Annotated in this window: 49 protein-coding genes (2 of these 49 running past the window's edge); 22 read left to right on the top strand and 27 right to left on the bottom strand. The window is 58.6% G+C overall.

The window, feature by feature from the left end; genetic code table 11:
* Nucleotides 1–1303: the 3' portion of a UxaA family hydrolase gene (locus LPW13_RS17415; protein ID WP_230437265.1), read on the top strand. The gene continues 221 nt to the left of window position 1, outside the view; only the last 1303 of its 1524 coding nucleotides appear in the window; the start codon falls outside the window, past its left edge; its stop codon occupies nucleotides 1301–1303.
* A 71-nt stretch (nucleotides 1304–1374) separates the two neighbouring features.
* Here the strand turns inward: LPW13_RS17415 and LPW13_RS17410 are convergent, their stop codons facing one another.
* From LPW13_RS17410 to pepB, 3 genes are all read right to left on the bottom strand, one after another.
* On the bottom strand, nucleotides 1375–3087 hold the full coding sequence (locus tag LPW13_RS17410; RefSeq protein ID WP_230437264.1) for an enoyl-CoA hydratase-related protein: 1713 nt from the start codon (nucleotides 3085–3087) through the stop codon (nucleotides 1375–1377).
* A 280-nt stretch (nucleotides 3088–3367) separates the two neighbouring features.
* Nucleotides 3368–3565 carry an antitermination protein NusB gene (locus LPW13_RS17405; protein ID WP_230437263.1) on the bottom strand — a complete coding sequence of 66 codons (198 nt, stop codon included), beginning with the start codon at nucleotides 3563–3565 and terminating at the stop codon, nucleotides 3368–3370.
* Between the two features lie 233 nt (nucleotides 3566–3798).
* A complete protein-coding gene (pepB, locus tag LPW13_RS17400) occupies nucleotides 3799–5088 on the bottom strand; it encodes an aminopeptidase PepB (RefSeq protein ID WP_230437262.1) in 1290 nt (429 codons plus the stop codon).
* Nucleotides 5089–5304: 216 nt separating this feature from the next.
* On the opposite strand from pepB, the gene LPW13_RS17395 reads away from it, so the two are divergent.
* Nucleotides 5305–6738, top strand: a complete 1434-nt coding sequence (locus LPW13_RS17395) for a hypothetical protein (protein WP_230437261.1) — start codon at nucleotides 5305–5307, stop codon at nucleotides 6736–6738.
* A gap of 180 nt (nucleotides 6739–6918) precedes the next feature.
* On the opposite strand, the gene LPW13_RS17390 is transcribed toward LPW13_RS17395, so the two are convergent.
* The 5 genes from LPW13_RS17390 to LPW13_RS17370 all read right to left on the bottom strand — a co-directional run bounded on the left by LPW13_RS17390 (nucleotide 6919) and on the right by LPW13_RS17370 (nucleotide 15069).
* Complete coding sequence (locus LPW13_RS17390; RefSeq protein ID WP_230437260.1) at nucleotides 6919–8325, bottom strand: rhomboid family intramembrane serine protease; 1407 nt, start codon at nucleotides 8323–8325, stop codon at nucleotides 6919–6921.
* Between the two features lie 96 nt (nucleotides 8326–8421).
* Complete coding sequence (locus LPW13_RS17385; RefSeq protein ID WP_230437259.1) at nucleotides 8422–10647, bottom strand: mechanosensitive ion channel domain-containing protein; 2226 nt, start codon at nucleotides 10645–10647, stop codon at nucleotides 8422–8424.
* A 227-nt stretch (nucleotides 10648–10874) separates the two neighbouring features.
* Complete coding sequence (locus LPW13_RS17380; RefSeq protein WP_230437258.1) at nucleotides 10875–11654, bottom strand: DUF6515 family protein; 780 nt, start codon at nucleotides 11652–11654, stop codon at nucleotides 10875–10877.
* 416 nt (nucleotides 11655–12070) lie between these two features.
* On the bottom strand, nucleotides 12071–13381 hold the full coding sequence (locus LPW13_RS17375; protein WP_230437257.1) for an aspartate aminotransferase family protein: 1311 nt from the start codon (nucleotides 13379–13381) through the stop codon (nucleotides 12071–12073).
* Nucleotides 13382–13623: 242 nt separating this feature from the next.
* Nucleotides 13624–15069 carry an NAD-dependent succinate-semialdehyde dehydrogenase gene (locus LPW13_RS17370; protein WP_230437256.1) on the bottom strand — a complete coding sequence of 482 codons (1446 nt, stop codon included), beginning with the start codon at nucleotides 15067–15069 and terminating at the stop codon, nucleotides 13624–13626.
* Between the two features lie 157 nt (nucleotides 15070–15226).
* Here LPW13_RS17370 and LPW13_RS17365 point away from each other — a divergent pair, with 157 nt between their 5' ends.
* A complete protein-coding gene (locus tag LPW13_RS17365; RefSeq protein WP_230437255.1) occupies nucleotides 15227–16147 on the top strand; it encodes a LysR family transcriptional regulator in 921 nt (306 codons plus the stop codon).
* Here LPW13_RS17365 and ampC read toward each other — a convergent pair.
* Nucleotides 16134–17336 (bottom strand): class C beta-lactamase, encoded by a 1203-nt coding sequence (gene ampC, locus LPW13_RS17360; RefSeq protein ID WP_230437254.1) that lies wholly within the window; start codon nucleotides 17334–17336, stop codon nucleotides 16134–16136. The two genes, LPW13_RS17365 and ampC, sit on opposite strands and share 14 nt — an antisense overlap.
* 141 nt (nucleotides 17337–17477) lie before the next feature.
* A complete protein-coding gene (locus tag LPW13_RS17355; protein WP_230437253.1) occupies nucleotides 17478–17837 on the bottom strand; it encodes a hypothetical protein in 360 nt (119 codons plus the stop codon).
* Between the two features lie 250 nt (nucleotides 17838–18087).
* Here LPW13_RS17355 and LPW13_RS17350 point away from each other — a divergent pair, with 250 nt between their 5' ends.
* Nucleotides 18088–18747: an NUDIX hydrolase gene (locus tag LPW13_RS17350; protein WP_230437252.1), complete on the top strand. Its 660-nt coding sequence runs from the start codon at nucleotides 18088–18090 to the stop codon at nucleotides 18745–18747.
* Between the two features lie 16 nt (nucleotides 18748–18763).
* On the opposite strand, the gene hutG is transcribed toward LPW13_RS17350, so the two are convergent.
* Complete coding sequence (hutG, locus tag LPW13_RS17345) at nucleotides 18764–19717, bottom strand: formimidoylglutamase (protein ID WP_230437251.1); 954 nt, start codon at nucleotides 19715–19717, stop codon at nucleotides 18764–18766.
* A complete protein-coding gene (gene hutI, locus LPW13_RS17340; RefSeq protein ID WP_230437250.1) occupies nucleotides 19701–20942 on the bottom strand; it encodes an imidazolonepropionase in 1242 nt (413 codons plus the stop codon). Before hutI ends, hutG begins: the two co-directional genes overlap by 17 nt.
* A gap of 438 nt (nucleotides 20943–21380) precedes the next feature.
* Between hutI and hutC the strand changes: the two genes are divergently transcribed.
* The 3 genes from hutC to hutH all read left to right on the top strand — a co-directional run bounded on the left by hutC (nucleotide 21381) and on the right by hutH (nucleotide 25697).
* Entirely contained in the window at nucleotides 21381–22118 is a 738-nt protein-coding gene (gene hutC / locus LPW13_RS17335; RefSeq protein WP_230437249.1) for a histidine utilization repressor, read from the top strand.
* 246 nt (nucleotides 22119–22364) lie between these two features.
* Nucleotides 22365–24056, top strand: coding sequence for a urocanate hydratase (gene hutU, locus LPW13_RS17330; protein WP_230437248.1), 1692 nt, complete (start codon nucleotides 22365–22367; stop codon nucleotides 24054–24056).
* A gap of 90 nt (nucleotides 24057–24146) precedes the next feature.
* Complete coding sequence (gene hutH / locus LPW13_RS17325) at nucleotides 24147–25697, top strand: histidine ammonia-lyase (RefSeq protein WP_230437247.1); 1551 nt, start codon at nucleotides 24147–24149, stop codon at nucleotides 25695–25697.
* Nucleotides 25698–25800: 103 nt separating this feature from the next.
* On the opposite strand, the gene LPW13_RS17320 is transcribed toward hutH, so the two are convergent.
* The 3 genes from LPW13_RS17320 to LPW13_RS17310 all read right to left on the bottom strand — a co-directional run bounded on the left by LPW13_RS17320 (nucleotide 25801) and on the right by LPW13_RS17310 (nucleotide 27300).
* Nucleotides 25801–26091, bottom strand: a complete 291-nt coding sequence (locus tag LPW13_RS17320; RefSeq protein ID WP_230437246.1) for a superinfection immunity protein — start codon at nucleotides 26089–26091, stop codon at nucleotides 25801–25803.
* Nucleotides 26092–26167: 76 nt separating this feature from the next.
* On the bottom strand, nucleotides 26168–26806 hold the full coding sequence (locus tag LPW13_RS17315; protein ID WP_230437245.1) for a hypothetical protein: 639 nt from the start codon (nucleotides 26804–26806) through the stop codon (nucleotides 26168–26170).
* A complete protein-coding gene (locus tag LPW13_RS17310) occupies nucleotides 26803–27300 on the bottom strand; it encodes an RNA polymerase sigma factor (RefSeq protein WP_230437244.1) in 498 nt (165 codons plus the stop codon). The genes LPW13_RS17315 and LPW13_RS17310 overlap by 4 nt, the downstream gene beginning before the upstream one ends.
* 246 nt (nucleotides 27301–27546) lie before the next feature.
* Here LPW13_RS17310 and LPW13_RS17305 point away from each other — a divergent pair, with 246 nt between their 5' ends.
* The 8 genes from LPW13_RS17305 to LPW13_RS17270 all read left to right on the top strand — a co-directional run bounded on the left by LPW13_RS17305 (nucleotide 27547) and on the right by LPW13_RS17270 (nucleotide 36428).
* Nucleotides 27547–27939 (top strand): MerR family transcriptional regulator, encoded by a 393-nt coding sequence (locus LPW13_RS17305; RefSeq protein ID WP_230437243.1) that lies wholly within the window; start codon nucleotides 27547–27549, stop codon nucleotides 27937–27939.
* 49 nt (nucleotides 27940–27988) lie between these two features.
* Nucleotides 27989–29158, top strand: a complete 1170-nt coding sequence (locus LPW13_RS17300) for an isovaleryl-CoA dehydrogenase (protein WP_230437242.1) — start codon at nucleotides 27989–27991, stop codon at nucleotides 29156–29158.
* A gap of 172 nt (nucleotides 29159–29330) precedes the next feature.
* Entirely contained in the window at nucleotides 29331–30938 is a 1608-nt protein-coding gene (locus LPW13_RS17295; protein ID WP_230437241.1) for a carboxyl transferase domain-containing protein, read from the top strand.
* Nucleotides 30939–31138: 200 nt separating this feature from the next.
* Nucleotides 31139–31936 (top strand): enoyl-CoA hydratase/isomerase family protein, encoded by a 798-nt coding sequence (locus tag LPW13_RS17290; RefSeq protein ID WP_230437240.1) that lies wholly within the window; start codon nucleotides 31139–31141, stop codon nucleotides 31934–31936.
* Between the two features lie 15 nt (nucleotides 31937–31951).
* Nucleotides 31952–32113: a hypothetical protein gene (locus LPW13_RS17285; protein WP_230437239.1), complete on the top strand. Its 162-nt coding sequence runs from the start codon at nucleotides 31952–31954 to the stop codon at nucleotides 32111–32113.
* 62 nt (nucleotides 32114–32175) lie between these two features.
* Nucleotides 32176–34176 (top strand): acetyl-CoA carboxylase biotin carboxylase subunit, encoded by a 2001-nt coding sequence (locus tag LPW13_RS17280; RefSeq protein ID WP_230437238.1) that lies wholly within the window; start codon nucleotides 32176–32178, stop codon nucleotides 34174–34176.
* Nucleotides 34173–35093, top strand: coding sequence for a hydroxymethylglutaryl-CoA lyase (locus LPW13_RS17275; protein ID WP_230437237.1), 921 nt, complete (start codon nucleotides 34173–34175; stop codon nucleotides 35091–35093). The genes LPW13_RS17280 and LPW13_RS17275 overlap by 4 nt, the downstream gene beginning before the upstream one ends.
* A 75-nt stretch (nucleotides 35094–35168) precedes the next feature.
* A complete protein-coding gene (locus LPW13_RS17270) occupies nucleotides 35169–36428 on the top strand; it encodes a DUF945 family protein (protein ID WP_230437236.1) in 1260 nt (419 codons plus the stop codon).
* Between the two features lie 128 nt (nucleotides 36429–36556).
* Here the strand turns inward: LPW13_RS17270 and LPW13_RS17265 are convergent, their stop codons facing one another.
* From LPW13_RS17265 to alaE, 3 genes are all read right to left on the bottom strand, one after another.
* Nucleotides 36557–36922, bottom strand: coding sequence for a DUF4870 family protein (locus LPW13_RS17265; RefSeq protein WP_230437235.1), 366 nt, complete (start codon nucleotides 36920–36922; stop codon nucleotides 36557–36559).
* 129 nt (nucleotides 36923–37051) lie between these two features.
* Complete coding sequence (locus LPW13_RS17260; protein WP_230437234.1) at nucleotides 37052–38263, bottom strand: response regulator; 1212 nt, start codon at nucleotides 38261–38263, stop codon at nucleotides 37052–37054.
* A 547-nt stretch (nucleotides 38264–38810) separates the two neighbouring features.
* Nucleotides 38811–39395, bottom strand: a complete 585-nt coding sequence (gene alaE, locus LPW13_RS17255) for an L-alanine exporter AlaE (RefSeq protein ID WP_230437233.1) — start codon at nucleotides 39393–39395, stop codon at nucleotides 38811–38813.
* 267 nt (nucleotides 39396–39662) lie between these two features.
* On the opposite strand from alaE, the gene LPW13_RS17250 reads away from it, so the two are divergent.
* Complete coding sequence (locus LPW13_RS17250) at nucleotides 39663–40208, top strand: PadR family transcriptional regulator (protein ID WP_230437232.1); 546 nt, start codon at nucleotides 39663–39665, stop codon at nucleotides 40206–40208.
* A gap of 61 nt (nucleotides 40209–40269) precedes the next feature.
* Here the strand turns inward: LPW13_RS17250 and LPW13_RS17245 are convergent, their stop codons facing one another.
* The 9 genes from LPW13_RS17245 to panC all read right to left on the bottom strand — a co-directional run bounded on the left by LPW13_RS17245 (nucleotide 40270) and on the right by panC (nucleotide 49949).
* Nucleotides 40270–40647, bottom strand: coding sequence for a VOC family protein (locus LPW13_RS17245; RefSeq protein WP_230437231.1), 378 nt, complete (start codon nucleotides 40645–40647; stop codon nucleotides 40270–40272).
* Nucleotides 40648–40747: 100 nt separating this feature from the next.
* On the bottom strand, nucleotides 40748–41266 hold the full coding sequence (locus LPW13_RS17240) for a GNAT family N-acetyltransferase (RefSeq protein WP_230439220.1): 519 nt from the start codon (nucleotides 41264–41266) through the stop codon (nucleotides 40748–40750).
* Between the two features lie 56 nt (nucleotides 41267–41322).
* Complete coding sequence (locus LPW13_RS17235; protein ID WP_230437230.1) at nucleotides 41323–41751, bottom strand: RipA family octameric membrane protein; 429 nt, start codon at nucleotides 41749–41751, stop codon at nucleotides 41323–41325.
* Between the two features lie 105 nt (nucleotides 41752–41856).
* Complete coding sequence (locus LPW13_RS17230) at nucleotides 41857–42732, bottom strand: universal stress protein (RefSeq protein WP_230437229.1); 876 nt, start codon at nucleotides 42730–42732, stop codon at nucleotides 41857–41859.
* Between the two features lie 423 nt (nucleotides 42733–43155).
* Nucleotides 43156–45093 (bottom strand): acetate--CoA ligase, encoded by a 1938-nt coding sequence (gene acs / locus LPW13_RS17225; protein WP_230437228.1) that lies wholly within the window; start codon nucleotides 45091–45093, stop codon nucleotides 43156–43158.
* 355 nt (nucleotides 45094–45448) lie between these two features.
* Complete coding sequence (locus tag LPW13_RS17220) at nucleotides 45449–46375, bottom strand: histone deacetylase family protein (protein WP_230437227.1); 927 nt, start codon at nucleotides 46373–46375, stop codon at nucleotides 45449–45451.
* Between the two features lie 2 nt (nucleotides 46376–46377).
* Nucleotides 46378–48249, bottom strand: coding sequence for a bifunctional acetyl-CoA hydrolase/transferase family protein/GNAT family N-acetyltransferase (locus LPW13_RS17215; RefSeq protein ID WP_230437226.1), 1872 nt, complete (start codon nucleotides 48247–48249; stop codon nucleotides 46378–46380).
* Between the two features lie 449 nt (nucleotides 48250–48698).
* A complete protein-coding gene (panD, locus tag LPW13_RS17210; RefSeq protein WP_230437225.1) occupies nucleotides 48699–49088 on the bottom strand; it encodes an aspartate 1-decarboxylase in 390 nt (129 codons plus the stop codon).
* Nucleotides 49089–49100: 12 nt separating this feature from the next.
* Complete coding sequence (gene panC / locus LPW13_RS17205; RefSeq protein WP_230437224.1) at nucleotides 49101–49949, bottom strand: pantoate--beta-alanine ligase; 849 nt, start codon at nucleotides 49947–49949, stop codon at nucleotides 49101–49103.
* A 253-nt stretch (nucleotides 49950–50202) separates the two neighbouring features.
* On the opposite strand from panC, the gene LPW13_RS17200 reads away from it, so the two are divergent.
* The 6 genes from LPW13_RS17200 to LPW13_RS17175 all read left to right on the top strand — a co-directional run.
* Complete coding sequence (locus tag LPW13_RS17200; protein WP_230437223.1) at nucleotides 50203–50892, top strand: DUF6515 family protein; 690 nt, start codon at nucleotides 50203–50205, stop codon at nucleotides 50890–50892.
* Nucleotides 50893–51243: 351 nt separating this feature from the next.
* Nucleotides 51244–53166 carry a biosynthetic arginine decarboxylase gene (gene speA, locus LPW13_RS17195; protein ID WP_230437222.1) on the top strand — a complete coding sequence of 641 codons (1923 nt, stop codon included), beginning with the start codon at nucleotides 51244–51246 and terminating at the stop codon, nucleotides 53164–53166.
* Nucleotides 53167–53610: 444 nt separating this feature from the next.
* Nucleotides 53611–54804 carry a saccharopine dehydrogenase family protein gene (locus LPW13_RS17190; protein WP_230437221.1) on the top strand — a complete coding sequence of 398 codons (1194 nt, stop codon included), beginning with the start codon at nucleotides 53611–53613 and terminating at the stop codon, nucleotides 54802–54804.
* A 61-nt stretch (nucleotides 54805–54865) separates the two neighbouring features.
* Entirely contained in the window at nucleotides 54866–56059 is a 1194-nt protein-coding gene (gene nspC / locus LPW13_RS17185) for a carboxynorspermidine decarboxylase (protein ID WP_230437220.1), read from the top strand.
* Nucleotides 56060–56454: 395 nt separating this feature from the next.
* Nucleotides 56455–57327, top strand: a complete 873-nt coding sequence (speB, locus tag LPW13_RS17180; RefSeq protein ID WP_230437219.1) for an agmatinase — start codon at nucleotides 56455–56457, stop codon at nucleotides 57325–57327.
* A gap of 161 nt (nucleotides 57328–57488) precedes the next feature.
* Nucleotides 57489–57671, top strand: partial view of a DUF6515 family protein gene (locus tag LPW13_RS17175; RefSeq protein WP_230437218.1) — the 5' portion only. The gene runs 471 nt beyond the window's last position; the window shows 183 of its 654 coding nt (coding positions 1–183); the start codon lies at nucleotides 57489–57491; its stop codon lies off the right edge, out of view.

Raw genomic sequence — 57671 nt, 5'->3', positions numbered from 1 at the left:
TGTGCACGAACACAATATGGAAGCCGGCAACCACCGCCCCGAACACGACTTCTGCAAAGATTACCAGCCCACCGAGTTACTGCCGCGGGAAGAGCGCGCCACGTTTGATGGCTACCTCCGCGCCAACGGTAAAGTGGGTACGCGTAATTACCTCGCGGTGGTATCCACGGTGAACTGCTCGGTAACCGTTTCCCGCGCGATCGTTTCGCATTTCCGCGACAGCGGCAAATTGCGCGACTACCCGAATATTGATGGGGTAGTGGCACTGGGGCACGACAGCGGCTGTGGCATGTCCACCTCTGGCGAAGGGTACCAGACATTGCTACGTACCCTGCACGGTTACATTGCGCACCCGAATTTCGCCGGCGTGCTGCTGATCGGCCTCGGCTGCGAGGCCATGCAGATTACCAGCCTGATGCGCGAAACCGGCCTGCAGGAAGGTGACGGCTTCCAAGTCATGACCATTCAACAACAGGGCGGCACACGCAAGGCCATCGAATCCGGCATTGATCGCTTGACCGAGATGCTGCCCGCGGCAAATGCCTGTGAGCGCCAGCCCATTTCCGCGTCCGAGCTGACCCTCGCGGTTCAGTGCGGTGGCAGTGATGCCTATTCCGGCATTACCGCGAACGCGGGCCTCGGCGCCGCAGCGGATATTCTGGTACGCAACGGCGGCACAGTCATCTATTCCGAGACGCCGGAGATTTACGGCGCCGAACACCTGCTGACTCGCCGCGCAGTATCACCGGACGTGGCGCAAAAGCTGGTGGACCGTATCGAGTGGTGGGAAAACTACACCCGTATGAATGGTGTGGAGCTGAACAACAATCCGTCACCGGGCAACAAGGCCGGCGGCCTGACAACCATCGCGGAAAAATCTCTCGGCGCGCAGGCCAAGGGCGGCACTACTGCACTGCAGGATGTCTGCCTGTACGCGGAGCAAGTGCGCAAAAAGGGCCTGATTTTCATGGACAGCCCGGGATTCGATCCGGTGTCGGTCACCGGACAGGTCGCCAGTGGCGCCAATGTCGTGTGCTTTACCACCGGGCGCGGCTCAGCCTTCGGAGGCAAGCCGGTCCCCAGTATCAAACTGGCCAGTAATTCCATGTTGTTCGAACGTATGCGCGAGGATATGGACGTGGATTGCGGCGGTATTCTGGAAAAGCGCTATACGGTGCAGGAGTGCGGCGAGATGATATTCAAGCACATTCTCTCCATTGCTTCCGGAGAAAAAAGCGCCAGTGAAAAACTGGACTACGGCGATAATGAATTCGCGCCGTGGCATATAGGTGCAGTGGTCTAATCCGAGAGGACCGAGGCAACACAAACCTTCGCAAAAACCGGCGCTCTGCGCCGGTTTTTTTATATCTGGCCTTAAGCCGGTTCCAACACTTCTTCCGTGACGGGCTCGGTGTTTGACACAGTCATTGAAGAACGTCGCAGGTACTCGGGCGTAGATTTTGCGCATTGCTTGTAAACAAACGCCTTTCTCGCCCGATGGTACTCCGCGCCCGGGTCAAAGAATATCCCGCGCATAATCTGTAATTCCTCATCCCGATATTGCTGCAGCGGTTTTTCCTGCTCGTCCGCTTCACGGCGCTGTATCTTTTGCGACAGGCTGTGACCAAACTCCGCAACATTTACCAACCTCTGACAGTAGTCGGATAATTGCCGGTGAAATGCCGTCAGGTCGCCTTTAAAAAGGTTGTCGGCATAACCGTCCCGCAGCGCTTCCGAAGCCAGTACCGGAAGGCAGTCTTCGGTATAGCGTTTTGCTCGCTGCGCTCCAACCCGACGGGGCAACAGGTAAGTCCAGTATTCCGAGCCATACAGCCCCATGGTCTGATAGTGCGGGTTGATGACCACGCCCTCCCGTACCACCACGCGGTCGCAGGCAAGCGCCATCATGGCCCCACCGGCCCCCGCGTTGGCGCCAAGTGCAGCAACGGTCAGCTTGTCCCGGGTATTGATAACCTCGAGCACGAAGTCATCAATCGCATTGATGTTTTCCCAGGATTCCTGTGCAGGATCTTCCGCTGCTTCAATGGTATTGAGATGAATGCCGTTACTCCAGAATTCATCGCCGCCCATCAATACAATGACTTTGACATCCGAGGCAGCCAGCTCACGATACTGCGCCAGCAAATCCTGACACTGCTGCGTGCTCATGGCACCGCCATGGAAAGAAAAATACAGGTAGGCAACCTCGTCACTGTACTCGGTACGAATCTCCTGCAACGCCGGAGGCACATCGGACAGCTCGTCTACCGGATAATCCAGTAGCGGCACGATCACCCGGGAAGCGGACAACTTGAACTTGCCCGCTTCTTTTGCGTGGGAGATCCAGACCGCGCCATCTACCGTAGCACGGCAAAGGTGGCCGCCGGCGGAGACAATAAAATTCCCCGGTTCGCCGCGCAGCCCTTCCGCCTCTCGTCCACCAAACAGGTTCACTACCCTATCGCCGATGGTCTCGCGGATTCCGGGCAGGCTGTCTGCGGCGCGCAGTTTTTTCAGCACTTCAGCAGTCGAGTCCCGCTGCCAATCGATAGCCCGGTCGTTTTGGGTCATGGTCGGCAGCAGACACCCGGGCGCTTGCGACTCGATCAGCGGCCGTGGCAAAAAGTTTTGATCGGTAAAATTCCGAACTGCCTGTTTCACCAGACTGACCGCGCAGCGCGTGACTTCACGGCGATAGAGGCTGGACTTGTTCGCCCCCGCCCGCATCGGGAAGTTCATCGTGCCCCAGATATCCCCGGCGTCCATCGTATCGTTCGCCTGCAACAACGTAACGCCCCATGTCTCTTTATCGTCACTGATCGCCCAATCCAGGGAAGACGGACCGCGATCGCCCTCAATCCCCGGGTGTACAACCAGACACGGTAGACTCTGCCAGATAGCATCGGGAATTTTGTGTTTCAGGAAAGGGCAGATCACCAGATCTGGCTGGAACTGCTGAACCGCGCGCTCCATTTCCTCATCGCTGGTGGCCAGCTGCACCACGATCTCGCACCCATCCAGCACCAGCTCACGATGCACGCGCTGACTCAACCCATTAAAAGCGCTGCACAACAGCAAAATGCGCATATTTTCCTCCATGACCCAAGACCAGGGCTTAAATAGAACGAACGTACCAAGTACGCCCTTTTCTTATGTATTTTTTTCCAATCAAGAATCAAACCACAACTGCACATGGTTGTGCATTATCGCGACATAAAAAAATATCTTACCCAACGAAATGAGAACCAGTTCCGAAACCGGTTCTGGAATTGATGGCAGCCAAAGTTTGAGGTACAAAAAGCCCACTCTCGCGGGCTTTTTGTGAGAAGGGAGAACTGGAGAAAAAATTAAGCCGTAAACGGATGTGTCAACGCAGCGAGCGATCCGGCACTTTGCTGAGCAGCACAATCACCAGCGTTGCCAGCGGACCGAAAATCAAACTCAGAATCCACCACAACAGGCCACTGCGGTTTTTACCCTGTGCCAGGCCGGCATTAATCAGAGACAGCGTACCCCAGCCGACAAGCCACTCTCGTGATTGGATCATCACCTGATACTCTTCCATGCATCTATTCCTCGCGGCTTTAAAAGACATAAAATCTGAATCGAAGGCAGAGTACCGGGTGCGGGTTTTCAGCTGCGTCGCAAACAGGGCCGAAGGCGCCGCGTTGAAGCGGCCGGATACTTTACGACGCAGCTGACATGCATGTATTCACAGGGGGGGCGCCTAGCCCGGTCCTGAAAACCCGCACTCGGTGCTCTGCCGCTACCCAATTACCGGAGTAGCTACCACTAAGCTCAATTATCCAGCAAGAACCGAGCAATGGTGCGGAAACCATGTCCCTTGGCGCCCTGCGCCCACTGGTCATTGGCAGACGGGTTATAGGATCCGGACAGATCCATATGCACCCAGCCGCGCCCCTCATCACGCACAAACTTCGCCAGGAATGCCGCCGCCGTAGACGCGCCCGGACTGCCGTCCACCCCCACATTGGCAATCTCCGCAAACCCCGACGGAATCTGCTCCAGATGGAACTTCTCCAGCGGCAGGCGCCAGGCCTTTTCATTTTCCGAAACTGCCGCCTGCAGTACCTTCTGCGCCGTCTCATCCTCAAAACTCATTACCGAGTTGAAATCGCGCCCCACTGCAATCTTCGCCGCGCCCGTCAGCGTCGCCGCATCGAGAATATAACGGGGGTCTTCTTCGGAGGCCGCAATCAGACCATCCGCCAATACCAGGCGGCCCTCCGCATCGGTATTCAGGATCTCCGCCGTCACCCCGTTTTTATAGCGAATGATGTCACCTAGCTTGAACGCATGACCAGAAATCAGGTTTTCCGCACAGCAGAGATACAGTTTTACCCGTTTGTTCAGACCGCGCGCGATCGCCAGTGCCAGGCCACCACTTACCATCGCCGCTCCGCCCATGTCAGACTTCATGTGCGCCATGCCGCCAGAAGGCTTGATGCTGTAGCCGCCGGAATCAAAGGTGATACCCTTGCCCACCAGGCAGAGATCGACCGGTGCGTCCGCGTTGCCCGTCGGGTTATAGTCCAGTTGCAACATAGCCCCACCACGCACACTGCCACGGCCTACATTGTGGATACCGGCAAACCCTTCTTCCAGCAGCGCATCGCCACTGACAATGCGGTAGCTCACCGCATCCGGCGCCAGCTTCTGCAGCATGTCCGCGGCGCTCTCCGCCAGTGCGCGCGGGTAGATATTCTCCGGCGTACCATTGGTGATCTCACGCACCCACAGGCTGGCGGCACGGCGCGCTTCCAGCTCCTTCAGTTGCGCTTCATCCGCATCGCCCCACTCGAGGGTGCTCTTGCGGTTGGGATTGTAGTAACCGGCCCAGAACGCCCAGCGACTTTCCAGGTCCCAGCCGTTTCCCGCCAGTAGCACGTCGGTCACGCCCATACCGTCCAAACGGCGAGCGCCCCGCTGCACTGCGGTCAGAGTACCGCCGGTGGCATCGGTTGCATGGATACGTGCCTCACTGTCACCAAAGCTCAGCAGTGCGTTCTTGCCCCACTGCGCCGCCGCCGGGGTAGTTTCCAGCCGTACCTGCATCGCTGTTGTCATTCTGTACACCTTTTATAAAACATCTGTTGTTCGAGTATTGAATGGCACTCGTACCAGTGAGTGCCCGAAATAGGATATTGGGTCAGTTTAGCAGCGAACAAGTGGCGGATTGCGCCAGCGGGGGCGCTGCCGATAAACTGGGATATGGAGCAATATCATGTGACCGGGGACACAACCCTCCGCATGGTTCAATAATTGATAACACGGAAGTACATCATGGGCGAATCCTGCCGCTACCATTCCGGTGCCGACGCTGTCTGGCATTGCCAACCCTGCCAGCGCCACTACTGCGGCGAATGCGTTCCCGGTTCTGTGGATAACTATCCCAAATCCACCCCCAAGTGCATATTGTGCAACCGCGCTCTGGCCAATGTGGGTGCCAGCAACAAAGCCAAACCCTTCTGGCAGATGGCCCCGTTCTATTTCCGCTACGGCATCCGCCCCGGCCCGCTCACGGTGTCGATTATCTCCGCGGTGGCCGCGATTGCCATGACCGGCCTCGGCATCTTCTCCATTTTTGTGCTGGTGGCGCTGCTGGCGATGGTGATCCGCTACAACCTGCTGGTGATCGAAAGGCTCGCCGCCGGCCAACTGGAAGCCCCCACCTTCGGCGACGCCCAGGATGGGCGCAGTGCCGCCACCTTTGCGCGGGTGATCGGCATGATACTGGTGGCCGGTGCCGCCGGTATGCTGCTTGCGCGGCTGGGACAGGGCACGGTACAGGCCTACGCCATTGCCCTGTCGCTGCTTACGCCGGCGGCAATGATTGTGCTCGCCCTGGAACACAGTCTGCGCGCAGCGGTGAACCCGCTCAAACTGCTGCAATTCACCCTCATTATCGGCTGGCCCTACTGGCTGCTGTGGCTCTCCACCAGCGCCGTTTCTGCCGCCCCCACCTACCTGATGCCGGTGGTAATGGGCAAGGTACCCGACTGGATGCTGCTGCCCCTGCTGGCTTTCACCACCAGCTACTTTTCCATCGTCACCAGCGCCATGATGGGTTACATCTGCCTCACCAAGCAGCAGCGCCTCGGCGTTGCCTCCATGGTGGACGACGATGAATTCCTGGAGGAGCGCGAGTTCGATCGCCTCAAGGCGCTGGCGGATGCCAGTATTCTGCTGCGGGAAAGCCGCGGCGAGGAAGCCCGCAAGGCACTGGTCACCGCCCTGCGCCAGCAGCCCGACGACCTGGCACTGAACGAACGCTACTACCGGTTGTTACTGGCCATTGAAGACCAGAAAGCCCTGCGGGAATTGGGGCCACACCTGCTGGAGCGGTTTGTGAAACTGAACCAGCCTCACAAGGCCGCAGAACTCTACGTAGCCACCCTCAACAGCCAGGGCGCCCCGGCGATCGACAAATCCCCACTGCGCCACCAGCTGGCGGAAGCGCTCTATCGCCAGCGCCAGTTCAGACCGGCGCTGGCGCTGATCAACAACCTGCACAAGGAAGACCCGCAATATCCCAAATTGGATGCGGCCTATCTGTTGCTGGCAAAAATTTACCTGGATGGATTCAACCGTACCGACAACTGCCGCAAGCTGCTGGCATTTGTGCGCAAGAAATTTCCCAACAGCAGGGTTTTACAGGAAGTGCAGCAGCTGGAGTCGATTCTTTCTGCGGAGGCCGGTGCGGCGCAGCCGGCTTAGAAGGATACTAATTTACCTTAGTGGCGGTGCCGAAATCGGGTACAACCTTGCGAGACACGCCGTGAACCCATCCTTGGGGGCTCTGCAAAAACATCCCTGTTTTTGAAGGTCTCGCAAGGTTGTACCCGATTCCGGCGCCTTCGCCCGTAGTATTTTGGCAATTCAAATCACCAACAAAGCTCACACCACCTCAGGCTTAAGTGCCCCCAGAATCTGCTGCGCCCGACGCGCGCGCTCCTCATCCCCCAGGCGACGATAATGCCCCACCAGCTGACTCGCCAGGCGCTGCATCAACGGGTGACGCTGCTGCTTGCGATGCAGGCGCACCAGCATCTCTTCCACCAGCGGCCAGTCTTTTTCGCTGCCCGCACGCTGGGCCAACAGTAGACAGCTTTTTGCCGTCAGCGCGCGTTCCGTAACCCCAGCGCCCATATATTCGCGCACGCCAGAGGCGATCGGCGCAAACGCCTGCTGTGTATCCCGGGCCATGGCAAACAGCGCCAACCAGGCGCGATGGTGCGCCTCGCTATCCGGCGCCAGGGCGGTCAGCTCGATCTGTTTCCGCACCAGGGGCAGGGAGTCCGGCTGCTGAGCTACCGCAGACGCGGCCGCCTCGCGGGCCTCCACCAGCTTGCCGTGGTTCTGCAGCGACTCGATACGGGCCAGCGCCAGCTGCTCCGGTGTCGGCGGCAAATCCTCTTCCACGTGCAGCTCCCGTGCCGGACGTAAGCGGATCAGGATCATGGTGGCCGCAAACCCCATCACCAGACCGCCGAAATGCGCCCAGTAGGCAACATTGTCGCTGCCGAAGAAGTAGCCAAAGACTTCCTTACCCAGCCATAGTGGCAATACCACCAGCGCCGGTGCACTGAATTCACCAAATGCAAAACCGAGGGTGTAAAAGAAACGCAGGCGGCGGATGCCATAGACTGCCACGAACATGCCCATCACCGCGGAGACCGCGCCGGAGGCGCCGATTACCGGCATCTGGCTGCCGGCTTCCACCAGAATATGCAGGGAGCCCGCGGCCAGCCCGCCCAAAAGATACAGGCCGATAAACCAGGCCGCCCCCAGTGCCAGTTCTACCGACAGGCCAAACAGCAGCAGAAACACCATATTCCCCAGCAGATGGTCCCAACCACCGTGCAGGAACATATGACCGATATAGCCGGCCACGGAAGGATCAGAGGGAATCAGGCCATAGGCAAAACTGGACAGGCTGTCGCGCAGCCCTGCGAACTCATGGCGCAGGCGCAGCCACTCGCTATCGCCTTTGACGTCCGGGTGCGAGATCAGCCACTGGTGAAACTCCCGGTTCCACAGCAACTGTTCGTAAATGAATTCCTCCCCCGCACCAAAAGACTGGGTACGCAACTCCGGGCGCTGGTCATCGATAAACTCGAACAGCCTGGGCTCTTCCAGGGCCTGCAGATCATTGTCGAAGTAGAACGCTTCCGCCTGCTGCCAGCGGGCCTCGTCACCACTCTGATAAAACAGAAAAACTGCCAGATTGATTGCGATCAGGGCAAAGCACACCAGCGGCGGGCGGCGCCAATCGGGTTTGTTCTGAATCGGGATAATAAGCAAGAGTGGACCTGAAGCTGGCGAATGATAGTTCCCCAGAATACCGCGCCCCGGGGATCTGGCCAAACCCGTGCATTGGGCCGCCTCAAGTGCGACAGTTCAATGGCTCGGGCTACCGCCATCACCATCTCCCCCGTCACCGTCATCCCCCTCGCCGTCGTCGCCTGTTCTATCCTCCGCGGGCCAGTCCTCGACGCCCTGCGATCCCCGCCGTACAGCGCGCGAACTACGATCAGCACCCTCTTCGGGCGTATCCAGATCCCGGTTCGTGCCTTGGTCCAATGCCACCGGCGGATCTCCCCAGGAGCGCACATGCACATCCCGCTGCGGGTAGGGAATCTCGATACCGCGCCGACTGAATTCTTCCAGCAATTCCAGGTTGTACAGGGCTGCCAGGTCTCCGAGGGCAGTGACCGCATTACTGTTCACCCATACCACCAGCTTGAAGTCCAGGGAGCTGTCGCCAAAGGCACTGAGCCACACTTCGGTCTTACGCTGCCAGTTGGTGAAGGTTACCGGTACTCGCTCCGCCGCCTCCATCGCCGCTTCGCGTACCGCCTCGGGGTCGGTGCCATAGGCCACACCAAACGGGATGTGCACCCGCCGCACCGGATCCTCTAGGGTGTGGTTGATGACCCGTCCGGTCACGAATTCGGAGTTGGGCACCAGAATATCCACATTGTCGCGGGTGGTGATCCGCGTGGAGCGCACATTGATATCGCGGATGCGGCCGAACACACCAGATTCCAGTTCCACCAGATCCCCCACTCGCAACGGCTGCTCGAACAACAAAATGATGCCGGAAATAAAGTTGGAGAAGATCGCCTGCATACCGAAACCGATACCCACCGACAGGGCCCCGGCAATCAGTGTCAACCTGGAGGTATCCAGCCCTACCATGGCAAGCACGATCAGGAACGTAATCAGTACGATGCAATAGTTGAGCACCCGACCCAGGTTGTAAGCGGCGTGTTCACTGGTTCGATTCTTGTAGACCATCCGCCGCAACAGCCACCCCAGCAGACGAGATACAATCCACGCGGCAATGATCACCAGGATCATCTGCGCTATGTTCTTCACGGTGATGGGCTGCTCACTGATGGTGAACAGTTTGTAATTGGCCAGATTGCGCCAGCTGGTTTGCAGGGTTTTCAGTTGGTGCAGAAAACGCTCACTGATGGTCCGCCACCACCCCTGATGCTGGCGATATACATAGAGCTGCGCGTTTTCGTAGCGCTCTACATCGCCGATCAGGTCCCGCACCTGCCCGAGACCGCTATCGATTTTTTCAAACTGCTGCCACCACTTGTTGGCTGCCTTGTCATTCTCTCCCGCCCAGGCCACGACCTGGCGTTGACGCAGGCTCAACTGGCGGGAAATATTTTCCCGGGCGTTCTCCGCTTCCGCTATCAATCCCTTTTCGATGGAAAGGTCACTTTTTTCTCCATCGTCGTGCAGCACCTGATTAATCGACAACAACAGCTGCTGTTTGCGCAAATCCAGACGGCTTTGCAGTCCCTGCACCATGATATTCATCATGCGCACCTGCTCTTGCATCACTTCCACCGTATCGGAAGTTTCAAACAACCGGCTCTGGGACTCGGTACGCGCTTCGGTGAAGGCTTCAATATCGGCCTTTTCTTCGGCCTGCGCTTTCTCCAGTTGCTGGGTAGCTTCCGCGCTGTACTGAAGTTCACCCAACATGCGCTGAAGCTCGCCTTCGGCGTACTTCAACTCCTCCTCCCAGACGCGCATTAACTGTTGCAGAACCTCCTGTTCTTCCAATACCTGCAAGTGTGCAATCTGTGCCAGAAAAAGGTTGACGGTTCCTTCCAGTCGCTTGGGTTCGGTATTGTCACCATCCCGCAACGCCAACACCTGCTCCCGCATCCGGCTCAGAGTCTGGGCCTCACTGTCATCCACTTGTGCCGCTTCCAGCTGCAGGCTGTCATAGCGCTGGCGACCTTTATCCACCCCCGCGTCGGACTCCGCCCACTGCAACACGGTGGGATCATCGGGAAATTCCACATCCTCAAGCAGGGCAGACTTGGTCATTTCGTCGCGTTTTTCCCACACCTTGCGGATACTTTCCAGGCGCAAATTGACAGCAGCAACCTTGTTTCCCGCTCTTACCTCCTCGGGCAGGGTCTCGCTCCACTCGGTCCAGGCCTTGGTGAGGTCCTCCAGCCATTGCTGGCGTACCTTGTCTTCCGCTGCGGGCCAATCGGTCCACCAGTCGGCGGACAATTTCTGAAAATCCGGGATGGTCGGCTGGATTTCCTTGGGCTTGGTGGAGGGCAGTTGTGCAGCGGCGGATTGCGCCACGATCAGCACAATCGCAAAAAGCAGGCAGGCAAATAGCTGACGGTAAAACGGCCGGGGAAAATTAGGTCGAGAGGGAATAGGTCGAGAGGAGAGAGCGGTTAAAATTGCTGCCATGCCCGTATCTGCCCCAGTACTACAACACCCTGTGGGTTCACGACATCATCGCCCCGTTGTAACAGGCACAATCACACCGCAGATAAACCCGCATTTAGTTCAGTGTAGTTGAGTCAGCGTTGGCGCTCGTAGCGCTGTATGCAGTCCCGATAGGCGCGCTGGTACAGGCGCAGCTGCTGATCTTTCAGGGTGCTCTCACGGGCGGCGCTGGCCGCCCGCTGGCGACAATAGGACTCCCGTAGCGCCCGGGTATCGTAGCGCTCACCGCCAACACTCTGGGGCGGGCGCACATCGGCGTAGGGTCGGTTGCGGTTGCTGCGAGGGTCCAACCGATAGGGCTCACCCTCCCCCTCGTACCGCGGTTCGCGCCAGTCCCGGCGCTGATTCCCCAGCTGCTCTTCGGCAATGGCACCGGGGGGGTAGGCCCTGGGGATATCCGGATCATCCAGATAACGGCGAATATCATCGTCTTCGTCCCCGGACTCCCCGTACAGTTCATCTTCGTAGGCGTCGATGACACTGCCGTTGTAGTAGCGGCGCCACTCGTAAGGCGGGGTCACCACGGTATAGGTGCGCCGGCGCGGATCAAAGCGGTAGAAGGTGCCGGTGCCACTGAGAAAGTAACGATCATCATCGATGGTGAACCCTCGGCCACCGCCGGGCACGAACGACAGCTCTGCCCCCAGGGGCGGCTCCACCCGCAGATAGCCATCGCTGTCGCGCCGATAGAAGTAACCACCGCTGTAATAGTAGGTCTGGCCATTGAGACGAATGCGGTCTGCGCCGGACGGCAGGTTTCCCCGCCGATTCGGATCGGCGCGCTGCACTTCCGGGCCACCGGGGTCGATAACCGTATCCGGCGGTTGCGCGGCCAATACAAGGGAGGCGGGCAAACAGAACAGTAATAACAACAGGGAAAAAGTGCGCCTGTTTACAGGCGTACGTATCACAGACAAACTTTGGACAGGAACACCAGAACTAGGGAACACGGGCATAAGGAATACCACGGTCTCAGGAACGACCAGAGCCTCAGTGATGATAGAGGGCCTCAGCGATCACAAAGAGGCGCGCGACCACCACGACCGCTAAGCCGTGATGGCCGCACGTGACAGAGCAGCCGGCGGCGCCGTTCTCCTTGATGAACGGCGAACTGCAGCCTTGAGCGGTTAAAAACCACCCCGCGCTTTGACAGCACCGAAACCATCGCCTCGGTCACCGCCGTACGCACTGGCCACACGGCCGACTACCCTTTCAGCTTAGTGTCTCCCAACTGGCAACCCAAATTAATCGGGCATCCGCTTCGCCCGCCTCAGAGCCCGCTGATGACTTCCCGCAACGTCTCCATCAGGCGGTCAATCTCGTGGGTTTCAATGATCAGCGGTGGTGACATGCACAGCGCATCGCCAATACCCCGCGCCATCACACCCGCATCCCACGCCAGCGCCGACGCCTTGCCACCAAACTTGCCCTTGAGGCTGTCCGGCGCGCGCAGCTCAATCGCCCCCACAAGACCGTAGTTGCGGATATCGATCACCTGCTCCAGATCCGCCAGACTGTGTAGCGACTCTTCCCAGTACTTGCCGATATCGCCGGAAGCACGGGTCAGCAGGCCCTCGCGCTCGTATATATCCAGCGTCGCCATACCCGCCGCACAGGCCACCGGATGCGCGGAATAGGTATAACCGTGGAAAAACTCCACCATGCCGTCCGGCGCCGCATCCATCACCGCGTTGTAAATCTTGTCGTGCACAAACACCGCACCCAGCGGTACCGTGGCATTGGTGATGCCCTTGGCGGACGTGATCATATCCGGTGTCACACCAAATTCTTCCGACGCAAACGGCGACCCCATACGGCCCCAGCCGGAAATCACCTCATCGAAAATCAGCAACAGATCGTGCTGATCGCAGATCTCGCGCAGCCGTTTCAGATAGCCTTTGGGTGGCAGAATCACCCCACCAGCCCCGGAGAACGGCTCCACAATCACCGCCGCAATCTGGTCCGCACCGTGGAAAGCCACCAGGCGCTCCAGATCCTCCGCCAGCTCTACACCAAACTCCGGCAGCCCCTTGCTGAACGCGTTGCGTTCGATATCCAGCGTGTGACGCAAATGGTTCGCCTTCACCGGCTGTCCGAAAGACTGATAGTTCGGCGCAATCCCACCCACGGAAATACCACCGAAGTTCACCCCGTGGTAACCCTTCTCGCGGCCGATGAACATCGTGCGCGTACCCTTGCCGCGGGCGCGCTGATACTGCAACGCAATCTTCAGCGCAGATTCCACCGCCTCGGAACCGGAGTTACCGAAAAACACATGGTTCAGCCCCTCCGGCGTGTACTGCACCAAGCGCTCCGCGTACTCAAAGCCCAACTCGTGGCCGAAATTGAAAATGGAGCTGTAATCCAGCGTCTTCGCCTGCTGATGAATCGCCTCCGCAATCTCACTGCGACAGTGTCCCGCATTGGAACACCACAGCCCCGCGGTGGCATCTATGATCTGACGGCCGGATTTTTCGTACAGGTAAATCCCCTCTGCCCGTTCCACCAGTCGCGGCGAGGACTTGAATGTGCGGTTGGGGGTAAAGGGCATCCAGAATGCGTTGGTATTTAAATCGGACATAGCTCACTCCGAGTTCCATTAAATGAATATTTACAAAATTGCTGACGAAGCCAAAAGTGAAATGCGAAGGCAGAGCACCGGGTGCGGGTTTTCAGGAGCGTCGGCGACAGGGACGTCGCCGCCGCAGCGTACATGGATGTATTCACAGCGGTCCTGAAAACCCGCACCCGGTGCTCTGCCGCCACAAACGAAATTCAAAACTGCGGGTCAGTTGGCGGAGCTGGAGCTCCACGGTCGCGGGGTTAAACACCGTGGCAGCAGTATTTGGTTTCGTAGAATTCCGCCATACCTTCCACGCCACCCTCGCGGCCGATACCGGACTCCTTGATACCGCCAAACGGCGCCACCGCCGTGGAAAAGACCCCCGTATTACAGGCAACCATTCCATATTCCAGCGCCTCAACCACCCGGTTCGCCCTGTGGATGTTTTCACTCATCACATAAGCCGCCAACCCGAACGGTGTATTATTGGCGCGCGCAATCACATCGTTTTCATCGCGGAACGACTGCACCACCGCCAGCGGCCCGAAAATTTCCTCCCGCGCAATGCGCATCTCATCGTGCACATTCACCAACAGCGTCGGCGCATAGAAATTCTCACCCTGCGGTAGAAAATCCCCACCCAGCAACAGCGAAGCACCGTTCGCCACCGCCTCCTCCACCAGCCCGTGAACACGATCCACCGCGCGACGGAAAATCAACGGTCCAAGAGTAGTTCCTTCCTCCAGGCCGTGCCCGGATTGCAGCTTCTCCATCGCCGACTGCAGTTTTGCCACAAAGGTATCGTGTACCGCCTCGTGCACATAAATACGGTTGGTAGACACGCAGGTCTGCCCCGCATTGCGCATCTTGGTCGCCATACAGGCGTTGACCGCCAGCTCGATATCCGCATCGTCAAACACGATAAACGGCGCATTGCCACCAAGCTCCATGGACATTTTTTTCACGGTACTCGCGCACTGGGCCATCAGCAGCTTGCCCACCGGCGTAGAGCCGGTGAAAGTAAACTTCGCCACCCGCGGATCCTGGGTCAGCACCTGGCCGATGGCCGGCGAATCGGCCCCCACCACCACATTAATGGTGCCCGCCGGCAGGCCCGCCTGTTCCGCCAGCGCACACAGCGCCAGTGCAGATAATGGCGTCTCCGCCGCCGGCTTGATCACCACCGTGCAGCCTGCCGCCAGTGCCGGCGCCGCCTTGCGGGTAATCATCGCATTGGGGAAATTCCACGGCGTGATACAGGTCACCACACCCACCGGCTGACGGATGGTGGACAGGCGCATCGCCGGGTTGTGGGTGGGAATCGTCTGCCCGTAGGCGCGGCGGCATTCCTCGGCGAACCATTCGATGTAGGAGGCGCCGTAATCGATCTCCCCCAACGCCTCCGCCAGCGGCTTGCCCTGTTCCAGGGTCAGCAGGTGCGCCAGGTCCTCGCGGTTATCCACAATCAGCTGGTACCAACGCTTCAGCACCGCCGCGCGCGCGGATGCGGTTTTACTGCTCCAGGCCGGAAACGCCCGGTGGGCCGCCTCCACCGCCTGCTCTGCGTCTTCTGCCGTGCCATCGGCGATTTCTGCCAGCAGTACGCCGCTGGCCGGGTCAGTGACTGCCAACTTACTCGCAGCATCCCGCCACTGCCCGTCAATAAAGTTTTCGGTCTTCAACAAGCCAGTATTGTTCAATTCCATCGAATACCCCCACAAGTGCTGTCAATTCGGTAGCTGTAGAGATTTTGGATGGTCAGTCCGACACTGGATAGTAGATTCTTTCCAACTAAAGTTTATGAAAGCCAAACTTTGGTGATAGCCTCTGTCCAGCATCCCATCCAGTGAAAAATCTGCCGCCATGAACCAATCCGTCAAACCTGCCCTTTCCGGCCGCGTCAGCGATATGGACCTGCGCCTGTTGCGGGTATTCCGTGAGGTGGTTCGCGCCGGTGGCTTGGCGCCGGCAGAAGTGGCGCTGAATATCAGCCGCTCCACCATCAGCGTGCATCTCAGCGATCTGGAAACCCGCCTCGGCATGCAGCTTTGCCTGCGCTCCCGGGGCCGCGCCGATTTCAAGCTGACCCCCGAGGGGGAGGCCCTGTATCAGGCGATCCAGGAACTCGACGGCCATCTGGCCAGCTTCAAAAGCCAGGTCAATGCAATCCAGTCACAGCTTACCGGCCAGCTGCGTGTCGTCCTCCCCGACGACGCCCTACAGATGCCGCAGCTCGATCTCCCCGCCACCATTGCCAATCTGCGCGAGCGCGCCCCGCAATTGCAGCTGGACGTGCAGCTCGCCGCGCCCCATGAACTGGAACTGGAAATCCTCGCCGGCCGCGCCGATGTGGGTATCAACCCCCTGCACTCCCGCCGCCCGGGTCTCAATTACCGGCCGCTATTCAGCCATCAATCTCTGCTGTACTGTGGCGCAATGCATCCCTGTGCAGACCAGTGGGAAATTGAAGAGGAATTGCTGACCCAACAGGAATTGGCCGCTCCCAGCCATGCGGTGCTGTCCGGTGCGGCACACCTGTATCGACTGTTCCCCAATCGCTCCACCGCCAACCATATGGCAGCGCGACTGGCGATGATCCTGTCGGGGAAATTTATCGGCTTTCTGCCAAGTTATCTGGCAGAGCCGTATGTGAGAGAAGGAGGACTGGTCGCACTGCGACCGGAACGGTTCTGCTACCAGATACAGAATGCAGTGACCTACAAAAAAAGCTCGGAGCAACAACCCGCGATTCAGTTATTTCTCGCTCAGCTCAGTCTGCGGTAACCGCGGTTTCCCGAGCCGTCCGCGGCAGCAGGGTTTCCAGCATATGATAAAGCGCTTCAATGCGCGGCTCATTCGGGAAGTACTTGTTCGCCAGTAACACAAAACCAAACTGCTCTCCCGGGATAAATGCTACGTAGGTGGAAAAGCCACCGGTGGAGCCGGTCTTGTTGATCAGCACATCCTGCTGCGGATCAAGCGGCGGGTCGATTGCCGTTACCGGGTGATCGCCAATAATCATTGAACGGGAATTGCCCGCCAGCAGGCGTTTTTTCTCTACCGGTAACGCGTACTGCTCCCACACCATATCCTGGACATAATAATCGGTTTTGAAATAGCCGCGACGGGTGGCCTGCAGAGCGCGCTCGAAAGTTTCCGGGGTTTTTACCAGCTGCATCTGTGTGGCGAGATAGCGAATCAGGTCCGCACTGGTGGATTTGACGCCGTAGGCCTCATTTCCCAGCAGCCCATTGTTGAGGCGAACGGCCTGGTGCTTGCTGTTGTGCCCCTCGGCATAATCCGACATCCGCTCCGTTGGTACCCGAAGGTAAGTCTCCGACAACCCGAGGCCGCGGAACAGGGTTTGCTCCATCACCTCACTAAACGACTGCCCCAGACTATCTGCGCTCACCACCCCCAGCAGGCCACTCCCGGGGTTGGCGTAAGTCCGCTTGCTGCCGGGCCGGTACTGCGGCTGCCACTGGCGAAAATAGTCGAACAATTGCTTCTCGCTGTTCACCTTCTCGGGCACCTGGAGTGGAAAGTGCCCCGCGGTGTGGGTGGCGAGATTCAACACGGAGACATCATCCAGTGCGCTCCCCTGAAGCGCGGTCAGATATTCAGTGACCGGCTGCTCCATCGCCAACACGCCTTTCTCCTGGGCATAGGCCGCCAGGGTCGCGGTGAAGGTTTTACTGACCGAGCCAATTTCGAACAGCGTGTGCTCGGTAACCGGTGTGCGGGCATCTTCGGAAGCCACGCCGAAGTTGAAGAAATAATGTTCACCATCGACAATCAATCCGATGGCCATCCCCGGCACCCGGTGCTCAACAACGATGGGGCGCACAGCATCTGTCACCAGTGCCAGGAGATCATCCAGATCCTGCGCGGGCGTATCCGCGTGCAGGCTCCCACTTATCAACCAGCCACAGGCCGCGGCCAGCGGTCCGCGCCATTTTCGAAACTGCCCCATGAAAGTCCCTCTTCCCGTCCTGTGGTGATCGTCAATATGGTGAATGCCGAAGTTAGCGCCAAGTTGCCGGCGAGCCTGCGAAGTTAGACGCATGCACTCCGGATTGATTCCGCAGTGGACGACAAAAGCGGTGAGTACAGATCATTGCCCCAGCCAGCGCCCCTGTTCCTGCACCAGCACTTTGCCATTTTCCGTGACTTTGAGCAGACCAGACTCCAGCACAGTGTATGTGGTATTGCCGTTCTTGAATTGATAACCCAGAAATTGACAGGGCGTCACGCCATCATCACACATCCGCGACAGGGTCCTGCCATTGAGCTCCAGGCGATTGCCCGACTTGTGTGACTGGGAGCGATAACTGACGTTGTCACACACAACCTCCCCCTCCTCACAGTTGCGCTCAATTTCGATGGTGTAATTATCCGTAACCAGGGTGTCACCAAAAGCGGGGGTTGCCAGAGCAGCAATACTCAACAGGGATAACATTCTAAACTTGAACATAGCCACACCTTTACCGGTATCATGAGCGGGCATTGTAATGTCGTAAGCCCGTCTCCCAACGGCGGAAAGGGATCAGACCATAAGAGGCGGATATGGGAACAGCCTTACCATCGATTTCAGCCGCCCGGCGGTTTCAGGCACCAGCCGGTGAACCTTCACATGACAGAGACACTCTGATAGCCCGTCTGAGTCAGATTCTTCTGGACCAGCCTCTTCCGTCCCAGTATTTGCCGAACGCGGTATCCGGACAATGCGACCACTGCTGAAAAAGACCCTGCTGCTGTTATTTGTCGCCTGCACCCTGGGCGTGCTCGCGCTGGTCGTCTTTCCCGGCCTCAAGTACGAGATCTACCGCCGCCTGCCACCGGACATCCGCTGGGATATCTCCTACGCGGTAACAGACAAGTTTGTGGTGGGGATGGTGTACTTCGTGGAGCGGGGAGATCAGCTATTGATGGTGCGCCACACATACCAGGACAAGTGGGCACTGCCCGGCGGCTGGGTGGAACGGCACGAATCTTTTGAGGAATCGGCACGCCGCGAACTCAACGAGGAGCTGAGTGTACATCTCGACGACTTCGAGGTACTGGAGGTCAACAAGGTACCGCGATCCGGGATCATCAATATAGCCATCCGCGGCCGCCTGCAGGATGAAGAGGTGGCCATTCGCGACAGCGAAATCTTCGGATACCGCTTCTTCGACCTGGACAAGCTGCCAGACAACGTCATCTATACCCACAAGCCGTACATCCAGCGCTACTTGCAGGAACACGCCAGGCGGTCACAGGCGGGGGACATTCCCGACGCTATTTCTCCGGAAGTGCCGGGTATTGAACTCCCGGAGAGTGAGGTGCCCGAGGGCGATACAGAAACCGGCGAATCCGCCGGTGCGGACAACCCTGCCCCCTGATACCTTGGCCTGATACCTAACCCCTGATGCCATTGGCAATCTGGAACACTACCCGCGCCGCCGTGCGCGAAGCGTGGTCCTCGATATCGAAGTAGGGGTTGAACTCGGCGAGATCTGCCAGGCAGACCTTCCTGGATTCCAACACCGTATCCAGCAGCGGCTCGAACAGCTCAAAACCCACCCCGCGTCCCGCCGGGGCACTCACCGCCGGCATGATCGCCGCGGGGAAAACATCCAGGTCGATGGTCAGGTAAACAAAGTCCACCTTATCGATGAAATCGGCAATCTGTCGCTGTACCCGCTCGATCCGCCAGGGCACGATTTCCCGGTCGGAAATCACCTGCGCCCCCAGTTCTTCCGCACGCTGATACAGTGCCGGGGTATTGGCGGTGGCGGCGGCGCCCACACAGAGATAATTGAACGGGCGCCCATTCAGGTCGCACTGTTCGGCTATCTGGAAAAATGGCGTGCCCGACGAACCACGCGGGGCCGGCAGGCGGATATCCAGATGCGCGTCAAAATTGATAATACCCAGGGTTTTGTCCCGGTGCTGCTCGCGCATCCAGCGGGCAATACCCTGATAGCTGCCATATGCGATTTCATGACCGCCACCGAGCACCAGCGGAAAGTGCCCGGCGGTCATCAGGTCGGTGATGCGGGCGCCGAGCATCGCCTGCCCGGATTCCAGGTCGTCTTTCTCCACCCGCACATTGCCCGCGTCATACAGCGGCGCCGCGAAAGTCTTGGGCAGGTTGGCCAGCGCCAGACGCAGGATGCGCGGCCCCTTCGCCGCACCGATACGCCCCTTGTTGCGGCGCACCCCCTCGTCGGAGGCAAAACCGAGAATCGCGAGCCCCGGTGGACTGTCCAGGTGCAGGGGCACAATATCTTCATGCCAGCGCTTGCCGGCCTTGCCATCTTCGCGATCGACCCGACCGCTCCACAGGCGCATATCAGCCAGCTGTAGCATCGATACCTCTCCCAAAACCACCCCAGAAAACCTGTGCGGGGTTGAGTGCGCCCAGTTCGTAAGCGAGCTGATCCGGTGTTTCCATCGGCCACAACACCATGTCGGCCCGCAGCCCGGCGCGCAAGACACCGCGGGAACAACATACGCCGAGGGCGCGCGCGGCCGCGCGGGTGACGCCCGCCAGGGCTTCTGCCGGTGTAAGACCGAACAGGTTGCACCCCATGTTCATCATCAGGCGCAGGGAGGCCAGCGGGCAGCTGCCCGGATTCAAGTCTGTGGATAACGCAATGGGCACGCCGGCCGCGCGCAGTTTATCCACAGGCGGCACGCGGGTTTCCTTGAGGGTGTAGAAGGCGCCGGGCAACAATACGGCGGCGGTGCCGCTCTCTGCCATGGCGGCAACATCCTCCGCGGTGATGTATTCGATATGCTCCACCGACAGCGCGCCGGCGCGGGCGGCCATCTGGGTAGCACCGGTGCGGGCGAGCTGTTCCGCGTGGACTTTTACCGGCAGGTCGAGCTTTTGCGCCGCTTCGATCACTTTCTGGCACTGTTCTACGGAGAAGGCGATATTTTCGCAGAACATATCCACCGCGTCGGCCAACTGTTCTCTGGCGACGGCGGGCAGGATTTGCTTGCACACCAGGTCGATATATTCATCGGCGCGGCCGTCGTATTCCGGCGGCAGAGCGTGGGCGGCAAGGCAGGTGGTGAGAATATTCACCGGAAGGTGCTGGGCGAGGCGACGGGCGACGCGCAGTTGCTTGAGTTCGGTGTCCAGGTCGAGGCCGTAGCCGGACTTCACTTCGACGGTGGTGACGCCTTCGCGCATCAGGGCTTTGAGGCGCGGCTCGGCCTTTTTGTAGAGGTCTTCGGCACTGGCCGCACGCGTAGCACGCACAGTGGAAATGATGCCACCGCCGGCGCGGGCGACTTCTTCATAGCTTTCGCCGCCGAGACGACGGGCGAATTCACCCGCGCGGTGGCCGCCGTAGACGAGGTGGGTGTGGCAGTCGATCAGCCCCGGGGTCAGCCACTGGCCTTCACCATCGATGATCTGGTCGGCGGCGGTATCGGGCAGCTCCCGGCGCGGTCCGATCCAGACGATTTTGTTGCCGGTCACCGCCACGGCGGCGTCTTCGATCGCGCCATAGGCGCCCGGCATCGACGGATCCATGGTAGCCGCGTGGACGTTGGTAATCAGCAGATCACAGCGTTCGGTCATAGTCGCTCACTGAATTGGCGTTAATTGTAACGATAGCCCGTTAGGGGGGACTTGGCGTGGATTCTCTCTTGGCGTTCTTCTCTGATCCCGTGATGAAGCCTGTCCTTAGCGATGTGGCGGCCGGGCACTGGGGGCGGGGTTTCAGGACCGAGCTAGGCGCCCCCCTTCAACCCATCCCTGGGCGCTGCGGCGCAAACATCCTGTTTGCGACGCTCCTGAAACCCCGCCCCCAGTGCCCGGCCTGCGACTCAAGCCTTTGCACTCCGTATCTCTCGTCATCATCCCGGCGTAGACCGGGTAGAAGACCGCCAGAAACCAAACCACCACTATTGACACCGGCCAAGCCTAAATCCATAGTTGCGTCATCGACACACTTGTATATACAAGAATGTACAACTGGGTAAGCACTTTACCCGAGCAGGCAAAGACCACACAAGTATGAGCAGTCAGTTTTCCACAGTCACCACGGATACCGGCAGCCAGCCCCGCTACGCCGCGATCAAGGCCCATATCCGCGCCCGGATCGAGTCCGGCGACTGGCCGGCACACTTCCGCGTACCGTCGGAAAACCAGCTCGCTCAGGACTTCAACGTCAGCCGCATGACCGCCCGCCGTGCACTGTCCGAGCTCACCGACGAAGGCGTCCTCATCCGCTCCCAGGGTCTGGGTACTTTCGTCGCCGAGCCGGTACCCGCGGGCTCTTTATTAGAAGTACGCAACATAGCCGACGAAGTCGCCGCCCGTGGTCACAGTTACACCAACCGGATACTCAAACTCGAGCAGACCACCGCCAGCACGGAAGTTTCCGTCGCCCTCGGCCTCGCCGAAGGGGCCGCGGTGTATCACTCGATCATCGTGCACCTGGATAACGAGCTGCCGATCCAGTTCGAAGAACGCTATACCAACCCCACACTGGTGCCGGAATACCTGCACCAGGACTTCCACGCGACCACGCCGAACGAATACCTGACCCGCGTGGCACCGCTGACCGAGGTGGATACGACCGTTGAAGCGATTGGTGCGGATGATGAAGTTGGTGCGGCACTGGAAATAAAGACGGGAACTGCCTGCCTGCAGATCTGGCGGCGGACTAAAAGCAGTGCGGGCACGGTGAGTTTTGCGCGGTTGGTGCATCCGGGGAACCGATACCGGCTGGGCGCACAACTGAGATTTTAGATAGCGTTACGAAGCACAAAAATACGAATCGAAGGTGGGGTGCCGGGTAAGGGTTTTCAGGAGCGTCGGCGACAGGGACGTCGCCGCCGCAGCGTACAGGGATGTATACACAGCGATCCTGAAAACCCTTACCCGGTGCCCCACCGCCACCGGACCAAAATCCGGAGCACCCAATACCACCGGGCCAAAAGCCCGCACAAAAGCAAATTCAGACTACCCACAGAATTTGGAAAAGACGAGGCAACCATGACCGATAAACGTCACGACCCCAGCCGCAAAATTGCCGCACCCACCGGCACCCAGCTGAACACAAAGAGCTGGCTCACCGAAGCCCCCCTGCGCATGCTGATGAACAACCTGCATCCCGACGTCGCCGAACGTCCGGAAGACCTCGTCGTCTACGGCGGCATCGGCCGCGCCGCGCGCGACTGGGAGTGCTACGACAAAATCGTCGAAGTCCTGAAGCGTCTCGAAGACGACGAGACTTTATTAGTACAGTCCGGCAAACCCGTCGGCGTATTCAAAACCCACGCCGACGCCCCCCGCGTATTGATCGCCAACTCCAACCTCGTCCCCCACTGGGCCAACTGGGAACACTTCAATGAGCTGGATAAAAAAGGCTTGATGATGTACGGCCAGATGACCGCCGGTTCCTGGATCTATATCGGCTCCCAAGGCATTGTCCAGGGTACCTACGAAACCTTTGCCGCGGTCGCGCGCAAACACTTTGATGGTATAGCTACAAGCGGAGGCGGTGCAAGAGGCAAGTGGGTTCTCACCGGCGGCCTCGGCGGCATGGGCGGCGCCCAGCCTCTCGCCGCCACCATGGCAGGCTTCTGCATGATCGCCGTCGAGTGCGACGAAACCCGTATCGACTTCCGCCTGCGCACCGGCTACCTGGACAAAAAGGCAACCAGCCTCGACGAAGCGCTGGCGATGGTGAATGAAGCCAAGGACAAAGGCGAAGCCATCTCCGTCGGCCTGCTGGGCAACGCCGCCGATGTGTTCCCGGAAATTGTCGAACGTGGCATTTTACCGGACTGCGTTACCGACCAGACCTCCGCCCACGACCCGCTGAACGGCTACCTGCCAAAAGGCTGGACCATGGAGCAGGCGGCTGAAATGCGAAAGCGCGACGAAGCACTGGTGGTGAAAGAAGCCAAAAAATCCATGGCAGTGCAGGTACAGGCCATGCTCACACTACAAGAGCGCGGCGCCGCCACCCTGGACTACGGCAACAACATCCGCCAGATGGCATTTGAGGAAGGGGTGGAAAACGCCTTCGACTTCCCCGGCTTCGTCCCCGCCTATATCCGCCCATTGTTCTGCGAAGGCATCGGTCCTTTCCGATGGGCGGCGCTTTCCGGCAACCCGGAAGATATTTATAAGACCGATGCCAAGGTAAAAGAACTGATCCCGGACGATCCGCAACTGCACAACTGGCTCGACATGGCCCGCGAGCGTATCCAGTTCCAGGGGCTGCCCGCCCGCATCTGTTGGGTGGGCCTGAAAGACCGCGCGCGCCTGGCACTGGCGTTCAACGAGATGGTGGCCAGCGGCGAACTGGAAGCGCCGGTCGTGATCGGTCGCGACCACCTGGATAGCGGCTCCGTCGCCAGCCCCAACCGCGAGACCGAATCCATGCAGGACGGCAGTGATGCGGTCTCCGACTGGCCGCTGCTGAACGCCCTGCTCAACACCGCCAGTGGCGCCACCTGGGTCTCCCTGCACCACGGCGGCGGCGTCGGTATGGGCTTCTCCCAGCACGCCGGTGTGGTGATCGTATGTGACGGCACCGAGGCGGCGAGAAAACGGATCGAACGCGTACTGTGGAACGATCCGGCGACCGGAGTGATGCGTCATGCGGATGCGGGGTACGACATCGCCAAGCAGTGCGCGAAAGAGCAGGGCCTCGACCTGCCGATGCTGAAAGACTGATTCAATTTCACTTAACACGTCATCCCGGTACCGGATCTAGTCCGACATGCGCCGGTATGACGAGTGCAGACAATTTTTGGTAAAAAACTTATGTACCAACTGGAAATTAACCCCGGCCAACTGAGCCTGGAACAGCTGCGCCGCGTCTCCCGCGAGCCGGTCAAACTGAGCCTGTCCAAAGACGCCCACGCCGCCATCAACGCGTCCGCAAAAACCGTCGCCGATGTGCTGGATCAGGGCTGCACCGTGTACGGTATCAATACCGGTTTCGGGCTGCTGGCCAACACCAGCATCAAGAAAGAAGACCTGGAAACCCTGCAGCGCGCCATCGTCCTGTCTCACGCTGCCGGCACCGGTAACTTCATGACTGAGGACACCGTGCGCCTATTGATGGTGCTGAAGATCAACTCCCTCGCGCGCGGCTTTTCCGGTATTCGCCTGGAAGTCATCGAAGCGCTGATCAAACTGGTCAACGCCGGCGTCTATCCCGCAATTCCCGAAAAAGGTTCCGTGGGTGCCTCCGGCGACCTGGCGCCGCTGGCACATATGAGCGTGGTGCTGCTCGGTGAAGGGGAATGTTTTATCAATGGCGAGCGTAAGCCCGCATCGGAAGGACTGCGCTTTGCTGAAATGCGCCCGGTAGTACTGGCACCGAAAGAAGGGCTCGCACTGCTGAACGGCACCCAGGCCTCCACCGCCTTTACGCTACAGGGACTGTTCTCGGCAGAAGATATGTTCGCCGGCGCCGTGGTGACCGGCGCGCTGACTCTGGAAGCCGCCAAGGGCTCACGCCGCCCGTTCGATGACCGTATCCATAGGGTGCGCGGCCAGAAAGCACAGCGCGATGTAGCCGCGAGCTACCGCGATCTGCTGGGTGACCAGAGTGAAATCGGCGAATCCCACGAAGACTGTGAAAAAGTGCAGGACCCGTATTCACTGCGCTGTCAGCCGCAAGTGATGGGTGCTTGCCTGCAGCAGATCCGCTTCGCTGCCGAGATCCTGCTGGCCGAAGCCAACGGTGTTTCCGACAACCCGTTGGTGTTTACGGATGAGGAAAACCCCGAAAATTCCGACATCATTTCCGGTGGCAACTTCCACGCGGAACCGGTGGCCATGGTGGCCGACAACCTGGCGTTGGCAATCGCGGAGATCGGCGCCCTGTCCGAGCGCCGTATGGCCCTGCTGATCGACTCCAACCTGTCCGGCCTGCCGCCGTTTCTGGTGGACAACGGCGGCGTGAACTCCGGCTTTATGATCGCGCAGGTCACTTCCGCGGCGCTGGCGAGTGAAAACAAAACCTTTGCCCACCCGGCGAGCGTCGACTCCCTGCCCACATCCGCCAACCAGGAAGACCACGTGTCCATGGCCACCTTCGCCGGCCGCCGCCTGCGGGATATGGCGGACAACACCTGCGGCATTCTCGCGGTGGAGCTGCTGGCCGCCTGCCAGGGCCTCGACTTCCGCGCACCGCTGAAGACCACCGAGAAACTGGAAAACGCCAAGGCTGCGCTGCGCGAGCGCGTCTCCTTCTACGACAAGGACCGCTACTTTGCGCCAGACATCGAGGAGGCCAAGCAGCTTCTGGAGAGTGCTTATTATCGGGAGTATCTCGCTACCGAAATGCTGCCAAGCAACCGGTAGCTATTGGTTCATGCGGACTCGCTCACCTTTGCCTACAGTGAGATTGCGCGCAGGCGAAGGTGAGCCTATCGGACTGCTCAGCCCCGGCATACCTTCTGTTTTTTTATGCCTCAGATGACGATGACGCAGAGCCGTACTTTTTTGCCAGCTTCCCGCTCATCTTGCCGGTGGATGCCCACACCAGCAGGGCAACCCAAGCGATCCACGAAAGCCCTGCCGGAATATTTGCAAGGAAGATTTTCCCCAGGTGACCGCGATTGAAAAAAATCGCCAGCAGACTTGGCAAAAACCAGATGGCAAAAAATAACACCACAAGAGTGATGGCCTGAATCGGATCCATTTGTGTAAACAGGTCGAGATATTCGGAAAATTTTTGTTCAAGGTTCGACAACATAGTTTCAGTCTCATTATTGATTGAAATTATTAAAGAATGATCGACCCTTGTGGTAGTACCGGCGCAACCCGGTTTCTTACAATTTATTTTTCTGCACTTCAAAACTATCATTTTGCCATTCGGCTATCTGCTGTTCGCAACTCTTGATGCGCCACCAGTACCATACACTCCAGGTTGCCATACCCAGCGCAAAGATGAGTATCCAGCTGATGGCAGACTTGCCGTCGCCGACAAAAATCGGTTCCAGCCAGCCAAATTGCGACAACCACTGCCACACCGCAAAGATGCCCAGTTCCGCGACAAATAGCAGCCAGGCAAAACGGAGCATGCGTCGCTTGCGCACCAGCCGCAGTCGCGCGAGGTCCAGGTAGCCACGGATAGACTCCTCCAATGGATCCCACACGCCCTGACGATTGGAGACCGAAAAGGCCATCGCCAGGGTCAACAGCACGAGCACCAACAGCGCGCGCCACGGGGCATCGCGCATACCACTGTTCATCATCAGATAGACACCGCCGATCCCCACCGCGATTGATCCGGCCCATTCAAGCACGGCAAATACACGCATACGGCGCTCCTGCTGGCGAATCCTGGCACGGATGACCTCGGGCACAGGTACCGCGACCGGTGTCTGCTGCCAGATATCCGCCAGTGCCTGCAGCCCATCGTTTTCGCCATGCCCGCCGATCGGGTGGCCGGTTTTTCTGTTACTCATACCGCATCACTCAGTTTTGCGTTCAGTCGCTCGCGGGCGCGGTTCAGGCGCACGGCCACGTTGGATTCGCTGATCCCCAGTACGTCGGAGATTTCACTGTAACTCAAGCCCTCAAAGCGCAGGGTCAATGCCTGACGCATGCCCAGTGGCAGCAGCGACACAGCGCGCATCAATCGCTCCGCGTTCCGGTGCTGCATCAGATCCGCTTCCGGGCCCGGGCGCTCGTCGGGCACCGCGTCCAACTGATCACTATCAGCACTGTCGCGCCGGCGGGCGAGCTGGGTGACGCTGCGGTTGTGGGCAATCCGATAGGCAAAGGTGCGCACACTCGAATCCCCGCGGAACTCTGGCAGCGCCCGCCAGATGGCCAACCAGATTTCCTGTGTCAGGTCCTCCCGCTCCGCCCGGTTGCGCACATAACTGCCAGCCAGACGCGCAATGCCGCCACCACAGTCCTCGACCAATTGCTGAAAAATCTGCTCGCGCGCGTCCAAGTTATTGCTCTTCCATCCGTTAACGTCCTGGCCGCGTCGCGGCAGGTAATGATTTCTACTGTACCCAGCCGGCCAAAAACCTTACATAAAACCTGAGATAAATTTTTCGCCAACCTGCGCAGCTGGCCAGAGAACGCTTTAGTCAATTTCAGTCACAGATTGGCCCAGATTGACGTTTACGTTAACGTAAACGTCAACTAGACTTCGGACAGATCTAAGGAATGGCCCTATGAGCACCGCAGCATCATGAGCACTACTGCCGCCGACAGTTACAGCATCTCCGAGCTGGCCCGGGAGTTCGGGATTACTACCCGCACTATCCGCTTCTATGAAGACAAGGGGCTGATCAGCCCGGAGCGACGGGGACAGACGCGGGTGTACCGGCCGGAAGACCGGGTGCGCCTGAAGCTGATCCTGCGCGGCAAGCGCCTGGGGTTCTCGCTGGATGAAAGCCGGGAAATCATCGACATGTACGACCCGGCCGGCGGCAATGTGGAGCAGCTCAACCGCCTCCTCGACCGGATCGACGCCAAACGGCAACAGTTGCGCCAGCAGCAGCGGGATATCGAGAAGATGCTCGCGCAGCTGGATGATGCCACCGCCCGTGCCCGGGCGGCGCTGAAAGAACAAAGTGACTGAAACAAATCTGATTTCAAATACCTCTGACTGATTCATTGCGGAGCAGCCCATGAATACGCCTTACCCAACCCTCAACTTCGGCCTCGGTGAAGACATCGAAATGCTGCGGGATATGGTCTACAAGTTCTGTCAGGCAGAACTGGCCCCGCGCGCAGCGCAGATCGATGAGGACAATCTGTTCCCGGCCGATATGTGGAAGAAGTTCGGTGAGCTGGGTCTGCTGGGCATGACTGTGGAGGAGGAGTTCGGTGGCTCCAATATGGGCTATCTGGCCCATGCGGTGGCGATGGAGGAGATTTCCCGGGCGTCCGCGTCGGTCGGCCTTTCCTACGGCGCCCACTCCAACCTGTGTGTAAACCAGATCCGCAAGAACGGGTCGCCGGAGCAGAAGGCGAAGTATCTGCCGAAGCTGTGTTCCGGTGAACATATCGGTGCGCTGGCGATGAGTGAGCCGAACTCCGGCTCCGATGTGGTGAGTCTGCAGCTGAAGGCGGAGAAGAAGGGTGACCGTTATATCCTGAACGGCAACAAGATGTGGATCACCAATGGCCCGGATGCACACACTTATGTGATCTATGCGCGCACCGAGCCGGGTATCAGTTCCGGTGGCATTACGGCGTTTATCGTTGAGCGCGGTTTCAAGGGGTTCTCGCAGGCGCAGAAGCTGGACAAGCTGGGAATGCGGGGCTCGAACACCTGTGAGCTGGTGTTTGAGGACTGTGAGGTGCCGGAGGAGAATATTCTGGGCGAGCTGAACGGCGGTGTGCGCGTGTTGATGAGCGGTCTGGATTACGAGCGTACGATCCTGTCGGGCGGCCCGGTGGGGATTATGCAGGCGTGTATGGATATCGTTGTGCCTTACGTGCACGAGCGCAAGCAGTTTGGTAAGGCGATTGGTGAGTTCCAGTTGATGCAGGGCAAGCTGGCGGACATGTATGCGGATCTCAATGCGAGCCGTGCGTATCTGTATGCGGTGGCCCGTGCCTGTGACCGCGGTGAGGATTCGCGCAAGGATTCTGCGGCGGTAATCCTGTTTACTGCGGAGCGTGCGACGCAGATGGCACTGCAGGCGATTCAGACTTTGGGCGGTAACGGTTATATCAACGAATACGCCACTGGGCGCCTGCTCCGCGACGCAAAGCTGTATGAGATTGGCGCGGGCACTTCCGAGATCCGTCGTATGTTGATTGGTCGCGAGCTGTTTAACGAGACCCGTTGATTCTTTTTTAATTCTTGTGGCGGCGCTGCTGCCGGTGCGTGTTTGCCAGACACGCCGTGAACCCATCCATGGGGGCTCTGCAAAAACATCCTGTTTTTGAAGATCTGGCAAACACGCACCGGCATCAGCACCTTCGCATCCAGGTTCTGACTACGGATTGGCCTCGTTTTTTATGAATCAGATTCAGAGCAAGATAAATTCCCGCGATCCGGCGTTTGCGGAAAACCGCGAGCAGATGCAGAAGATCGTCGACGATCTGCGAGAGAAACTGGAAACCATCGCCAAAGGTGGCAGCGAGCGCGCGCGGGAGAAACATGTTTCTCGCGGCAAGCTGTTACCCCGTGAGCGTATTGACACCCTGCTGGACCCGGGCAGTCCGTTTCTGGAGTTTTCCCAACTGGCCGCATACGACGTGTACGGCGAAGATGTGCCCGCGGCGGGGATTCTGACCGGTATCGGTACCGTTGCCGGTCAGCCCTGTGTGATCGTGGCCAACGATGCGACGGTGAAAGGTGGTACCTACTATCCGCTCACGGTGAAAAAGCATCTGCGCGCGCAGGCGATTGCTGAGCAGAACAATCTGCCGTGTATTTACCTGGTGGATTCCGGCGGTGCCAACCTGCCGCGTCAGGATGAAGTGTTCCCGGATCGGGAACACTTCGGGCGTATTTTCTTCAACCAGGCAAATCTGTCTGCGCAAAATATTCCGCAGATTGCGGTGGTGATGGGCAGCTGTACCGCCGGTGGTGCTTATGTGCCGGCGATGGCGGATGAGTCCATCATGGTGAAGGAGCGGGCGACGATCTTCCTGGCGGGCCCGCCGCTGGTGAAGGCGGCGACCGGAGAGGAGGTTTCAGCCGAAGAGCTGGGTGGTGCGGAGGTGCACTGCAAGACTTCGGGGGTTTCCGACCACTTTGCCAATAATGATACCCACGCGCTGGAGATTGCGCGCAATTCGGTGGCGCGGCTGAACCGGGTGAAAAATCCGGGGCTGGATGTGCAGAAGCCGGTCGAGCCGATTTATCCACCGGAAGAAATCTACGGCATTGTGCCGAAGGATTCCCGCCAGCCATTCGATGTACGCGAGATCATCGCGCGGGTGGTGGATGGTTCCGAGTTTGATGAATTCAAGGCACTGTACGGCACGACGCTCGTGACCGGCTTTGCGCGTATTCACGGCTATCCGGTGGGCATTGTGGCCAACAACGGTATCCTGTTTGCCGAGAGTGCGCAGAAAGGTGCGCACTTTATCGAGCTGTGTGCGCAGCGCAATATTCCACTGGTATTCCTGCAGAACATCACCGGTTTTATGGTGGGCAAGCAGTATGAAGCCGGCGGTATCGCGAAGCACGGTGCCAAGATGGTGACCGCGGTCGCCACCGCCAGGGTGCCGAAGATCACCATCTTGATCGGCGGCTCTTTCGGTGCCGGCAACTACGGCATGTGCGGCCGCGCCTACGATCCCAATTTCCTGTTTATGTGGCCCAATGCACGCATTTCCGTGATGGGCGGTGAGCAGGCCGCGGGCGTGTTGGCGCAGGTGAAAAAAGACCAGATGACCGCAAAGGGCGAGGAGTGGAGCGAGGAAGACATCGCCAGGTTCAAGCAGCCGATCATCGACGACTACGAGCACCAGGGACACCCCTATTACGCGTCGGCGCGCTTGTGGGATGACGGCGTGATTGATCCGAAGGATACCCGTCAGGTACTGGGGTTGTGCCTTGCTGCGGCCACGCATAAAGAGCCCGAGGAGACGAAGTTCGGGGTCTTCCGGATGTAATACCCGATTCAGGGTAATGCACTCGATGGGAAGGTTCTGCTAGCGTGGCTACTTTGCGGGACCTTCACCGGCATGGATGCCGGTGCAGAGCGTACAGGGATGTATTCACAGCGTGTCCCGCAAAGTAGCCACGCTGGCAGGACCGCCACCGGACCTGCTTCAAAGCCCCGAATTAAGAACCAATTTTGAGCGAGAACACCATGACCGAAAAAATGCTGTGCGAAATCGACAACGAAGGCGTCGCGACGGTTACCCTCAACCGCCCGGAAATTCACAACGCCTTCGACGACGACCTGATTCGCCAGCTGGGCGAAACCTTCGACAAACTCGCTCAAAGTGGCGGCGTGCGCGCGCTGATCCTCGCCTCCAACGGCAAAAATTTCTCCGCCGGCGCCGACCTCAACTGGATGAAGCGCATGGCGGACTACAGCGAAGAGCAGAATCGCACCGACGCCGCCACCCTCGCCGCCATGCTGCACAAACTCGACAACTTCCCCGCCCCCACCATCGCCCGCGTACAGGGCGCCGCGTTCGGCGGTGCGGTGGGTCTGGTCAGCTGCTGCGACATCGCCGTCGCCGCCGAGCGCGCCAGCTTCTGCCTGAGCGAAGTAAAAATCGGCCTGCTGCCGGCCACCATCAGCCCTTACGTCATCAACGCCATCGGCACCCGCCAGGCGCGCCGCTACTTCGTCACCGCCGAGCGTTTTACTGCCGAGCGCGCGCAGGAAATTGGTCTGGTGTCTGAGGTGGTTGCGGAAGGCGAGCTGGACCTGACGGTTCAGAAATTGGTGAACAGCATTATCGACAACGGCCCCAACGCGGTCACCATGGCCAAGCAACTGGCCATGTCCATGTCCAACCGGGTGATCAATGAGGAGCTGCAGGGGCAGACCAGCGCCCTGATTGCGGCGGTGCGGGTTTCGCCGGAAGGGCAGGAAGGGTTGAGTGCGTTTTTGGAAAAGCGTGCGCCCAGCTGGATGAACACCAACGAGGAATAAGCCTCGGGTTGGTGGATGCGCTTCGCTTATCCACCCTACAAAACTTACGAAGTACAGATATTCAAATCGAAGGCCGGGCACCGGGTGCGGGTTTTCAGGATCGTCGTCGCCATGGATGGCGGCGCCGAAGCGTACATGGATGTACTCGCAGCGGTCCTGAAAACCCGCACCCGGTGACCGGCCGCCACAGCACCCGAACAGAGCTCCCGAAAACCGGGAAAGACAAAACAGAGCCAGCTATGATTCGCAAACTGCTGATCGCCAACCGCGGCGAAATTGCCTGTCGTATTATCCGCACCGCGCGTCGCCTTGGCGTCGCCACCGTTGCGGTGTATTCCGACGCAGATGCCAACGCCCTGCACGTCCAGCAGGCCGACGAAGCCGTACACCTCGGCCCCGCCCCGGCCAGAGAATCCTACCTGGACATCGACAAAGTCCTCGCCGCCGCCAAACAGACTGGCGCCGACGCCATCCACCCCGGCTACGGCTTCCTGTCCGAAAACGCCCACTTCTGCCGCGCCTGCGACGAAGCCGGCATCATCTTCGTCGGCCCACCCGCCGGCGCCATCGACGCCATGGGCTCCAAATCCGCCGCCAAGCGGATCATGGAAGAAGCCAATGTACCGCTGGTACCCGGCTACCACGGCACCAACCAGGATCCCGGCATTCTAGAGGGCCACGCCAACCGCATCGGCTACCCCGTGCTGCTCAAAGCCGCCGCCGGTGGCGGTGGTAAAGGCATGCGTCGGGTCGACAACGCCGAAGAATTCCATGGCGCGCTGGATGCCGCCAAACGCGAAGCACAGAACGCCTTCAGCGACGACGTCATGCTGATCGAGCGCTACGTGGTCAATCCACGCCACGTGGAAATCCAGGTGTTCTGCGACAAACAGGGCAACGGCGTTTACCTGTTCGAGCGCGACTGCTCCGTACAGCGCCGCCACCAGAAAGTCGTCGAAGAAGCACCAGCGCCAGGACTGCCGGCGGAAACCCGCCAAAAAATGGGTGAAGCCGCCCTGCGCGCCGCCCACGCCATCGGCTATGTGGGCGCCGGCACCGTGGAATTCCTGCTGGATGCCAGCGGTGCTTTCTACTTTATGGAAATGAACACCCGCCTGCAGGTAGAGCATCCGGTGACCGAAATGATCACCGGCCAGGACCTGGTCGCCTGGCAGCTCGCCATTGCCGCCGGCGATGGCCTGCCGCTCGCTCAGGACGACCTGCATATTGTCGGCCACGCCTTCGAAGTACGCATTTACGCGGAGGACCCGGACAACGACTTCCTGCCCGCAACCGGCAAGCTGCTGCGTCACCAGCCGCCCGCCGAGGACAAATCCGTGCGTGTGGATACCGGCGTGCAGACCGGTGATGAAATCAGCGTGCACTACGACCCGATGATCTCGAAGCTGATCGTGCACGGGCGCAATCGCCGCGAAGCGCTCACCAAGCTGGACCGGGCACTGCAGCAATACCAGATCGCCGGGCTGCGCCACAATATCGAATTCCTGCGCCGGGTGATCAATCACACCGCCTTCGTCAGCGGCCGCGTGAACACCCACTTTATCGAAGATTACGAACAGGAAATCCTGCAGCAGGAACGTCAGCTGCGCAGCCAGCAGTGCGCCGCCATTGCCGCCTTCCTGCACCACCGGGAAACCCGTGCACTGCATCGCGCCGCGCCCAAGGCAGATCCGTTTTCCCCCTGGCACAGTGGAAACAACTGGCGCAACGGCCTCACCCTGTGGCGACGCCAGCAAGTCGAGGTGCACGGGCAGACGATCGAGATCCTGTTTTCCGGCAGCGATGAAAAACTCCACTGGCAATGCAAGGCGGCGCTGGATACCCAATCCGGCGAAGTGGTTTCACACCACGGGCAGAATGTGGCGATTCTCGACGGCCGCCGGGTCAGCTATACCAGCGTGACCAGTGACGACGGCGGTACCGTATTCATCAACGGCGAGCAGGTGGATTTCAAGGTCCTGCAAGCGGACACCGGTGAAGCCAGCGACGCCGCCCACGGCCTCGAGGCGCCCATGAACGGCACCATCGTCACTCTGCTGGTGAAGCCCGGTGCGGCAGTGGAGCAAGACCAGCCCCTGCTGGTGATGGAGGCGATGAAGATGGAACACACCCTGCGCGCGCCGGCAAAAGGCACTGTAAGCCAGTTTTTCTGCAGCGCCGGAGAACTGGTGGACGGCGGCAGCCTGTTGATCGACTTTGAACCGGAGACAGCATCATGAGCCTGCCCGATCGTGTCAAAATGGTGGAAGTGGGCCCGCGCGATGGCCTGCAGAACGAGAAGCAGCCAATCTCCGTGCAGACGCGGGTGAAGCTCATCGATCTGCTCAGCAACAGCGGCCTGAGAGTAATCGAGGCCGGCAGCTTTGTGAGCCCGAAATGGGTCCCCCAGATGGCCGCCAGTGAAGAAGTCCTCGCCGGCATCCGGCGCGAGCCCGGCGTAACCTACAGTGCCCTCACCCCCAATATGGTGGGCTACGAGCGCGCGCGGGAGGCCAACGCGGATGAGGTGGCCGTGTTCGGCGCCGCCTCCGAGAGCTTTACTCGCAAAAACATCAACTGTTCCATCGAGGAGAGCCTGGAACGTTTTCGCCCGCTGGCGGAACAGGCCCGCGCCGATGGCATCCCCGTGCGCGGTTATGTGTCCTGTGTACTGGGCTGCCCTTACGAGGGTGACATCAAGGCGGAGAAAGTGGCCGAGGTCAGCAAGGCGCTGCTGGATATGGGCTGCTACGAAATCAGCCTCGGCGATACCATCGGTGTGGGCACGCCGGAGAAGGCCCGATGGATGATCGAAACCGTGGCCCGCTCGGTCCCCCTTGAGAAGCTGGCGGTACACTTCCACGATACCTACGGCCAGGCCCTCGCCAACATCTACGCCACACTGCAGGCGGGCGTCACCGTAGTGGACTCGGCGGTGGCCGGTCTCGGCGGCTGCCCCTATGCCCGGGGCGCCTCAGGCAATGTTGCCAGCGAAGATGTGCTGTATATGCTCGACGGCCTCGGTATCCATACCGGGGTGGACCTGGGGCGACTGGCGAAAGCAGGCAACTTCATCTCCGCCGAGCTCGGACGCGAGAGCAACTCCAAGGTGGCCAGGGCCATCGGCGGCGAGCACGGGCGCGTCGCCGGCGATTAACGGGATTCAGACCGATCTGCTAACATCGGGCGCTCAGATTTTCCGCATCCGCGCCGATGGTAGATTATTAGATTCATGAAATTCTTACGCATCACCCTGATTTCCCTGACAGCCCTATTGCTGCTCGCAGCGCTTATCGCGCCGCGGCTGATCGGCCCGAAGGCCGAACAGATCCTGCAGCAGCAACTGGCCAACCAGCCCAATATCGAACTCACCGGTTATGAGCGCGGCTGGTTTGGCGCAGAGGCACTAACCCTGCTCAAGGGCAAAGACGGCGCCACCGAAGCCTATACCGACATACAACACGGCCCGGTGCTGTTCACCGGCAGTGGGCCGCGTATCGGGATTATCTTCGCGGAAACCCGCCTTACCGGAGCGCAACTGGAACCGGCACTGCGCCGTCAGCTCGAAGCCTATTACGGGCCGATCGGTACCGATATAGAGCAAAGCCCGCTGGTGGTGGAAACGCTGGTCGGTACCAATAACCGGGTGACCAATACCCTGCACCTGCTTCCCATCAATCGCAGCGAAGGCGACCAGCAGATCCGGTTCCAGGGCGCCCGGTTAGAATTGGTAACCGACTACCGGGGTGTACAGCAGGACAGCCGCTTCGAGCTGGGTGAATTCGTGCGTATGGATGGCCACCGCGAGGCACTCTACCTGCAATCCGGCCAGGGCACCTTCAACCTGGCCCCATCCGGGGCCGGCACTCTCAAGATTGCGCTACCCCTGGTGCGGGCCAACAATGATTCCGGCCCGCTGGAATTGCGCGATGTGACCCTCGACTATACCGGTGAACTGGTGGCAGCGCGTACCCTGCGGGTCAACACCCGCGTATCCATGCCCGAAATCCAGTCCGCCACCCCGGCAAGTGCCGTTACCCAGCAGCTCAATCTGCCCCAAATCAGCTATAACGATCTGCACCACTATCTCTACAGCCTGCTGCTGACACCGGCGGCTCAGCGTAACTGGCAACAGGTGTTCGACCGACCGCTGCAAATGCAGCAACAACTGGATATCGAAACCGCCAATGGGCCGATGCAGTTGCAACTGGACGTGGACTGGAAAGGAATGCCGCGCAAGCGCCGGGTGAATAACGACCAACTGTTCTGGCTCGACGCGCTCTCTGGCAGCGCCAATATTACCGCCGCGGAACAGGCGGTGATGCAATCTCCGCTACTGATACAGGCCAACACCCTCAAACAGTACGGCCTGCTGCTACAGAACAATGGTGAGCTCACCATGCACCTGCAGCTGGACCGTGGCAATCTGGAGGTGAACGGTCAGCCGCTGCCGGCGGACCTGTTTATTCTCGCACTGACCAGCGGACTCTGAGTTAACTGCATTAAATAACAGGCAAAAAAAGAGCGGCCAACTGGCCGCTCGAGCTTTCTCTCACCGTTCTTTCTTTCCCCGCCTCCTGGGACGCCACCTAAGCTGGTACTGCCCCGCGGGTGCGCCTGTCAGGAATAGGCCGGGCGGTTGTCCGCCAGCGCCAGCCAACCGCGGATGACGCGGTAGATTAACCAGACCTGGTTGATCAACAGAATGACCATCCCGATCAGAATCCACCAGGTGATGGTGCCGATCACCAGCCACAGCAGCCAGTACCAAAAGGTGCGGATCTGCCAGCGAAAGTGCGACTCCGCGAGTGTGCCGCGTACATCGCCGCGTTTTACATAGTTGACGATGACCGCAACGAAAAAGGGCAACGCCGTGAAAATGGCGATGGCCTGGATCAGATACACCAGCGTGGCCATATCGCGTGCAGAGCGCTCGCGCTCGGGGTTCAGATCCGGCTCTTGGGGTGAAGGGTACTGCTCAGTCATAGACGGGCATTCCAGTCAAAATTCCGCAACAAGTTGAGGAGATAAGTGTAAGCGCAAATGCTCACGGGCGGTAACCCGGATCTCTCATAACGGGGCCTGGCAGGCATTGCTTCCAACGCCAATCAGGGTTCAACTCAATGCCCACTGTGTGTGCACATTCTTTTCTCGCCAAGCCTTCAGCTGCACGATGGAGTTGCGCATCAATGTCAGGATCTCGGTGCGTTGATGACGACAGTAATCGCGCTCACTGTCGATGGACAGTCGTGCCGACAGCGCCCGCAGCCGGCTGGCTACCAACTCCAACCCCACACTCTCCGCCTGGCCGGCAATGGCCTGTGCCTGGTGCTGGGCATCCAGCCAGTGACGGCCGGTCAGAGCGCTGGTGAAAGCGGTTATTTTTTTGGGCAGGTTGGCCAGGCGATCCCCCAGCAGCTCGGCGAAAGCGAGGTGCCCAAGCGTATCGCGCTGGCGCTCAAGCGTCGATGCATTCAACAGCTTCGCCACCCGCGCCGGCTTGCCCTTGCTCTCTTCGCTGCGATTCTTTTCGTCGACCCAACCGAGCAATTGCAGTAGATGAACATCACTCGCTGGTAACGGCAGGATTCCGCTGAGGCCACGTGCCATATAACGCTCACGATCGCCTTCTGATGGCTTGTCGACCATTCCGAATATCAACAGAGATTCATTGGCCTGGTCTCCACGAATCTTGCGTGCAGTTTCGAGACCATCAATCAATGGCAGGCGCACATCTACCAACACCAGGTCGAAATTACCCTGTAGGGCTGCCTCGGCACCATCCACACCATTGGTCTCCCGCCGTACACGATGTCCGTGGGCCTCCAGTCGGGTACGCAAAGTGGGATGAGAGTCGTTTTCGATCAGTAGAATTTCCAGTTTCTGCAGCTCATCGGCAATCGCACTTCCCGGTGCGGCAGGAGTCGCCTGCGCGGCCCGCTGGATATCCTCAATACTGCTACGCAACAGACGACACTGGCCTTGCGCGGCCTCCGCCAATTGACGGACCTCGCCCTCCGTTCCGCGCACCAGCAGGTTCATGGTGCTGACCAATGTTTCCAGCGGTTTGTGCAACCGGTGGCCGGTTATGGACAGAAAGTCCAGATGCTCTTCCACCAACTGTTCTTTTGATGCCCGAAACTCATCCAGCTGTTTATCCCGTGCAATCAGCTCATGCACCCGGGTTTGAAGCTGGCGAAACAGCTTGGCATTTTCCACCTGCAAATCTGCAACCTGGGTGGCACTGGCGTGCTCGACAGTTCGGACTCTCGCCCGCATCACGACCAGGCCGAACAACGCTCCCAGAGCGACTACTCCTGAGAGCACAACCCATATCAGAGGTACTTCAACCCCCAGAAGAAAGGATTCACCGGCAAAAGCCCATACGGTTTCCGGCGCAGTGAATAAAAATGCACAGGCAACACCCGCAGGCACAGAGTTGCGGTCAGAAAACTGAATACTTCGGGAAAAAACGGAACAATAGCGACAACTCGCCGAGCCGCGGAAAATCATGGCGTTATTCATCCTTGTAACCACTAGGGAAAACCGGGTCATTCCTGCGACCCGGGTATGGACTACTGCTTTACCCCCTCGCGTCTATGCGAGTGGTCAGGCAATCAAAGAGGCTTTCAGTGAGTACTTCCAATATTTCCAATATTGCCAATACTGTACCGCTAACCGGCACCAGCCAAGTAGCGGATTAATACTGCAAAGCACAAGTCCAAACAAGTCTATTGTACGCCTGCTGACGCGAAATTCAGCCGTTTGACGTTAATTTGGCGTCTTTGTACACCCGTACCATTCAAAAGAGTACCCAGCGCACACTATCGGATGCCCTCCCTCTGCCAACTTTCTATCTTTTTAGCTTTCTGCCTCAGGAGTCCGGTGTGTCACATTCGCCGGGGAGCGACCTGCCACATTCAGATCGCTTATCCCAAAGACGGCGCAGGCTGTCGAGATAGAATCCATAGGGGCGGCCCATGGCGCCGGCAAGCAATACAAAAGTGCCACTGGCTGTGAGTATTTCCATAGATGAGGCGCCACCCAGCACCATGTTGGAGGCGTACAGCGGTAACTGAAAGCTCAGGAACACAAAAGTATCCACAGCATAGTTGTGCAGAACACCCCCCTGGCCACAGCGGCCTACGACCCAGTTGCGATAGAGGCTGAAAGGGCGAGCGATCACCGTGTTGAACAATACCGCCAACAGGCGCACTTTGAGATGCTCGCGCCAGCTCATACCCGCCAGTACCACTTCGATCGGGATCGCAATCGCCCAGGAAAAGCTGTTCATGGCGAAGACGTCGAGCAGCCATTCGCCACGGCGAGACGTTCGCGAAGCAGAAGCGCTGTCACCAGAAACCCGCTCGGCGGGGGCGGAATGATCCTCTTCCAGCACCATGACAGGAGGGGAGACCGGGATGGCATCAGTGCTCTGGGACAACGGCTGGCACGACATGACTCTTGAACCTATAGAAAACTGGTTATTAATCACCCAAATATCGGAGAATGGCGATTATAGACATGTTTTTCATAAAATCTAGGCTATACAATTCAAAAACGTCACTTTATGGTTATACGCATCTCAAAAAACATGCTACATCGAGATATTTATCACACCGAAATGACAGTATGGAGACACATCATCCAGGCGATCTGGTGAAGCATTGGCCGTAACGCTAATATGCATCGTTTTGCATATCCCTACTGAGAGAGTTTCGCACCCATGTCGTTGCGATTTGCCGTGCTTACCCTGCTGGATATCGAACCGGGCAGCGGATACGACCTGAAACGCCGGTTCGAGCGCAGCGTGATTCACTTCTGGAGCGCCAGCCACCAGCAGATGTACCGCGAGCTGCACAAGCTCCATGGCGAAGGGTTACTGGACTGTGCCGAACAGCCCCAGGAAGGAAGACCGGACAAGAAGATCTACAGCCTGACAGACGCCGGCCGTGACACCCTCAGAACACTGGCCACTGCTCCCGCCTCCACCCAGAAAATCCGCGATCCCTTCCTGCTGCAACTGTTCGCCGGACACCACCTGCCGCCGGCACAACTGCGTGCGGAGCTTGAGCGACACCTGGCAGAGCACCGGGCTCTACTGGAAACCTACGAGGCCCAGAACGCACGCTTTTACAAGCGACCGCCGGAGCAGCGGCAACGGCTGTGGCTCGCCCACCAGCCGCTGGTGCTGGGGATCGCCACAGAGAAGACCTGGATAAATTGGGCCGAGCAATTGCTGGCCCGGCTGGAAAGCGAAGAAGCGGGATAGGAACAGACGACGCCTGGATGTAGCGAAATGCTAGCCGGGATCTCTCTAACCCGGGCTCACTCTACTCAAAAGCATCTTCCGGAATATGACAGACCACCTCGATACGGTGGCCATCCGGGTCCAGCACCCGCGCACTGAAATAGTCGTCGTCGTATTCCGGACGCAGCGCAGGCGCACCATCGTCCTTGCCGCCGGCAGCCAGCGCCTCGCGGTAGAAGTTGTGTACCGTTTCCCGGTCCTCTGCGCGAAAGGCAATACGCAGATTCGGCGTGGTGCTACTGCCGCCGCGGATCAATAAATCCGGCTTGTCACCCCAGCCAAACCCGGCCCACTCACTGATCTCCAGCACCAGCTCGTAGCCCAACGGTGCCAAGGCCGCCTGATAGAAGGATTTACTGCGTTGATAGTCATGGATGGTGAGGGCGACATAATCGAGCATGGTTTTTTCCGGCGGTGATAAACACTGGAATTCATTGAAACATTCAAAGTGTAGTCGCCCCCGAGCACAGTCCGAACACCCTTGGCGCTCAAGCGCTATTTTAAAAGCCGTTATCGCGTGTCCAGTCATCCCGCAACAGGCCGAGAATCAGCGCGTCCTGAATTTCACCCATATGCTCATAACGCTGGCGCAATAGTCCCTCTTCCTGGAATCCCAGTGCGGCCAGTAATCGCAGCGATGGTGTGTTGCGCGGATCCACATCTGCGGTAATCCGTCGCAGGCCCAGCCGTTCAAAAGCAAAGCCGAGCACAGCCGGAATAGCACGCCGCATAAGACCCTTGCCCCAGTATTCCGGCGACAGTGCAAAGCCGATTTCCGCATGGTGGTTATCGCGCTCAATACCCGCCAGAGTCGAGGTCCCTACAATGTCGCCGCGATACTCGAGACCCCACTGGTACAGATCGCCACTGGCAAAACCATCGCGGATTGACTGCAGATAGGCACGCGCCTGGGACTCATCCTGCTGCGGTTCGGTAGACATAAACCGCACCACCTGCGGCTGGGAAAATATCTTCTGCAGTGCTGGCAGGTCATTTTCCGTCAACCAACGAAAACACATTTCCCGTTGATCGGGGATTTGGATTACCGGCAGTTGTGCATAAAACCGATCGGGGTTCATGAGATTGAAAACAGGCTGAAAAATCCAAATGCCACCACGGCCCCACCGAACAGTAACTGGCCCATAATCAATGCGCGAAACGCAAACGTGTAACGGACTATGCGCCCGTGACTGCGGCTGTCGCGGGCAAAAATACGCGCCTCTTCGGAAAAGTGCTGCTCCAGGGCCTTGAGCCCGGGGACGGTGAGATTGAGCAACTGGCGACTGCGGGCATCCACCAGCCAGAAAACGGCGGAAACAATGACCACAAATCCGCCCAGAAGTATCAGGATCAGCGGGTGAAACTCTTTTTCCACCGCGGCAAAGACACCGCCATCGGCAAACATGGACAGTACGACAAAAAAATTGAACACCTTGAGCCGCTGCTCCGCATTGAAGCGATAGTGCTCACACAGGTACTGCTGTTCATTCAGGGTTGGCAACATTCTTTTCGATTTTATTTTTGGATTGAGGGTCGATAGCGGAGTTTACCAGACTGTGAGATCGCACACTCCCTACACAGGAGTGTGTACAGTCGCGGAAGCTGGACTTCAGGGAACGACCAGCACATCGGTATTGGATCGCCCCAGTATCCGCTCGGCGGTGTTGCCGAGCAGGAATCGCCTGGCCCCCTTGCGCACACCGCGCCCCACCAGAATCAGCCGCGCCTTGTTGCGGTCGACGATACGGTTCACTTCCGCCGCCGGCTTGCCGGTTTCAAAGTGAACTTTGCGGCAGGATACGCCGCTGTCTGCGACCAGTTCATCAATCGCGGTAAGCAGAGCGCCGGTGCCTTCGCGGAAGGCGTCCAGGTCCTTGACCACATCGGGGGCCGGGACACAGGCAACGGCTTCGATATCTGCATCCAGCGATTCAGCAAGGGCTCCGCCCAGTTTCAGCACACGCTGGTTGAGATCCCGATGCAGGGAATTTTCCAGCGCCGGGTCCAGGGCGGCGACGATGCGATCGCGCTTGATCCAGGGGGTACTGACGGCGATCCACAGTGGCACAGCACTGCGTTCGATAAGGCGCCAGTCTATGGAGCCGAAGCCACCTGAACCAAATTGTTTCTGCGCGGTTTTGAGTACGAGATCGCAGGGGGTCTTGTCGAGGTACTCGTCTACCCATTCGGGTATATCGTGGTGCCAGAGTACTTCGGTGCGGGTATTTTCCGGCAGGGTATATTTTTCTTTGAGCCGCTCCATCCAGGCGCTGCGGTCGTTCTGGATCTGTTCGGTGATGAGCTTGGCCGACTCGCTCATAAATGGCAGCCACTGCAGGGGCTCGTAGACAAAGCTGACCAGGTGCAGCTGGACTTTGCTGCCATCGACGGCACCACCGGAGGTTTTTTGCGTCAGTTCCAACGCCCGCTGCAGCGCGATCTGTTCGTGCTTGGGTTTGTCGAGGATGACGAGAATGTTCTGCATGCTGCCTCCGGTGCGGGTAGGGTTCTGTTTATACCATTAACAACATTAGATCACCGGGCTCGGGGTTTGTGTGTGTTTCAGATCAAGTGGGTGGTCGCTTCTGGCTTCGGGGTACGCTTTGGCTCGGCTCTGTGGCGGATTACCGGGGATTGGTTTTCGAAACCGCGGTGAACCCATCCCTGGGCGCTGCGGCGCAAACATCCTGTTTGCGACGCTTTCGAAAACCAATCCCCGGCACTCCGCCTTAGCATCAAATTACGCACTACGTCAGCCAGGCACGAGGCTAACTTACGGAGCGCAAAAGTCAGAATTGAAGGGGATGTGCTGGGTGCGGATTCACAAGCGGCCCTGAAAACCCGCACCCAGCGCTTACCCGCCACCCCACTCCAGACGGAGCACAATCTGGCGGGCGAAGACCGGAAGTTACTTATTGACCCGGTGGTCCACCAACTCGTCCACCACAGATGGGTCAGCAAGAGTGGAAGTATCACCAAGGGAGTCCAGCTCGTTACTGGCAATCTTGCGCAGGATACGACGCATGATTTTGCCGGAGCGGGTTTTCGGCAGCCCGGGGGCCCACTGGATGATATCCGGCTTGGCGATGGGGCCGATTTCCTGCACACACAGATCAATCAGCTCCTTGCGCAGTTCTTCGGAAGGCTCGCGACCGTTCTTCAGGGTCACGTAACAGTAGATGCCCTGGCCCTTGATATCGTGTGGATAACCCACCACCGCCGCCTCTGCGGTATCTTCGTGCAGCACGATGGCACTTTCGATTTCGGCGGTACCCAGGCGGTGACCGGAAACGTTCAACACGTCGTCGATACGCCCGGTAATCCAGTAGTAGCCGTCCCCATCGCGGCGCGCGCCGTCACCGGTGAAGTAGTAACCGGGGAAAGTGGAGAAGTAGGTATCGATCATGCGCTGGTGATCGCCGTACACACTGCGGATCATGCTTGGCCAGCTGGCTTTCATGGCCAGGGCACCCTCACCTTCGCCCTCGATTTCCTGGCCTTTTTCGTCCAGCAGCGCAGGCTGTACCCCGAAGAACGGACGGGTGGCGGAGCCGGGTTTGAGGTCGGTGGCGCCGGGCAGTGGGGTAATCAGGTGGGCGCCGGTTTCGGTCTGCCACCAGGTGTCCACGATCGGGCAGCGCTTCTCGCCCACCACCTCGTAATACCATTCCCAGGCTTCCGGGTTGATCGGCTCGCCCACGGTACCCAGCAGTTTCAGGGAGCTGCGGTCGCACTTGGTAACGAAATCGTCACCGGCGCCCATCAGCGCGCGAATGGCGGTAGGCGCGGTGTAGAAGGTGTTCACCTTGTGCTTTTCCACCACCTGCCAGCAGCGCGACGCATCCGGATAGGTGGGCACGCCTTCGAACATCAGTGAGATGGCGCCGGCCGCCAGCGGGCCGTAGACGATATAACTGTGGCCGGTAATCCAGCCCACATCGGCGGTACACCAGAACACATCGCCTTCCTTGTAATCGAAGGCGTATTTGAAGGTCATGGTGGACATCAGCAGGTAGCCAGCGGTGGTGTGCAGCACCCCTTTTGGTTTGCCGGTGGAGCCGGAGGTATAGAGGATAAACAGCGGGTCTTCCGCATTCATCGCTTCCGGTTCACACTCGGTGCCCTGCTCGGCAACGGACTCTTCGTACCAGATGTCGCGCTTGCTGTCCCAATCGATATTGGCGCCGGTACGCTTGACCACAATGGCGGTGTGCACGTCCGGGCAGTTGGCGAGCGCCTTGTCCACATTGGCTTTCAGTGGCACCTTGCGGCCGCCGCGCACGCCTTCGTCCGCGGTGATGACTAAACGGCAGTCGGAGTCGAGAATCCGGTCCTTGAGGGAGTCCGGCGAGAAACCGCCGAATACCACGGAGTGCACCGCGCCGATACGGGCACAGGCCAGCATGGCGTAGGCGGCTTCGGGGATCATCGGCATATAGATACACACGCGATCGCCCTTGTTCACCCCGCGCGCCTTGAGCAGGTTGGCCAGGCGGCACACCTGCTGGTGCAACTCGCGGTAGGTGATGTGCTTGCTGTCGGCGGGATCGTCGCCTTCCCAGATAAATGCGGTCTGATCCGCGCGCGCGGGCAGGTGGCGATCGATACAGTTGACGGAAACATTCAGTTCGCCGTCGGCAAACCAGGCGGCGTGACCTTTGCTCAGATCCTCTTCCACCACTTTGGTGAAAGGTTTGCTCCAGTGCAGAAAATCGTTGGCCTGTTGCGACCAGAATGCCTGTGGATCTTCCACAGACTGGCGGTACATGCACTGGTAGTCCTCGTCGCGTACGAGGGCTTCCGCAGCAAAAGCTTCGGGCACCGGATGGGTGTGCACTTCAGACATTGTTTTCTCCCTTATTAGAATTATCGGGCTGCCGCGCCGCGCTCTGTGTTCAGGGGTACGGTCGCTGTTCATTGCAGTGGGTCTCCGACGGCACGCGTATTTACTCGCACCAACCAAGGAGACCTATCCCGATAAGTTATACCACTGGCAGTCGCTGGATGACAACGCTGTCAACACTCCTGTCACTCCATCATAGCCTGTGATCTTTGCGGATTCCCAGCCCACAGCCGGAATCCCGTGCCTTTTTTGGCAAGGCACGCACACTAGGTGAAAATATGGTCGCACTTCGGTAGGCAGCGCGCGTGCGTTGTACTCCCTGCCTGCAACTGCCCAGGCTGATCCCCCCTAAGCTGGACTAGCTTCCTATCAGGCCCTTGAGGTGAGAGACGACACTGCGCCCCAGCGCGGACAGCGCATATCCGCCTTCCAGCGCTGAAACGATCCGCCCCTCACAGTGTTTATCCGCGAACGCCCGCAGCCGGTCGGTTACCCACTGGTAATCCTCTTCACGGAATCGCAGCTGCGCCATGGGGTCTTCGATATGCCCATCGAAGCCGGCAGAGATGAACAGCATCTGTGGCTGGAACTTTTCCAGCGCGGGAAGCCAGATTTCCTCTACCAGACTGCGCAGTGCGGCGCCTTCCGCACCGGCCTCGAGCGGTGTGTTGACGATATTTTCCGGCAATTCACCGGTACCGCTAAAAGGATAGTAGGGGGACTGGAAGCTGGAGCAGAGCAGGTAGCCCTCGCGACCGGCAACAAAGTCCTCGGTGCCGTTGCCGTGGTGGACATCGAAGTCGAGAATCGCCACCCGTTCCAGGCCGTACTGCTGGCGGGCATAGGCAGCGGCGATGGCAATGTTGTTGAACAGGCAGAAGCCCATAGCCTTGTCGCGCTCCGCGTGATGACCCGGGGGGCGTACGGAGCAGAACGCGGTGTTGACGTCACCGGCAATCACTTTATCCACAGCATCCACCGCGGCGCCGGCGGCGTGCAGCGCCGCGGTCAGCGACTGCGGACACATGCGCGTATCCTCGTCGAGCACCTCGAGCCCTTCCTGCGGTGCGCGGGCAAAAATCGATTCTACGTAAGCGGGGGTATGCACCAGCTCCAGTTGCGCGCGCGTAGCTTCGGGGGCGTCAAAGAAACGCAGCACATATTCCATCCCGCTGCTGAGTAACTGGTCCTGAATCGCGTCGAGACGCGCGGGACACTCCGGATGGTCGTCGCCCATATCGTGGAGATTGCAGGTGGGGCTGGTAAAAAATCCAACGGTGGCCATGTTCAGTCCTTGTCAGGTGCGCTGGAGAGATCCAGCTCCAGATACAGTTCATCCATACTGTCGCCGGGGCGGGCAACAAAACCACTGTTTTCGAAGATTGCGAGCATGGGTTTGTTATCGCGACGTACGCAGGCAAACATCTTGTCGATGCCGCGCTTGCGCGCCACCGCTTCCATCTCCTTCAACAGAGTGGTGGCAATACCTTTGCCGCGGCGGCTCTCCTTGATCACGAAGGCCACTTCACAACTGTTGTTCGCCGCGTAAAAATAGTATCGTCCCACGCCCTGAATCACTTCGCGCCCGCCGTCGTTATCGACAAAGCACAGGGCCAGGTCCCGGCGCTGATCGACGCTTACCAGGCTGCAGGATTTCTCCCGCGACATCTGCGTTACATGGTGGTTGTAACGCATCATCAGGGTTTCTTTGTTGTGGGTGTAGAAAAACTCCTGCAGCCTGCGCTCATCGGCGGGGCGCAGGGGGCGCAATGTATATTTGATACCACCAAAGGTGTAGCGCTTCTGTTCCACCGCCCCCAGCTCTGGCACCGTGGTGGGGGCCTGCTCCTGATACTCCGGCACCCAGTAAAACTCGCGCACTTTTTCCAGCAGTTCGCGGCGGAAATCCGGGTGGGCAATGCGGATCATTTCCAGGGTGCGTTCGCGCACACTCTTCCCGCGCAGGGAGGCGATGCCGTATTCGGTAACGACGTAATGCACATGGGCACGCGAGGTGACCACGCCGCTGCCGGGAGTGAGTGAGGCAACGATACGGGAGATCAGTTTGCCATCTTTATCCCTTGCGGTAGACGGCAATGCGATGATCGGCTTGCCACCCTTGCTGAGCGCCGCGCCGCGGATAAAGTCCACCTGGCCGCCGATACCGCTGTACAGCAATCTTCCGATAGAGTCGGAAACCACCTGCCCGGTCAGGTCGACCTCAATCGCACTGTTGATCGCCACCATCTTGTCATTGCGGGCAATTTTTACCGGCGAACTGACGTGCTCTGCGGGATACAGCTCCACATGGGGATTGCCGTCGACAAAGTCGTACAGCATCTTCGAGCCCATGCAGTAGCTGGTGATGGTTTTGCCTTTGTGAAAGGTTTTCTTGCGGTTGTTGATCACGCCACTTTTCATCAGCCGCGCGATGCCGTCGGACATCATTTCCGAGTGGACGCCCAGGTCTTTGTGGTTGCCGAGATAGCGCAGCACGGCGTCGTGCACCTTGCCCATACCGATCTGCAGGGTCGTCCCGTTTTCCACCAGCAGAGATACATACTGCCCGATCTGCTCCACCGCCTGATCCATTTCCGGTGGCGGCGATTCGGGAATGGGATTCTCGGCGGTCATCCAGGCGTCGATCTGGTCGCGGTGGATAAAGGTGTGGCCGTTGGTACGGGGCATGCACGGATTGATCTGGGCAATCACGGTGGTGGCATTTTTTACCGCGGAGGAAACCACGTCGACACTCACGCCCAGCGAGCAGTAACCCAGTTCATCCGGCGGGCTTACTGTGATCAGCGCGGCATCCAGTGGCAGTACGTGGTCGCTGAACAGTTTGGGCACTTCGGAGAGAAATGTCGGGGTGTAGTCCGCGCGCCCCTCCGCCACGGCGTTGCGAATGGCGGTGCCGCCGATGTAGAGGGCGTTGACGGTAAACAGTTCGGCGTATTTGCGGTCGGCCCAGATATTGTCGGACAGGGTGAAGACCTGGGTGACCTGGATGTCGTTGAGGCCGCGGCTGTTGGCAATCAGGTCCTCCATCAGTGCGGTGGGCACGGCGGCGTGGGAGCCGAGGAAGATCCGGCAGCCGCTTTTCAGCAGCTGATCCCAGCTGAGGGGGGCATTGGTTTTTGGATGCGTCAGGGATGACATGGTTTTATGCGGTTTCCTACCTTGATCGGGGCATGGTAGGCGGATGGTGGGTCAGTCACAAGTCAGGGGTAACCCTCCAGCGAACCCCAGTGGCGGCCAAGCACCGGGTGGAAGTTTTCAGGACCGAGCTAGGCGCCCCCCTGTGTACCCATCCATGGGCGCTGCGGCGCAAACATCCTGTTTGCGACGCTCCTGAAAACCCGCACCCGGTACTTGGCCTGCGCATCAGCTTTCTCGCTTTGATCCGACAGAGAGCGAAGTAACAAGGGTGGAATTGAAGGCAGAGTGCCGGGGATTGGCTTTCAGGAGCGTCGGCGACAGGACGTCGCCGCCGCAGCTTACAGGGATGTATTCACAGGGGGGCGCCTAGCTCGGTCCTGAAAACTTCCACCCGGTGCTCTGCCGCCACCGATTCAGCTAAAAAACAGGACCACGAAGTCAGAGAGGTATCAAACAGGCTCAGACATCTGCACAGGAATAGTATTGGTACTCCGCTCAACCCGATTCTGCGCATCCAGATAAACCAACTTCGGCTTGAACGTATCGGCCTCGGCTTCCGACATCTGTCCGTAAGCCGCAATAATAATCCGATCCCCAACCTGCACCCGACGCGCCGCCGCGCCGTTCATGGAAATGATGCCCGAACCACGCTCGGCCAGAATTACATAAGTGTGAAAACGCTCACCGTTGGAAACGTTATAAATATCGATTTTCTCGAACTCGCGTAACCCCGCAAGCTCCACCAGATCTTCATCAATCGCACAGGAACCGTCGTACCAGAGCTCCGCCTGCGTAACCGCCGCCATATGCAGCTTGCCCTTCAGCATCTCGATTTGCATACCAGAACTCCTCTACATACTCAGGGAAACATTATCAATCAGACGCGCACCGCTGGTGTACATGGCGCCCAGCAAGGTGATCTCACGGTCATCGTGGGCCGCCGGCTGCAGATCTTTGCTGTTACAGATGGAGAAATAATCCACCTTGAAACCTGCCTGCTCGATCCGCGCCTTCGCCTCATCTTCCAGCGCCATAAAATCCCGGCGGCCATTCTCGATTTCCGCGCGTGCCCAGTTCAACGATTGGTTCAGCACCGCCACCTTGGGGCGCTCCTCCTCGGTCAGATAACCGTTGCGGGAACTCATCGCCAGGCCATCGTCTTCCCGATGTACCGGCGCCGCCACGATTTCCACCGGAATGCACAGGTCTTCCACCATGCGGCGGATCACCGCCAGTTGCTGGAAATCCTTGATCCCGAATACCGCCTTGTGCGGCTGCACGATATTGAACAGCTTCGCCACCACCGTGGTCACTCCCTCGAAGTGACCCGGCCGACTGGCGCCACACAGCACATCGGTCATGGCCGGGCACACCACTCGGGTCTGCTGATCCATACCGTTGGGGTAGATCTCACTCTCCTCGGGGTGGAACAGGAAATCACACTCCGCCGCGCGCAGCCTCGCCATGTCGTTCTGCATGGTGCGCGGATAGGTGTCCCAGTCTTCATTCAGGCCGAATTGCAAGCGGTTGACGAAGATCGAGACCACCACCACATCACAGGACTGCTGCGCCAGTTTGACCAGCTCGATATGGGCGTCGTGGAGATTGCCCATAGTGGGCACGAAACCGATGGTCTTGCCATCGCGACGGGCCTGATTCAGCGCCTCGCGCAGGCTGGCCACGTGGTGAAAAACTTGCATTGCCGGGGTCCCGCCAGATGTTAACTCGCGCGGCATATTACCCTCCGGCGTGGTTGCGAACAAATAACGTGACCAATACCCGAACCATTGGTCATATTCGGTTTCAAGAAATCGAGTGCCAAAGCGTTATCACTGGTTCAGGAAGGATTCAGTGTACTCCCGGCAAACTGGGCTCCAGATTCAGAAAAGACCAGACACAGCGCCCCACCAACGGGGCACTGAAAGCCGCGACAGCGCGGCCGTGGAGAGCCCCATGAAAATACTGATCACCGCCATCACTACTGCCAGCCTGCTACTCACCACAGCGCCCGCATTGGCAGACCGCGACGATCGCCACCACGACCGCCGCGACCAGTGGCAGACTCAACAGAAGAAGCGCGAGCATCACGACAAGATTCGGCGTATCGAACGCAAGGTGGATAAACGCCGTCGGGATGCCCGCAAAGGCCACAAGCGCGATCGCGATAAAAGATGGGATCGTCACGACAGGCGAGATCGCCGGGATCGCCATGAGCGAAAAGATCGTCGCGACTGGCAGGATCGCGGCCGCAAATATGCCAAGGATCATCGCCGGGGGTATCGCAAGCACTACCGGCCCGGACACCGCAAACATCACCGTCCGGTACGCATTGCGCACAAACACCGCTGGCGCCCCTCTCGCTACCATTACGGGCACCGCTGGAAGCGCCTGCCGAGTACCTACATCAGTCTGAGTTTTGGTGGTCTCGGTTATTACTTCAGCGACGGTATTTTCTACCGCCCGCACGGCCCCGGTTATGTGGTGGCGCCAGCGCCCGTGGGAGCCTTTGTTCGCACCCTGCCGGGCAGCGCAGTCAGCATAATGTTTAACGGCCTGAATTATTTTGTCGCCTACGACACCTACTACCGCTGGGATCACCAGCGTCGTGGTTACCTGGTCGTGGCCAACCCTGGATTTATGTAAACCCTGACCGTTGCAGCTATCCGTATCGGCTTCATCGGTACCGACTCCAACCCCAAATAACCGAACCTTTATTCGGTTAATTGCCTCTGGCGACCCCCTCCCGGGTCGCCTTTTTTACCCCGCATTCTCTTTTCGACGTCCAGAGAAGGCGTCTTTCGCCACCCGGCTCTGGCTCAATGGCAAACCACGTTGAAGCGGGCAGAAAACCGAACAAAAATTTAATTTTCCGCCTTTGAAAAAAGGGCAAATTTTCTTATCTATAGTTATTGCTTTCCGCCCATACTGGGCCCAAGATTCGCGCCCCGAACACACCGCGGAACCCACACCGGTTTTCACCACTCAATAGACGCCATGAAACAGCAAGAAATCGATAACTGGACCTGCGAAGACTCCGCAGAACTCTACGGCATCCGCAACTGGGGCGCCGGCTATTTCAATCTGAATCAACGCGGCGAGATGACCGTGGAGATCAAGAATGAAAACGGCGAACTGCACGCGGTCTCGTTGCTGGATATTGCCCACGGTGCCACCGAGCGCGGCCTCGGTATGCCGTTACTGGTGCGCTTTGAGAACCTGCTCGACGCCCAGATCGCGCGCATCAACAATTCGTTCCGCAGCGCAATCGAGAGCAGTGGTTACAACAATGTGTTCCGCGGCGTTTTCCCGATCAAGGTCAACCAGCAATGCCAGGTGATCGAAGAGATCGCCCGCGCCGGACGTCAATTCGGCCACGGTCTGGAAGCAGGCAGCAAGGCGGAACTGATTGCCGCGCTGTCGATCCTGGACAACACTGACGCGTTGATCGTGTGCAACGGCTACAAGGACGAAGAATTTATCAACTTGGGTTTGCAGGCCCAGCGTCTTGGCGTACAGGTGTTCTTCGTGGTGGAAACGCCGTCGGAGGTGGACACCATCATCCACTGCGCCAAGCGCGAACAGGTAGAGCCGAACATCGGCGTGCGCATCAAGCTCGCCAGCAAGGTGGGCGGCTACTGGAACGCCACCAGTGGCGATCGCAGTATTTTCGGCCTCGGCAGTAATGATCTGATCGCCATGGTGGACCGGCTGCGCGAACACGACATGCTGCAGTGCCTGAAGCTGCTGCACTACCATCTGGGTTCACAGGTGCCGAATATCCGAGATATCCGCACCGGCGTACTGGAAGCCTGCCGTTACTATGCGGATCTGGTAGAAGAAGGCGCCCCTATGGGATATCTGGATCTCGGCGGCGGTCTGGCGGTGGACTACGACGGCTCCAAGACCAATTACACCCACTCCAAGAACTACTCCCTGGATGAGTACTGCGTGGATGTGGTGGAAGCGATCATGGGCACCCTCGACAGCGAGGGCGTGGACCACCCGGTGATCATTACCGAGTCCGGTCGTGCCACGGTAGCCTACTCGTCGGTGTTGCTGTTCAACATTCTGGACACCACCAGTTTTGAGCCGATCGAGCTGGAAGAGGATCAGATTGGCGAGGATGCGCACCCCATGTTGAAGTACCTGCAGGATGCGCTGAATAGCGTGACGGCGAAGAACCTGCAAGAGAGTTACAACGACGGCCTCTACTATCGCGATGAGATCCGTTCACTGTATCTGCATGGGCAGGTTAACTTGCGGGATCGCGCGCTGGCGGAGAATCTGTTTTTGCAGTGTGCGCAGAAGATTCGCAAACTGCTGGATGAGGTGGATCAGGTGCCGGTGGATCTGCAGGCGCTGCCGGAGGTGTTGTCCGATATTTATTACGCGAATGTGAGCGTGTTCCAGTCGCTGCCGGATATCTGGGCGATCGATCAGTTGTTCCCGCTGTTGCCGGTACACCGCCTGGATGAGGCGCCAACGCGCTCGGCCATTATTGCGGATATTACCTGCGACTGTGATGGCAAGATCGATCGTTTTATCGATCGCCAGGATGTGCGCAAGACGTTGCCTTTGCATCCTTTGAAAGAGGGTGAGGATTATATTCTCGGTACTTTTCTGGTGGGAGCTTATCAGGAGACGCTGGGCGATCTGCACAATCTGTTCGGTGATACGAATGTGGTGAGTGTACGAATTGAAGAAGACGGCAGTGTGGATTACAGCCGTGAGATTCACGGGGACAGTATTGCGGATGTGCTGAGCTATGTGGAGTACTCACCGCAGGATTTGTTTGAGCGCTTCCGAAAATTGGCGGAGCGGGCGGTCAAAGAGAAGCGGATTACTCCCCAGCAGCGTAAGGATATTTTGCACACTTATACCGCTTCGATGAGCGGGTACACCTACTTCGAGAAATAGTTTTTGGTTCGGTGGTGCGTTTTATCCCTGGTCCGGTGGTATGTTTGATCGCTGGTCCGGTGGTACGTTTTATCGCCGCCCAGTGGCGGCAGAGCACCGGGTATTGGTTTTCGGAACCGCTGTGTATACATCCCTGTACGCTGCGGCGGCGACGTCCCTGTCGCCGACGCTTCCGAAAACCAATACCCGGTACTCTGCCTTAACTTTGTATTTCTGTACTCCGTAGCCAGATCGAAGTAAGAAATTTTGATGCGAAGAGTCTGATGCCGGGGCCCTTTCGCTGGACCTTCAAAAACAGGATGTTTTTGCAGAGCCCCCAGGGATGGGTTAAGGGGGGACGCCTAGTCCGTGTCCAGCGAAAGGGCACCGGCAGCAGGCTCGCCCAGAAACGCGATTGTGGGTACCACAAAACCAAGAAGTACCCCAAACCCAGGGAGATTAATAATGGCCAACGTTCTGATAGTAGGCGCCGGCGGTGTCGGTCAGGTGGTTGCACACAAGTGTGCTCAGGTAGAAGAGGTGTTCGAGAATATCACCCTCGCCAGCCGTACCAAATCCAAATGCGACAAGATCGCCGATATGCTACCGCGTAAAATCAACACCGCGGAAGTGGATGCGGACAACGTCAGTGAAATGGTCGCGCTGATCGAAAAGGTCAAGCCGGACATGGTCATCAATGTGGCCCTGCCGTACCAGGACCTGCACATCATGGATGCCTGTCTGGAGACCGGCGTACATTACCTGGATACCGCCAACTACGAACCACCGGAAGAGGCCAAGTTCGAATACAGCTGGCAGTGGGCGTATCAGGATAAATTCGAGAAAGCCGGACTGATGGCGCTGCTCGGCAGTGGTTTTGATCCCGGCGTGACCAGTGTATTCACCGCTTATGCCAAGAAGCACCACTTCGACCGTATCAAAACCCTGGATATTCTCGACTGCAACGCCGGCGATCACGGGCTGCCGTTTGCCACCAACTTCAATCCGGAAATCAACATTCGCGAAATTACCGCCAATGGCCGTTACTGGGAAGAAGGCAAATGGGTGACCACCAAACCCATGGAAGAAAAACGGGTATTCGAGTTCCCCGAAGGCATCGGTGAAAAAGACCTGTACCTGCTGTACCACGAAGAACTGGAATCCCTTTCCAAACACTTCCCGGAAATCGAGCGCGCACGTTTCTGGATGACCTTCGGTGCCAGCTACCTCAAACATCTCGAAGTACTGCAGAACGTAGGCATGACCAGTATCGAGCCGATTGAATTCCAGGGACAGGAAATTGTACCGATCCAGTTCCTGAAAGCCCTGTTGCCGGACCCGGCGAGTCTCGGCCCGCTGACCAAGGGTAAAACCTGTATCGGCAATATCATCAAGGGTGTGAAAGGCGGCGAAGAGAAAATCTACTACGTCTACAACATCTGCGATCACCAGGAAGCCTACAAAGAAGTACAATCCCAGGCCATTTCCTACACCACCGGTGTACCGGCGATGATCGGCGCCAAGATGATGATGGAAGGCAAGTGGATGAAGCCCGGTGTGTGGAACATGGAACAGCTGGATCCGGATCCGTTTATGGATGATCTGAACAAATATGGCCTGCCGTGGCAGGAAACCTGGCTGGATAAGCCTTTCGTATAAAATCATCAATCCCGGGGCAATAGACTCGGGATTTTTGTAAAAATGAAGTGACGAAGATTTTATGGATCTGACGCCCCGCAAAGATTACTTCGGCGAATTCGACCCTGCCCGGGTACCCACGCCCTGCTTCGTAGTGGACGAGATCGCCCTGCGTGACAATCTGGAAGTACTCGCCGACGTGCAAAAGCGCAGCGGTGCCAAAGTGCTGGCTGCGCTGAAAGCCTTTTCCATGTTCAGCATCGGCCATATTGTCGCCGAGTATCTTTCCGGCACCTGCGCCAGTGGTATCAATGAAGCAAAATTGGGATTTGAAGAGTACGGTGGCAAGGACCTGGGCAAAGAGGTGCACGTATTCAGCGCCGGCTACAAAGAAGCGGAACTGAAGGAAATACTGAGCTTCGCCCATCATGTCATTTTCAATTCGTTTTCCCAATGGAAGCGCTACAAAACCCTGTGTCTGGAAGCGCAAAAGCAGCGCCCGGAACTCCGGTTCGGCCTGCGCATCAACCCGGAACACTCCGAGGGTCACACCCCCATTTACGACCCCTGCGCACCCTGCTCGCGGCTGGGTATCGTACGGGAACTGTTTGAAGGTGAAGACCTGACCGGCATCAGCGGCCTGCATTTTCACACCCTGTGCGAACAGGACTTCAAGCCGCTGGAGCGCACGATCAAGGCGGTGGAAGAAAAATTTTCTGATCTGATTCCACACATGGAATGGATCAACTTCGGCGGTGGCCACCACATCACCCGTTGTGATTATCAGGTTGACGAGTTGATTGCTGCGGTGAAAGCCTTCTCCGAGAAACACGATGTACAGGTGTACCTGGAACCCGGCGAGGCGGTGGCGTTGTTCTGCGGTGTATTGGTAGGTGAGGTGATCGATCTGACCTGGAACGGCAAGGATCAGGCGATCCTGGATGTCTCCGCCACCTGTCATATGCCGGACGTGATCGAGATGCCCTACCGGCCGGAAATTACCGGCGCTTCACTGCCAGACGAGTTCCCGCACACCTATCAGTTGGGTGGGCAGAGTTGTCTGGCCGGGGACCGGATCGGGGAGTACAGTTTTCCCGAGCCACTGAAAATCGGTGATCGGTTGGTGTTTGAGGAAATGGCCTACTACACCATGGTCAAGACCAATACCTTCAACGGTATTCCACTGCCTTCGATTGCGTTGTGGAATTCTGATACCGATGAGCTTCGGATGATTAAGGAATTCGGTTACGAGGACTTTAAAAATCGTCTTTCGTGACACCAATCCACCGCAGGTTCTCTGAAGCGATTGCGGTGGCGGTGTAGCACCGGGTGGAAGGTTTCAAAACCGAGCTAGGCGCCCCCCTGGGAATACATCCCTGTACGCTGCGGCGGCGACGTCCCTGTCGCCGACGCTTTTGAAACCTTTCCCCCGGCACTCCACCTTAAGTTCAACCTCAACCACTTCGTAATCCACGCAAGTAACGCTACGAAGTAGAGAATTTGCCACGAAGGCAGAGTGCCGGGTGCGGGTTTTCAGGAGCGTCGCAAACAGGATGTTTGCGCCGCAGCGCCCAGGGATGGGTTCACAGCGGTCCTGAAAACCCGCACCCGGTGCTCTGCCGCCACCAAAGGTTAAACAAGGCCACCAAGGTCCAACCGCAGAGCTACGACATGCACACAGAAGACCCAAACATTTTCCTGGGCTCCGAAATCGAACAGCCCAAGCCCGAAGAAGCGCTGTTCCATATCCTGCCCATCCCCTACGAAGAAACCGTCTCCTACGGCGGCGGCACCGGTAAGGGGCCGGCATCGATCATCGAAGCCTCCCACCAGCTGGAGACGTTCGACAATTTCTCCTACCCCTGCGAACTGGGCATCTACACCCGCGACCCCGTCGACGTAACCGGCCCCGCAGAACAGGTAATGGAAAACATCGCCAACGCCACCGGCGAAATCCTCAAGCTCGGCAAAATGCCCGTCGGCATCGGCGGTGAACACTCCGTCACCTGGGGACTGATCAAAGCCTACCTGGACGCCGGCATCGACGACTTCGGCGTGGTGCAGATCGACGCCCACGCCGACCTGCGCGACCGCTACGAGGGCCACAAGCACAGCCACGCCAGCGTCATGCGACTGGTGTGCGAAGCCGGCATCCCCCTGTACCAGCTCGGCATCCGCGCCTACTGCGAAGAAGAGATGGAAGCGCGCAAGCAGTACAACGTGCGCTACCTGGACGCCCACCAGCTGGTGCCCACCCAGATCCAATCCATCGAACTGCCACAAGACTTCCCCAGCAAAGTGTTCTTCACCCTGGATATCGACGGCATGGATCCCTCGGTCTTCCCCTCCACCGGCACCCCGGTGCCCGGTGGCCTCGGCTGGTACCAGACCCTGAACCTGTTTGAATCCGTCGCCAGGCAACGCGAGATCATCGGCTTCGACCTGCTCGAGTTCGCCCCCATCGAAGGCTTCCACGCCTATGACTTTGCCGCCGCGCAGCTGCTGTATCGACTGATGGGAATTGTGCAGCGCAACCGGGCCTGAGCCCCAACAGCCGTGGCTATAAGGTCACTTGAGTGCTGTGCGACAAACTGACAATTCTTAACGATCGAATACGTGCCAGCCGTAGCGCTTCTGTCCCGTTGCGGTTATTATTTGTGCAATAGTAAGTGCTCGCTTCGCGGGCGTATATATCGGAAAGGGTGATGAAAAAAGCGGTCAAAATTCTAGTGTTCGGCGTGGGTCTGGTGACGCTGCTGTCGTTTGCCTTTGCTGCGCCGCCAGCCTCGGCCCACGGCGGTCACCGTGGACATCACCACGGTCATGGACACCATCATCGCGGTTACTGGGGACCGCGACGCTACCGAGGCCCCCGAATCGGTATTGGC

The sequence above is a fragment of the Microbulbifer celer genome (assembly GCF_020991125.1).
Taxonomy (GTDB): Bacteria; Pseudomonadota; Gammaproteobacteria; order Pseudomonadales; family Cellvibrionaceae; genus Microbulbifer; species Microbulbifer celer.
Note: the sequence above shows the minus strand (reverse complement) of the source record. Positions and strands in the feature narration are given on the sequence as shown.

Coding starts and splice junctions, on each gene's coding strand:
- LPW13_RS17410 (WP_230437264.1), bottom strand. CDS start 3,087: ATGCGCATTTTGCTGTTGTGCAGCGCTTTTAATGGGTTGAGTCAGCGC.
- LPW13_RS17405 (WP_230437263.1), bottom strand. CDS start 3,565: ATGGAAGAGTATCAGGTGATGATCCAATCACGAGAGTGGCTTGTCGGC.
- pepB (WP_230437262.1), bottom strand. CDS start 5,088: ATGACAACAGCGATGCAGGTACGGCTGGAAACTACCCCGGCGGCGGCG.
- LPW13_RS17395 (WP_230437261.1), top strand. CDS start 5,305: ATGGGCGAATCCTGCCGCTACCATTCCGGTGCCGACGCTGTCTGGCAT.
- LPW13_RS17375 (WP_230437257.1), bottom strand. CDS start 13,381: ATGTCCGATTTAAATACCAACGCATTCTGGATGCCCTTTACCCCCAAC.
- LPW13_RS17370 (WP_230437256.1), bottom strand. CDS start 15,069: ATGGAATTGAACAATACTGGCTTGTTGAAGACCGAAAACTTTATTGAC.
- LPW13_RS17365 (WP_230437255.1), top strand. CDS start 15,227: ATGAACCAATCCGTCAAACCTGCCCTTTCCGGCCGCGTCAGCGATATG.
- ampC (WP_230437254.1), bottom strand. CDS start 17,336: ATGGGGCAGTTTCGAAAATGGCGCGGACCGCTGGCCGCGGCCTGTGGC.
- LPW13_RS17355 (WP_230437253.1), bottom strand. CDS start 17,837: ATGTTCAAGTTTAGAATGTTATCCCTGTTGAGTATTGCTGCTCTGGCA.
- LPW13_RS17350 (WP_230437252.1), top strand. CDS start 18,088: ATGCGACCACTGCTGAAAAAGACCCTGCTGCTGTTATTTGTCGCCTGC.
- hutG (WP_230437251.1), bottom strand. CDS start 19,717: ATGCTACAGCTGGCTGATATGCGCCTGTGGAGCGGTCGGGTCGATCGC.
- hutI (WP_230437250.1), bottom strand. CDS start 20,942: ATGACCGAACGCTGTGATCTGCTGATTACCAACGTCCACGCGGCTACC.
- hutC (WP_230437249.1), top strand. CDS start 21,381: ATGAGCAGTCAGTTTTCCACAGTCACCACGGATACCGGCAGCCAGCCC.
- hutU (WP_230437248.1), top strand. CDS start 22,365: ATGACCGATAAACGTCACGACCCCAGCCGCAAAATTGCCGCACCCACC.
- hutH (WP_230437247.1), top strand. CDS start 24,147: ATGTACCAACTGGAAATTAACCCCGGCCAACTGAGCCTGGAACAGCTG.
- LPW13_RS17320 (WP_230437246.1), bottom strand. CDS start 26,091: ATGTTGTCGAACCTTGAACAAAAATTTTCCGAATATCTCGACCTGTTT.
- LPW13_RS17315 (WP_230437245.1), bottom strand. CDS start 26,806: ATGAGTAACAGAAAAACCGGCCACCCGATCGGCGGGCATGGCGAAAAC.
- LPW13_RS17305 (WP_230437243.1), top strand. CDS start 27,547: ATGAGCACTACTGCCGCCGACAGTTACAGCATCTCCGAGCTGGCCCGG.
- LPW13_RS17300 (WP_230437242.1), top strand. CDS start 27,989: ATGAATACGCCTTACCCAACCCTCAACTTCGGCCTCGGTGAAGACATC.
- LPW13_RS17295 (WP_230437241.1), top strand. CDS start 29,331: ATGAATCAGATTCAGAGCAAGATAAATTCCCGCGATCCGGCGTTTGCG.
- LPW13_RS17290 (WP_230437240.1), top strand. CDS start 31,139: ATGACCGAAAAAATGCTGTGCGAAATCGACAACGAAGGCGTCGCGACG.
- LPW13_RS17285 (WP_230437239.1), top strand. CDS start 31,952: ATGCGCTTCGCTTATCCACCCTACAAAACTTACGAAGTACAGATATTC.
- LPW13_RS17280 (WP_230437238.1), top strand. CDS start 32,176: ATGATTCGCAAACTGCTGATCGCCAACCGCGGCGAAATTGCCTGTCGT.
- LPW13_RS17275 (WP_230437237.1), top strand. CDS start 34,173: ATGAGCCTGCCCGATCGTGTCAAAATGGTGGAAGTGGGCCCGCGCGAT.
- LPW13_RS17270 (WP_230437236.1), top strand. CDS start 35,169: ATGAAATTCTTACGCATCACCCTGATTTCCCTGACAGCCCTATTGCTG.
- LPW13_RS17265 (WP_230437235.1), bottom strand. CDS start 36,922: ATGACTGAGCAGTACCCTTCACCCCAAGAGCCGGATCTGAACCCCGAG.
- alaE (WP_230437233.1), bottom strand. CDS start 39,395: ATGTCGTGCCAGCCGTTGTCCCAGAGCACTGATGCCATCCCGGTCTCC.
- LPW13_RS17250 (WP_230437232.1), top strand. CDS start 39,663: ATGTCGTTGCGATTTGCCGTGCTTACCCTGCTGGATATCGAACCGGGC.
- LPW13_RS17245 (WP_230437231.1), bottom strand. CDS start 40,647: ATGCTCGATTATGTCGCCCTCACCATCCATGACTATCAACGCAGTAAA.
- LPW13_RS17240 (WP_230439220.1), bottom strand. CDS start 41,266: ATGTGTTTTCGTTGGTTGACGGAAAATGACCTGCCAGCACTGCAGAAG.
- LPW13_RS17235 (WP_230437230.1), bottom strand. CDS start 41,751: ATGTTGCCAACCCTGAATGAACAGCAGTACCTGTGTGAGCACTATCGC.
- LPW13_RS17230 (WP_230437229.1), bottom strand. CDS start 42,732: ATGCAGAACATTCTCGTCATCCTCGACAAACCCAAGCACGAACAGATC.
- acs (WP_230437228.1), bottom strand. CDS start 45,093: ATGTCTGAAGTGCACACCCATCCGGTGCCCGAAGCTTTTGCTGCGGAA.
- LPW13_RS17220 (WP_230437227.1), bottom strand. CDS start 46,375: ATGGCCACCGTTGGATTTTTTACCAGCCCCACCTGCAATCTCCACGAT.
- LPW13_RS17215 (WP_230437226.1), bottom strand. CDS start 48,249: ATGTCATCCCTGACGCATCCAAAAACCAATGCCCCCCTCAGCTGGGAT.
- panD (WP_230437225.1), bottom strand. CDS start 49,088: ATGCAAATCGAGATGCTGAAGGGCAAGCTGCATATGGCGGCGGTTACG.
- panC (WP_230437224.1), bottom strand. CDS start 49,949: ATGCAAGTTTTTCACCACGTGGCCAGCCTGCGCGAGGCGCTGAATCAG.
- LPW13_RS17200 (WP_230437223.1), top strand. CDS start 50,203: ATGAAAATACTGATCACCGCCATCACTACTGCCAGCCTGCTACTCACC.
- speA (WP_230437222.1), top strand. CDS start 51,244: ATGAAACAGCAAGAAATCGATAACTGGACCTGCGAAGACTCCGCAGAA.
- LPW13_RS17190 (WP_230437221.1), top strand. CDS start 53,611: ATGGCCAACGTTCTGATAGTAGGCGCCGGCGGTGTCGGTCAGGTGGTT.
- nspC (WP_230437220.1), top strand. CDS start 54,866: ATGGATCTGACGCCCCGCAAAGATTACTTCGGCGAATTCGACCCTGCC.
- speB (WP_230437219.1), top strand. CDS start 56,455: ATGCACACAGAAGACCCAAACATTTTCCTGGGCTCCGAAATCGAACAG.